Origin of the sequence: Halomonas campaniensis (assembly GCF_014193375.1) — a bacterium.
Lineage (GTDB): Bacteria > Pseudomonadota > Gammaproteobacteria > Pseudomonadales > Halomonadaceae > Halomonas > Halomonas campaniensis.
This window is the reverse complement of sequence record NZ_JACHZF010000004.1, coordinates 1-55596: the sequence shown is the minus strand read 5'-3', so window position 1 is coordinate 55596 and position 55596 is coordinate 1. Positions and strand designations below refer to the sequence as shown.

Sequence of the window (55596 nt, the reverse complement as noted above, 5' to 3'; positions counted from 1 at the left end):
TCGAGGGAATGGCATCGGTCGCGAAGCGTGGCAGGTATTGCTCCTCGAGCGCCTGGGCGACCTCCCGGGGTTCGCCGTCATGCTCGGCGTAGTAGCGGCCCATGATGCCCTGCAGCTCGGGGAACTCCAGCACCATCTCGGTGACCAGGTCACACTTGGCCAGTTCGGCCGCGCGGCGTGCCTGGGCCACATCGCCATCGATGCGCCCGGCGATGAAGGCGGCCACGGCGGCGTTGCGGTGGGCCTTGTCGGCCAGGGTGCCGAGCTGCTTCTGGAACACCACCCCGGCGAGTTCCTCTATCCGTGAGGCCAGCGTGCGCTTGCGGTCGGTGTCGTAGAAGAAGGCGGCATCGGCGAGGCGGGGACGGATGACCTTCTCGTTGCCCTCGATGACCTGGCGCGGGTCCTGGCTGTCGATGTTGGCAACGGTGATGAAGAGCGGCTTGAGGCGACCCTCGTCATCCAGCAGGTGGAAGTACTTCTGGTTGGCCTTCATGGAGGAGATCAGGCACTCGGCCGGCACCTCGAGGAAGCGTTCGTCGAAGCTGCCGGTCAGCGCCACGGGCCACTCCACCAGGCCGCTGACCTCGACGAGCAGATCCTCGTCGATCACCGCCGTGGCCTCCTGCACCTCGGCCTCGGACAGCACCTGCTCGCGGATGCGCTCGCGTCGCACATCGCGGTCGGCAAGCACCCAGGCGCCCTCCAGGGCCGCGAGATAGCCGTCCGCATCGGCCAGCTCGAGGGGCGCCGGGGCATGGAAACGGTGGCCTCGGGTGGTCCGTCCGGCCTTGAGGCCCAGCGCCTCGGCCTCGATCACCTCGCTGCCGTAGAGCATCACCAGCCAGTGAGCCGGACGCGAGAATTCCACCCGGGAAGCGCCCCAGCGCATGTTCTTCGGTACCGGCAGGCCAGCGATCGCCTTGTCGACGATGCCGGGCAGCAGGGTGGTGGTGGCCTCGCCCTGCTGCTGTTCGCGATAGCCGAGCCAGGTGCCCTTGTCGGTCTCGAGGTGGATCAGTTCGCTGACCGCGACGCCGCAGGAGCGAGCGAAGCCTTCGGCGGCCCGGGTCGGCTGGCCATCCTTGAAGGCGGCGGCCAGTGCCGGACCGCGGCGCTCCACCTCGCGATCGGGCTGCTTGTCCTCCAGCGCCTCGATCTGCACGGCGAGCCGCCGCGGGGTGGCATAGGCGCGCACCGGGCCATGGGCAACGCCGGCCTCGGCCAGGCCGCGCTGGATGCCCGTGGCCAGGGCGTCGGAGAGCGGGTCGATGGCGCTCGGGGGCAGCTCCTCGACGCCCAGTTCAACCAGTAGGGTGTTGGCAGCCATCACACGTCTCCCTGTTCGGCAATCGATTCTTTGTCCAGCAGTTCGCGGCGCAGGGCCTCGGGGGCCAGCGGGAAGCCGGCGGCCTTGCGCGAGTCGTAGTAGGCGTGGGCCACGTCGCGGGCCATGGTGCGTACCCGCAGGATGAAGCGCTGCCGCTCGGTGACGGAGATGGCGTGGCGAGCATCCAGCAGGTTGAAGGTATGGGAGGCCTTGAGCACCTGCTCATAGGCGGGCAGGGGCAGGCCGGCCTCCAGCAGCTTGGTGCACTCACGCTCCTGGTGGTCGAAGGCCGCAAACAGGGCGGGCACGTCGGCATGTTCGAAGTTGTAGGCGGACTGCTCCCGCTCGTTCTGCAGATAGACGTCGCCGTAGGTGACTCGGGTGCCATCCGGTGCCACGGTCCAGACCAGGTCGTAGACGCTGTCGACGTCCTGCAGGTACATGGCGATCCGCTCCAGGCCGTAGGTCAGCTCGCCGGTGACCGGGAAGCACTCCAGGCCGCCGGCCTGCTGGAAGTAGGTGAACTGGGTCACCTCCATGCCGTTGAGCCAGACTTCCCAGCCCAGCCCCCAGGCGCCCAGGGTGGGCGATTCCCAGTTGTCCTCGACGAAGCGGATGTCGTGGGTCAGCGGGTCGAGGCCCAGCCGCTTGAGCGAGCCCAGGTAGAGCTCCTGGAGCTCGGCAGGGGAGGGCTTCATCACCACCTGGAACTGGTAGTAGTGCTGCAGGCGGTTGGGGTTCTCGCCGTAGCGGCCGTCGGTGGGACGGCGGGAGGGCTGCACGTAGGCCGCGTTCCAGGTCTCGGGTCCGATGGAGCGCAGGAAGGTGGCCGGATGGAAGGTGCCGGCTCCGACCTCCATGTCCAGGGGCTGCAGGATCACGCAGCCCTGTTCGGCCCAGTACTGCTGCAGGGCGAGGATCAGCCCCTGGAAGGTTGCCACGTCTGGCGTCGACTGTGTCATTGCGGAAGCACCGTTGGCCATGAATTCACGAGGCGTCAAGTATACAATCACAGGCAGATCGGTTATAGGCGCTCGCCCCGAGACAGAGGAATCCTCCATGATCGTAGTGACAGGCGGAGCCGGCTTCATCGGCTCGAATCTGGTCAAGGCACTCAATGCCCGCGGCCACCATGACGTCCTGGTGGTCGATGACCTGAGTGACGGCACCAAGTTCGTCAACCTGGCCGACTGTACCCTCGGCGACTATCTGGACAAGGACGACTTCCTTGCCCGGATCAAGTCGGCACTGAACGGGGAGCCGTCGCACCTGCCGCCCATCGAGGCGATCTTCCACCAGGGGGCCTGTTCCGACACCACCGAGTGGGACGGGCGGTTCATGCTCGAGAACAACTTCGAGTACTCCAAGGTGCTGCTGCACTTCTGCCAGCGTGAGGGAATTCCCTTCCTCTACGCCTCGTCGGCGGCCACCTATGGGGGCAGCGAGGTGTTCTTCGAGGAGCCCGAGCACGAGAAGCCCCTCAACGTCTACGGCTACTCCAAGCTGCTCTTCGACCAGTACGTTCGCGCCCGGCATGACGACTTCACCAGCCAGGTGGTCGGCTTCCGCTACTTCAATGTCTATGGCCCCCGGGAGCAGCACAAGGGCAAGATGGCCAGTGTCGCCTACCACCACCATACCCAGATCAGCGCCGGCCAGAACGTGAAGCTGTTCGGCGCCTGGGAGGGCTACGACGCCGGCATGCAGAGCCGTGACTTCGTCTACGTGGGTGACGTGGTGGACGTGAACCTGTGGTTCCTCGACCACCCCGATGCCTCCGGCATCTTCAACCTGGGCACCGGCCGCGCCGAGCCCTTCAGGGCGATCGGCGAGGCGGTGATCGATTTCCACGGCAAGGGCGAGATCGAGTACATCGACTTCCCCGACGAGCTGAAGGGGCGCTACCAGAGCTACACGCGCGCGGACATCACGCGGCTGCGGGAGGCGGGCTACGATCGCGAGTTCCGCACCGTGGCCGAGGGGGTGCGCGAGTACCTGGAGTGGCTGAATGGCTGAGGCCCTGGCCGCCCGCGGCGAGCGCTTCCTGGTGGTCGGGCCCTCGTGGGTGGGCGACATGGTCATGGCCCAGAGCCTGTTCATCACCCTGAAGATGCATCATCCCGGCTGCCGGATCGGGGTGGTCGCGCCCGCCTGGTCACAGCCGATCCTGGCGCGGATGGCGGAGGTGGACGAGGTGATTCCCCTGGAGGTGGGCCACGGCGAGTTCGGCTGGGCGGCGCGGCGAGCCCTCGGAGCCTCGCTGCGAGGCCGCTTCGACCGCGCCATCGTGCTGCCACGCTCCTGGAAGTCGGCGCTGGTGCCCTTCCTGGCGGGCATTCCCCACCGCATCGGCTTCACCGGTGAGCAGCGCTACCTCCTGCTCAACGAGCGGCGTCGACTCGACAAGGGTGTCCTCGACCAGACCGTCAAGCGCTTCGTGGCCCTGGGCCTGCCGGAGGCGCAGGTGGCGTCCGGTGATTTCCCCCTGCCGTATCCCCGGCTCGCCGTGGATGCGGCCAACCAGGCGCGGCTGCGCGAGGCCCATGGGCTCTCGTCGCTGCCCGCCATCGGCCTGATGCCCGGTGCCGAGTATGGTCCCGCCAAGCAGTGGCCGCTGGCCCACTACCGCGAGCTCGCCCGCGGGCTCGTCGCCGAGGGGTTCGAGGTGAGGGTGCTGGGTGGCCCCGGGGACCAGGCCGCCGGCGATACCATCAGCGAGGGGCTCGACGGGGTGCACAACCTGTGCGGCAGGACGCGACTGGCCGATGCCGTCGACCTGCTGGCGGACTGCGCGCAGGTGGTCACCAACGACTCGGGGCTGATGCACGTGGCCGCGGCCGTGGGGACCCGGGTGCAGGCCATCTATGGCTCCTCGTCACCGGCCTACACGCCGCCGATGACCGACCAGGCCGAGATCCACTACCTCGGCATCGACTGCTCGCCCTGCTTCCAGCGCCACTGTCCCCTGGGCCATACCCGCTGCCTCACGGAGATCCCGCCCGAGCGGCTGCTGGCCGCCGTGCTGGCGAGCCGCGCGGCGACCCTCGCCCGGGGCTGAGGCCCCCGACGCCGTCACTGCACCTCGGCGGGCGCCTCGCCGGTCGCGTCCTCGGGGGCTTCCACGACCTGCTCCTGGGGGGCTGGCTCCTCCTCACGACGCTCCGGCACCAGCCCTTCCCACAGGCGCTGCTGCAGTGCCGTCTCCTCGTGCATGCGGGCTGCCAGGTCGGCCTGGCCGTGGGACTCGAGCAGGGTGGGAGCCGGGGACAGCAGCGAGACCCCCAGGCCGGCACGATGCCCGTCGATGACGAAGCCCATGGCCTCCAGGAGGGTCGGGAAGAGGTCGACCATGGAGGATTCACGGCGGGTGCGGGTGCCGGTCGCGATACCGGGGCCAAGCAGCATGAAGGTATTGTCACGCTCGCCCCGGGTCAGCTCGTCCCAGACGGAAACGCGCATGGTCAGGTGGTCGCTGGCGATCGCCACCAGGGTGTTGTCCAGCAGCCCGTCCGCGTCCAGTCGCTCGATCAGGTCGCGTGCCAGCCAGGCCGAACACTCCACCGAGTAGAGGATGTCCTGGCCGTCGAATTCCCCCTGGCGTTCTCGGCAGGCCTGGGACGGATAGCCGTTGGGCGCGTGGCCGGCGAGGCTCAGGTTGACCACGCCCCAGGGACCGTCGCCCTCGGCCTCCAGGCGCCTGATCTCCTCGACGGTAAAGTCGTAGAGGCTGTCGTCGTAGAGTCCCCAGTTGTTGACGTAGTCGGGGTCCTCGAGCCGGGGGGCGAGCTCCTCCCGGCCCAGCACCGTCTCGAAGCCATGGTCCTCGTAGAAGATTCCCTTGCCGGCGAAGGCCTTGCTGGCACCGCCCAGGTAGGCGAGGCGATAGCCCTGCCCGGCCAGCACGTCGCCGAGGCAGTCAACGCCGGGGACGACGCGGCCCAGTGGCTCGAACTGGCTGTCGTGGAGCAGGCCGGCGGGCATCAGTGGCGTGCCGCACTGGCTGGCGATCATCCCGGCCATGGTCCAGCCGGTGTTCTCGATCTGGCGGACCGCCTCGAAGACCCGGCCCCGTTCACCGATGGCGTCCAGGTGGGCGTAGGCATCGCCGAAGCGCTCGCGGTCCGCGTAGGTGCGTTCGATGCTCTCCAGGTAGAGCAGCAGCAGGTTGGGGGGAGCGTCTGGGGCCTCGCGGATCGCCGGCGGGACATAGCGGCGATCCAGCCAGGCGCCGTCATCGGTGACGATGGCCGCCCCGCGCTGGGTCATCCCGTAGAACAGCGGGTTGCTGGCCAGCAGCACCAGGGCCAGCAGCCGCTCGCCCAGTCGCCAGCGGTGGTCGCGGCGGACCAGCCAGGTGAAGGAGACCAGCAGGGCCGCCATCGACAGGGTATAGAGGACCGCGGCCAGCAGGCGGTCGGTGCCGCCGTGGTCGGACATGCCCGCCTGGAGGTGGAAGAAGATCGCCCCCAGATCGACGATACCGAAGCTGTCGGCCAGGTAGACGTAGAGCCCCCAGAGCGCGATGGGCAACAGCGACCAGGGCCAGACCCTGGCGGGCCGGCGGGAATGCCGTGGAGCGCCCCAGCGCAGCAGCCAGCCCAGTCCGAGCCAGGCGGCGGCGACCGGTACCAGGCCCCAGGGCGGCAGTCGGGTCACGGCCACGGCGGCATGGCCGATGCAGAGGCCGATGACGAGCAGGGCCCACCAGCGCGGCTGGCGAAGGGGGGTGGTCAGGAGACGGCTGGTCATGAGGGGATCATCGGATGGGTTTGCCCCAGCTTAACAAGTTGGAGCGGCAGGCCGCACTTCCGGAGTTTGGCGGGGCCGTGAGGCCGGCTTACACTGGGCGGCGACAAGCCATTACCCAAGGATAGACGATGTCGATTGCTGCCGTGCTGATCGTCAAGAACGAGCAGGCTCACCTGCCTGCCTGCCTGGAAACGCTGGCCTGGGTCGACGAGATCGTGGTGGTGGATGCCGGCAGCGTGGATGATACCTGCCGGATTGCACGACAGTTTACCGACAAGGTGGTGGTGGAAGACGACTGGCAGGGTTTCGGCATCCAGCGCCAGCGGGCCGAGTCGCGGGTAGAGAGCGACTGGATCCTGATGGTCGACGCCGACGAGCGGGTGACGCCCGAGCTGCGAGCCAGCATCCAGCAGGCGCTCGGGAGGGGCGAGGCGGCGATCTTCACTCTGCCGCGCCTCTCATGGTGCTTCGGGGACTATATCCGCCACTCCGGCTGGTACCCTGACCGGGTGGCTCGTCTCTATCCGCGGGGCCGTGCCGGCTACAATGCCGCCCTGGTCCACGAGAAGCTCGAGAACCCGGAAGGCCTTCCCGTGAAGCCTCTGGAGGGTGACCTGCTGCACTACACCTACCGTGACCTGCGCCATTATCTGGAAAAATCCGCTCACTACGCCCAGGCCTGGGCGGAGCAGCGGGCCGCACGCGGCAAGCGCGGCAGCCTGTCCTCGGGCATTTCCCATGGCATCGGCTGTTTCCTGCGTATGTACCTGCTCAAGGCGGGTTTCCTCGATGGTCGACAGGGGCTGCTGCTGGCGCTTCTCTCGGCCCACTCCACCTTCGCCAAGTATGCCGACCTCTGGGTCAGGACACGGACGTCGCCGCCATCGCCAGACGCTGGAGCAGGTCGCTGATCGCCTTGGCCGCCGCATCGAGATCGATACTCCCCATGTCCTGCTCCCCGGCCTGCTCCGGCGGGCTGAAGGCCAGCCGGTGCTCCTCGGCGTTGCAGGTCTGCCAGCGCAGCGGCGTCGCCGAACGACGGGCCGGATAGAAGCCCGCCGTGGGCAGGTCGAGGCAGCCGGCGATATGCAGGGGGCCGGTGGAGCCGGCGATGAAGAGGTCGGCGGCCGAGAGGCTGCGGGCGAAGGCGTCGAGGCCGCTCCGCGACGGCAGCCGCTCGGCCGTGTAGCCCGCCGAGACGATCCTCTCGCGGATCGCCTCGGCCACCCCTTCCTCGCCGGGCCCCGCGGTCAGCAGCCATACCGGCGCCGGCGCCCCGCCGAGATGCGACTCGATGCGGCAGGCCAGCTCGGCGTACTGCGCAGGGGAGAGGTTGACGGCAGAGCCGCCGCTGCCCCCGTGCAGGAAGCACCAGGGGCGGTGGCTGTCGATCCCGAGTTCCTCGGCAATCCGCCGGCGCTCGGCCTTTCGCTCGGCGTCGGGAAGCGGCCAGTAGGGGGGCGTCGGTGGCGATGGCAGGGCGAGGCCCAGCTCGTCAAGCAACGCTTCGGCCAGCGCCAGGTTGTAGCGGTACTCCGGTTTTTCCGAACGCGACCTGCGCTGGACGAGGCGTCGGTTGTAGAATAACTGCGCCCACTTGGTGGCCGGGGCAAACCGCAGGGGAATCCCGGCCCGCCAGCCCAGCCAGCCGATGCGCGGGGTGGAGAACAGCGTGAGGAGGGCATCGAAGCGCTCCCCCTTCACCTCGGCGAGCAGCCGCCGACGCTCGCGGCGTTCGGCACCCTCGCCCGGGTCGATCAGCACCCGGTCGACCCAGGGGCAGAGTCGCGCCATGGGCGCCGTGTAGGCGGGCACCAGCACGCTGACATGGGGCTGCGGTTCGGCCGCCTTGAGGCAGGCCAGCGCCGGCCAGGCCAGCATGAAGTCGCCGAGCTTGTCGTTGCGCACCACCAGCAGGCGCGGAGGCGTCCTGCGGGCGGCGGCGGAAGTTGAAGTCATCCGGGCTCCCGAGCCCCGCTACCGGAAAGGAGACCCCCTTGTCGCGCAAGGTCCTGCATATCTGCCTCTCGAACGGCTGGGGCGGACTGGAAATGTATCCGTCACGGATTATACCCGAGCTGGCTCGACAGGGGTGGCAGGCCCATGGGCTGGCGCTGGCCGGCTCCCGGGTCGCGGAGAGCTTCCGGGAGGCGGGCGTCACGCCGCTTACCGTGCCGTCGAAGGGGCGGGCGCTGCTGGCCGCCCGCCGCCTGCTGGGCTACCTGAAGGCCCACGATATCGGCGTGATCCACTGCCACAAGTCCAGCGACCTGCGCCTGGGGGCGCTGCTGGCAACGCTGCGGCCGTCGCTCAGGCTCTTCTTCACCGACCACATGGGCGTCACCCGGCCCAAGAAGGATCCCTATCACCGCTGGGCCTATGGGCGCGTGACCCGGCTCCTCTCCATCAGCGAGGCGACCCGACAGCGCAACCTGGCGGCCTTCCCGCTGCCGGCCGAGCGAATTCGCCGGCTCTACCTGGGCATCGACCCCGAACCCTACGCGCCGCGCCTCGATGACCGGGAGCGTGCCTCGCTGCGACGCGGGCTGGGGGTGCCCGAGGGTGCGGTAGCCATCGGACTTCCGGGGCGGCTGACGCCGGGCAAGGGGCAGGAGGTCTGGATCGAGGCCCTGGCTCGCCTGGGTGAGGCGGCGCCGGCCTGGCACGGGGTGCTGATCGGCGGGCTGAGGGCCGAGGAGGGCAGCGACGAGGCCTACGTGGCACGGCTGAGGACCCGCCTGGCCGAGCTGGGGCTCGCGTCCCGGGTCACCCTGGCCGGCTTTCGCCGTGACCTGCCGCGACTCTTCGAGGCGCTGGATATCGTCTGCGTGCCCTCGCGCAACGAGGCCTTCGGGCTGACGGTGATCGAGGCCATGGCCGCCGGCAAGGCGGTCATCGGCAGCGACAGCGGGGCGATTCCCGAGCTGCTCGATGCCGGAACCGGGCGCCTGGCGGCCCCCGAGGATGCCGATGCCTGGGCCGCGGCGATGGCCGAACTGGCGGGCGATGCGGCGCTGCGCGCGCGGCTCGGCAAGGCGGCGCGCCAGCGAGTGCTGGCAGACTTCACCCTGGCGGCCCATGTGGCGGGCTTGATCGAGGAGTATTCGGCTACCCGCTCGGGCTAGCTGTCCCCATAGCCCCGCCGGATCGGCGCCATGGCCTCCGGGGCGCCGAACTTTGCCAGCGACCGTGCCAGCCGATCGAGGTTGCGGGTCTTCCAGGCACCGTCCTGGCGCAGTCGGCATCGGTCCAGGTCGATCAGCCAGGTCTTTTTGTCCTTGTCGATCAGCAGGTTGCGGGCGTTGAGGTCGACATGGTCGAGGCCGGCATCGTGGAAGCGGCGGATGGTGGCGCCGACGTGCTTCAGCAGGTCGTCATTGGTTTCATCGCCTTCCAGCAGGCTGGCCAGGGCGCGGGCCCCGGCAATCCTGCACGTGACGAGGGCGGCCTCGTAGGTCGGGCCATGGCGGGTCACGCCGGCAGCGACGGGGCGAGGCACCGGCAGGCCGCGGTCATGCAGGTCGGCGGTCAGGCGAAGTTCCCGAAAGGCGCGGGTGCGCTCGAGGCCGGTCCACAGATAGCGGCTCGCATTGAGCCGGGCCACCAGGCCACCGCGGCGGTAGGGGCGCAGCACCCATTCGCGACCGGCGCCGGCGTCGAGGAACAGGCTGGCGCCCCGGCCGGGGGCCTCGCCGATGACGCGGCCGGCGTGTCGCCAGTGGTCGGGGTCGACCAGGTGCGGGCCGATTTGTGGCGCCTTCCCGGCGTCACATAAACTGTCCGCATCATATAGAATGGATATCTTTCCCGTCCGACATGTTGCCAAGCGCATGAAGCATCCTCTGCCCGCCCAACCCCGGCACATCGGCGTGCTGCGACTCTCCGCCCTGGGCGATGTGTGCAACCTGGTGCCGACGGTTCGTGCCCTGCAGCGCCAGTGGCCCGAGGCGCGCATCACCTGGATCATCGGCAAGGGCGAGCACAGTCTACTGTCCGGCCTCTCCGGGGTCGAGTTCGTGGTCTACGACAAGGGCTCGGGGCTTTCCGGCATGCGCGCGCTGTGGCGCGAGCTGGCCGATACGCGCTTCGACGTCCTGCTGCACATGCAGCAGGCGCTGCGGGCCAGCGTGCTGTCGCTGGGGCTCAAGGCCGATGTGCGGATCGGCTACGACAAGGCGCGGGCCAAGGATGCCCAGCACTGGTTCACCCACCGCCAGCTGACCCCCCATCCACGGGCCCACGTGCTGGAGTCCTTCCTGGACTTCGCCCGGCTGCTCGGCGTGGAGGACCTGACCCCCCGGTGGAACCTGTCGATCCCGCCCTCGGCCCATGACGAGGCCGCCTCCCTCACCGGCGAATCGCCCTACCTGCTGACGAGCCCCTGTGCCAACCCGCGCCTGCGCAACTTCCGCAACTGGTCCGCCGAGGGCTATGCGGCGGTGATCGAGCACGCCTGGACCCAGCACGGCTTCCGGACGGTGCTGACCGGTGGCGGCAGCACCCAGGAACGCGAGATGGGCGAGCGCATCCAGGCGCTCTGCCAGCCCGAGGCGGTGATCGACGCCATCGGCGGGACCTCGCTGAAGGGGCTGCTGGCGCTGATCGTCCGGGCTCGGGCGGTGATTGGCCCCGATTCGGGGCCGGTGCACATGGCCAATGCCCTGGGCGCCCCGGTGGTCGGCCTCTATGCCACCACCAATCCCGATCGCGCCGGCCCCTACTGCTGGCGAGACTTCGTGGTCGACCGCTACCCGGATGCCGTGCGGAGCTACCTGCACAAGGATCTCGAGGAGGTCCCGTGGGGACAGCGGGTTCGCCACCCCGATGCCATGTCGCTGATCCATGCCGAGGACGTGATCGAGCGGCTCGAGGCCGTGCTGCGGCACGTCCAGGACCACAAGGAGAGGGAGTTCCCCGCCGATGAAACTTGACCTGACCGCCTTGGAACACTCGCGCCTGCTGGTGGTGGGCGACGTGATGCTCGACCGCTACTGGCACGGTGGCACCTCGCGGATCTCCCCCGAGGCGCCGGTGCCGGTGGTGCGGGTCGAGGAGTCCGAGGATCGCCCCGGCGGTGCGGCCAACGTGGCGTTGAACATCGCCTCGCTGGGTGCCCATGCCGCCCTGGCCGGGCTGGTCGGCGCCGACGACAATGCCGACCGCCTGGTGGCCCGGCTGGAGAGCGCCGGAGTGAGCACTCACTTCGATCGCAGCCCCGGGATTCCCACCATCACCAAGCTCCGGGTGATGAGCCGCAACCAGCAGCTGATTCGCCTGGACTTCGAGGAGGGGCTCGGCGAGGTCGACACCTCGGGCCTGCTGGCCCGGGTCGAGGCCGCCCTGCCGGCCTGTGACCTGGTGATCCTCTCCGACTACGGCAAGGGCACCCTGAACCAGGTCGAGGCGCTGATCCGCCTGGTGCGGGCCAGCGGCAAGCGGGTGCTGGTGGACCCCAAGGGGAGCGACTTCACCCGCTACCGCGGGGCCAGCGTGATCACCCCCAACCTGACCGAGTTCGAGGCGGTGGTGGGCCACTGCCGTGACGACGCCGAGCTGGCCGCCCGCGGCCAGGCGCTGTGCGCCGAGCTCGAGCTCGAGGCGCTGCTGATTACCCGCAGCGAGAAGGGCATGACGCTGATCCGCGAGGGACATGAGCCGCTGCACCTGCCGACCCGGGCCCGTGAGGTCTATGACGTCACCGGCGCCGGCGATACCGTGATCGGCGTGCTGGGCCTGGCCCTGGCGGCCGGCCATGGCTTCCCCGAGGCGATGACCCTGGCCAACCTGGCCGCCGGCCTGGTGGTGGCCAAGCCGGGCACCGCCACCCTCTCCATTGCCGAGCTCTATACCGCCCTGCACGGCGACAAGCTGGCCGAGTTCGGGGTGATCGAGGAGCCGGCGCTGATCGAGGCGGTGCGTGCCGCCCAGGCCCGGGGCGAGCGGGTGGTGATGACCAATGGCTGCTTCGACATCCTCCATGCCGGCCATGTCGCCTACCTCGAGCAGGCCCGCAAGTTGGGCGACCGCCTGATCGTGGCCGTCAACGACGACGCCTCCATCGCGCGTCTCAAGGGCCCCAAGCGGCCCATCAACCCCCTGGCCCGGCGCATGCAGGTGCTGGCCGGCCTGGGGGCGGTGGACTGGGTGGTGCCCTTCGCCGAGGACACCCCCCAGCGGCTGATCGAGGCGGTGCTGCCCGACGTGCTGGTCAAGGGGGGCGACTATCGCCCCGAGCAGATCGCGGGCGGTGAGGCGGTGCGCGAGGCCGGCGGCGAGGTGCGGGTGCTGGGCTTCGAGGACGGCGTCTCCACCACGGCGATGATCTCCACCATCCTCGATCGCGAGACCTGATGGGCTGGGCCCGGGGCCTCTATTCGGCGGCACTGCATCTTGTCGCGCCGCTCGCCTGGCGGCGCCTGCGCCGTGAGCATGCACTCACCAACCCCCGTGAGCTGCGCCTGGGACAGGTTCCCGAGACGCCCACCGGCGAGCCCATGCTGTGGCTCCACTGCGCCTCGGTGGGCGAGGTGCAGGCGGCCCGCCCGCTGATCGAGGCGCTGCTCGACCGCTATCCCCGGCACCGCCTCACCCTCACCACCATGACCGCCACCGGCGCCGAGCGCGCCCTGGCCCTGGCAGGGGCCCGCCGCGACGGGCGGCTGGTCCACCGCTTCGTGCCCCTGGACTTCCCCGCCGCGGCGGCGCGCTTCGTCGGGCGCCTGCGTCCCGAACTGGCGCTGTTCTTCGAGACCGAGCTGTGGCCCAACCTGCTTCACGCCTGCCACCGCCGCGGCGTGCCGGTGGCGGTGGTCAACGGGCGCCTCTCACCGCGGGCCTTCCGCGGCTATCGCCGGCTGCGCCCGCTGATGCGCGAAGCCCTGGCCGGCGTCGACTGGCTGGCCGCCAAGTCTACCGCCGACGCCGAGCGATTCGCGGCGCTGGGCATGGCGCCCGGGCGTACCTCGGTGGTGGGCTCGCTCAAGTTCGATATCGCCCGCGATCACGGGGCGCGTGAAGTAAGTGAGCGCTTGCGCATGCGGCTGGGCGAGCGGCCGGTGTGGGTGGCCGGCTCCACCCACGAGGGCGAGGAGGCGCTGCTGCTGGCCGCTCATGCCCGGCTCCGGGAGACCCTCCCCGAGGCGCTGCTGGTGCTGGTGCCCCGTCACCCCCAGCGCTTCGAGGCCGTGGCGGCGCTGTGCCAGCAGGCGGGCATGCCAGCGGCGCGCCGTTCCCGCGGCGAATGGCCGGCGGCCACCGCGGCGGTCTACCTGGGCGATACCATGGGGGAGCTGCTGGCGCTCTACGGCGCCGCCGACCTCGCCTTCGTGGGGGGCAGCCTGGTCCCGATCGGGGGACACAACCTGCTGGAGCCGGCGGCGCTGGGGGTGCCGGTGCTCACCGGCCATGAGCTTGCCAACTTCGCGGAGGTGGCGGAGGTGCTGCGGGAGGCCGATGCCCTGGTGGAGGTGGCCGACGAGGCCGCGCTGGCCGCCGCCCTGGCTCGGCTGTTCGCCGACGAGGCGGAGCGGCGCCGGCTGGGGGAGGCGGGCCGCGCCGTGGTGGCGGCCAACCGCGGAGCGCTTGAACGCACCCTGGAGGGCCTGGCGCGGCTTCTGCCTGCGAAGTGAGCGCTCACTTTGGCGGCGCCCCCCTGGGGCGTCAGGCGGGGATGAGGCGTGTCACGCCACTCTCGGCGCCCAGCAGCAGCACGTCGGCGCCCCGGGCGGCGAACAGGCCGTTGGTGACCACGCCGACGATGGCGTTGATCCTGGCTTCCATGGCCACCGGGTCGTCGATCATGAAGTCGAAGCAGTCGAGGATCTGGTTGCCGTTGTCGGTGACCACCCCTTCGCGGTAGACCGGGTCGGCGCCGAGCCTGACCAGTTCACGGGCCACGTAGGAGCGCGCCATGGGGATCACCTCCACCGGGAGCGGGAACTCACCCAGCCGCTCGACCTTCTTGGAGGCGTCGGCGATGCAGATGAAACGCTCGGCGCAGGCGGCGACGATCTTCTCCCGGGTCAGGGCCGCGCCGCCGCCCTTGATCATGTGCAGGTGAGCGTTCACTTCGTCGGCGCCGTCGATGTAGAAGGGGACGGTGCCCACGCTGTTGAGCTCGAACACCTCGATGCCGTGACCGCGCAGCCGCTCGGCACTGGCCTCGGAGCTGGCCACGGCGCCCTTGAAGTCGTCACGCAGCCTGGCGAGCCGGTCGATGAACCGGTTGGCGGTGGAGCCGGTGCCGATGCCGAGTACGGTATCGCGCTCGAGCCAGGGCGTGATCTCGTCGATGGCGGCCGCGGCGACGGCGTCCTTCAGTTCGTCCTGGGTCATGGTTCGCTCTCCGGCTGGTGGGATGGGTGGGCAACAGGTCGGGCGCCATTATAGAGCAGCAAGTCCCGCCTGCCGATCAGGGCGCGGTGCCGCTCAAGGCTGTTCCGGCGACAGGCCCTCGATGGGGCGCTACGAGTACTTCCCTGTAGGCTACCTCGGCCATCCCTGGTCCTCGGACCCCCTCTCCGACCTGTCCCCGGCGCCTTTCGCTATCACCCTGTCGGTAATTGCGATAGCCCAGCCTGCCATGGCGCCGCTGGACGCCATGTGGGCCGGGATGCTACCAATAGGGGTTCTCTGCAGTGCAGCAACCGTCTGCCGCCCCGCGTCACGCCTCTGGGATATCAGGATGCTCGAAGCTACCGTCAAGAAGATTCTCCAGGCCCGGGTCTACGAAGCCGCCCGGGAAACGCCGATCTCCCCGGCCCCCTTCCTTTCCCGCCGCTTCCACAACACCATCCTGATCAAGCGCGAGGACCTGCAGCCGGTCTACTCCTTCAAGATTCGCGGGGCCTACAACAAGATGGCCCAGCTCAGCGAGGAGCAGAAGGCCAGGGGCGTGATCGCGGCATCCGCCGGCAACCATGCCCAGGGCCTGGCGATGGCGGCCAAGCTGATGGGCGTCAAGGCGGTGATCGTGATGCCGCGTATCACGCCGGAGATCAAGGTCCAGGCGGTGCGCGCCCGCGGGGCCAAGGTGGTGCTCAAGGGGGACGCCTTCGCTGCGGCCGCCGAGCATGCCCAGGAGCTGATCAAGGAGCATGGCTACACCTATATCCCGCCCTTCGACGACATCGACGTGATTGCCGGCCAGGGCACCGTGGCCGTGGAGATCCTGCGCCAGCACGCCGGCCCGCTGGATGCCATCTTCGTGCCGGTGGGCGGCGGCGGCCTGATCGCCGGCGTGGCCGCCTACGTCAAGTACCTGCGTCCGGACATCAAGGTGATCGGCGTCGAGTCCGAGGACAGTGCCTGCCTCAAGGCCGCCATGGCGGCTGGCAAGCGGGTCACCCTCGACCAGGTGGGGGTCTTCGCCGAGGGGGTCGCCGTGGCCCAGATCGGCAAGGTGCCCTTCTCCATCGTCCGCGACCTGATCGACGACGTCATCACCGTCAATACCGACGAGATGTGCGCCGCGGTGAAGGACATCTTCGAGGATACCCGCGCGGTCGCCGAGACCTCCGGTGCCCTGTCCCTGGCGGGCCTCAAGAAGTACATCCAGCAGACCGGCGCCGAGGGGCAGACCCTGCTGTGCATCAACTCCGGAGCCAACACCAACTTCGACCGCCTGCAGCACATCGCCGAGCGCACCGAACTGGGCGAGCAGCGCGAGGCGATCCTGGCGGTGACCATCCCGGAGCAGCCGGGCAGTTTCAAGAAGTTCTGCCGGACCATCGGCAAGCGCATGGTGACCGAGTTCAACTACCGCTATGCGGACCCCGAAAGCGCCCATATCTTCGTCGGCGTCCAGGTCAAGCCCGGCGGCGAGGACCGCCAGGCGGTGATCGACCGGCTGCGCGAGGCGGGCTACCCGGTGGAGGACCTCACCGACAACGAACTGGCCAAGCTGCACATCCGCCACCTGGGCGGCGGCCGCCCGAAGGAGCAGTTCGACGAGGAGGTCTACCGCTTCGAGTTTCCCGAACGCCCCGGGGCGCTGATGAACTTCCTCACCCACCTGCCCCACGACTGGAACATCTCGCTGTTCCACTACCGTAACCACGGGGCCGCCTATGGCCGCGTGCTGGTGGGCATGCAGATCCCCAACGGCGACCGCTCCCACGTCGAGGAGCACTTCGACGAGATCGGCTATCGCTACTGGAAGGAGAGCGACAACGCCGCCTATCGCCTGTTCATGGCCTGAGCGCGCTGCCGATGGCGGCGAGGTGAGCGCTGACTCGCGCCGCAGCCCCGACCAACCGTGTGTTTAGATATGTAACACCGTTGAAACGGCAGTTGTCATACCCGGGGGACTGGCCCTATAGTCGTTGCGACGCCGCTCCCCCCTCGGGCGTGGGTGGCATGTGGTAACCCTTCCCTCCTGGAGTCGACGATGAAGCGCAAGCCCGATCTGGTCATGGCACTGGTGCTGGTATTCGGCATTGGCGTCGTGGCGACCGGTTATGCCCAGGCGCTGGTGGGCAACTGAGCCCGAATCCGGCCGGCAGCGCCATGACCAGAGCACGCCCCGCGGGGGCCGATGCCACCGGCATCGGCCCCCGCGTCGTTGGGGTCACCGCCTGGCTCGGGGGCGAACCACCCGGGCATCGCTGGCGATGAGATCCAGCGGCACGTCCCAGGGAGCCACCGGCAGGCGCTCGACCCGCTGGCAGTCGTGGGCCAGGCCGATCAGGCGTGGCCGGGGGCCCGGCCGGCGGGTGAAGGCCAGGGTGCGGTCGTAGAAGCCGCCGCCCATGCCCATCCGCTGGCCGGCATCGTCGAATCCCACCAGCGGCAGCAGGATCAGGTCCAGGGCCCAGGCGGGCAGGCGCCTGGCGCGATGGGCGCCATGGCGGGCCTGGGGCTCGGGGATGCCGAAGCGGTTGGTCACCATGGGGGTGCCGGCGTGGTAGTGCACGAACCACAGATGGTTGCGCGAGAGCGGGCGGAGCACCGGGAGGTAGACACGGGCGCGGCGTCGCTCCAGCCAGTCGATCAGTGGCGTGGGGTCGATCTCGCCGTCGTTGGGCAGGTAGAGGGCGACGCGCCGGGCGCGCTGGACTTCCGGCAGGCGCCTCAGCCGGCGACACAGTCGCACGCTGGCCAGCCGGCGCTGCTCGCGCGTCAGGCGGCGGCGTCGATGGCGGAGTGCACGGCGCAGGGCCTGGCGTGACCCATCGAAGGCGTCGAGGGAGAGGGGTGCGGCAGGTGTCGTCATGAGGTGGGTCATGGCAGACGAGGTTCCCCAGAGTGCCGCTGTCGTTCTGGCCCTTGAACCCAGTGGTTCAAGGTGGGTGGCCGCAGCCGAACCGTCAGGCTTTCCGACGCGCGGACATGCACACGGGTCCGGCTAGCATGTGGCCCCCTGGGTACTGCGCATAGGCTCGAGGGACGATAACGACTGGCAAACACCCCAGGGAACGATTTCATCGTACCAGAGCCGGGATGGGCCGGCCAACGGAATCCGGCGGCGATCAGCGGCGTGGCGTATCGGCTAGGGCCTGCTCGAGGCGGGCGCTGAGCGCATCCAGGCTCTGTTCGCCGGCACGCTGGGTATCCAGGGTCTCGAGCAGCTCGTGGGCGATGTTGAGGGCCGCCATGATGGCGATCCGCTCGGTGCCCAGCAGGTTGTTCTGGGCGTGGATGCCGCTCATGGCGCGGTCCAGGTAGCGGGCGGCCCGCTCCAGTTTCTCCTGTTCGTCGGGCGGGCAGGCAATGACGTAGCTGCGTCCCAGCAGGGTGATGTCGGTGGTCGGCCGCGTGGCATCGGTCATTGGGGGGCTCCGGCTCGGCCCGGCGGGCGGGGCAATGGCCGCGCGTCCCGGGGGTCCGATGCGTTAACATCCATGGGGAGAATCGATTCGCACCCCACTATAAGAGAGCCCTTCTCGGGCGGTCAACGCGGGCTCGGCCCGGTACATCCCCCCGCGGCTCTCCCCATGCACGACGCCAGTACGGATTCCCCATGTCACTGATCAACGAACGCCAGGACTTCTCGACCATCGCCGACCTCTTCCTGCTGCATGGCAGCATGCAGTCGCCGGCCTTCCTCGACGGCCGGCTCTGCGCGGGGCTGGCGCTGAATGACCTGCCCCCCGACGCCTGGCTGGAGCAGGTCTGCCTGACCCTCGGGGTCGAGCAGCCGCGCGATGAGCCGAGCGCCGAGCGCTTCCTGGCCTGGCGGCGCCAGACCCTGGAGGCCCTCTCCGCGGCGGAGCTCGGCTACGAGCCGCTGCTGCCCGACGACCTCTTCTCCCTGGCCGAGCGCGCCCAGGCGCTCAAGGAGTGGACGCTGGGCTTCCTGGAGGTCGTGGAGGACGCCGGTGACGCCCCGCGCCAGGGCTGGTCGTCGGCGCTGCGCGAGGCGCTGGAGGACCTCGCGGGGCTCGCCGGGATGGAAACCGACCTGGAGGAGAGCCCCGAGAACGAGGGTGACCTCTTCGCCCTGACCGAGCATGTGCGCATGGCCGCCATGCTGCTCTACACCGAGCAGCACCCCGGCAAGCCCCAGGTCGAGAGCGCCGAGGCCCCGACCCGCCACTGAGGGCGCCCACTGCCCCTATACTGATCCCGATACCGACAGGAGCCGCGATGCTGCCCGAGATCCTGCCCCGCCCCGCCCCGATCACCCTCGACGAGTTCCGAGCCCGGCGCCGCTCGCTGATGGCGTCCCTGCCCGCCGACAGCGCGGTGCTGCTGCCGGGGGCCTCCCTGGTGACCCGCTCTCGCGACAGCGAGTACCCCTTCCGGCAGGACAGCGACTTCCACTACCTGACCGGCTTTCCCGAGCCGGACGCCCTGCTGCTGCTGCTGCCGGGCCGCGAGGAGGGCGAGAGCGTGCTCTTCTGCCAGGACCGCAACCCGCTGATGGAGGCCTGGACCGGCATCCGCCTGGGGGCCGACGGCGCGGTGCGCGAACATGGCGTGGACCAGGCCTTCGAGAATGCCGAGCGGGACGAGCGCCTCGCGGCGCTGCTCGACGGTCGCCGGACCCTCTTCCTGCCGCTGGCCGACGGCGAGGCCATGGCCCTGGCCGACGAGGTGCGCAGCGAGCTGGCGGCGCGGGTGCGCCACGGGGCGCGCCCTCCCGAGGCGCTGGCCGACGTGTCACCGCTGCTCCACGAGGCGCGGCTGATCAAGAGCGAGGCGGAGCTGGCGCTGCTGCGCCACGCCGCCGAGATCTCCGCCCGGGCCCACCGGCGGGCCATGCACACGGCGCGTCCGGGCCTCGCCGAGTACCAGCTGCAGGCGGAGCTGGAGCACGAGTTCCGCTGGCAGGGCGGCAGCGGCCCGGCCTACGCGAGCATCGTCGGCAGCGGCGCCAATGCCTGCGTGCTGCACTACATCGAGAATCGCGACGCGCTGGGCGACGGCGAGCTGGTGCTGATCGACGCCGGCGCCGAGTTCGACCTCTACGCCGGCGACATCACCCGCACCTTCCCCGTCTCCGGCCGCTTCAGCGATGCCCAGCGGGCGCTCTACGAGGTCGTGCTGGCGGTTCAGGAGCGTGCCGTGGCCGCCGTGCGGCCCGGCGTCACCCTGGCCGCGGTCCACGAGGGCGTGGTGCGTGGCCTCACCGAGGGGCTGATCGGGCTGGGCCTGCTCGAGGGGGAGGTGCAGGCGCGGATCGACGACGAGAGCTACCGGCGCTTCTACCTCCACTCCACCTCCCACTGGCTGGGGCTCGACGTGCACGACGTGGGCGGCTACCGCCGCGACGGCGAGCCGCGACCCCTGGTGCCGGGCATGGTGCTGACCGTGGAGCCGGGCCTCTACGTGCCCGCCGAGGACGATATTCCCGAGGCCTTTCGCGGCATCGGGATCCGCATCGAGGACGACGTGGCGGTCACGGCCGACGGCCACGAGGTGCTGACCGCCGGGGTGCCCAAGCGGGTGGATGAGATCGAGGCCCTGATGCGCAAGGCGTGATCACCCCGGGAGGTCTCGAGCATGACATTATGTAATGTACGTTACGATATCGGGAGGCGCGGTACGCCATGACCAGAGCCCAGGCGGCCCATGAGACAGAAGAGCGGCAGGTGGACATTGCCATCATCGGCGGCGGCCTGGTGGGGGCCAGCCTGGGCTGTGCCCTGGTGCCGTTGATCGAGCGATCGGGCCTCTCGGTGGCGGTGATCGAGGCCGCTCCGCTGCTCGACCAGGTGGCGGTGCCCTGGCAGCCCAGCTTCGATGCCCGGGCCAGCGCCATCGCCCGCGGCTCGGCCCTGCACTTCGCGGCGATGGGACTGTGGCCGGCCATGGCCGAGCAGGCCGCCGCGATCCGCCAGATCCATGTCAGCGAGCAGGGTCGCTTCGGCGCGACCCGGCTGCGCAGCGATGACCTGGGCGTCGAGGCACTGGGCCACGTGATTCCCAACGCCTGGATGGGTCGGGTGCTGCACCGTCGGCTGGCCGAGGTGCCGCTGGCGTGGCACTGCCCGGCCCGGGTCGAGTCGATCCGGCCGAGCGACGCGGGATACCGGCTGCGGCTCTCCGACGGCGGCCGCCTCCATGCCGGGCTGACGGTGCTAGCCGATGGCGGCCGCTCCGGCCTCAAGGAGCAGCTGGGCATCGAGAGCGATGCCCGGCCCTACGACCAGGTCGCGCTGATCGCCAGCGTCGAGATGAGCGAGCCGCACCGCGGCATGGCCTGGGAGCGCTTCACGCCCGAGGGCCCGATCGCGCTGCTGCCGCTGCGGGGCCAGGCCATGGAGCTGGTCTGGACCCATGCCGCCGGGCAGGAGCCCCGGCGGCTGGCGCTCTCCGAGGGGGACTTCCTGGCCGAGCTGCAGCGCGCCTTCGGCGACCGCGCCGGCCGCTTCCGTCGCGTGGGGACCCGCCATGCCTATCCCCTGTCGCTGGTCACCGCGCGGGAGACGGTGCGCCCGGGGCTCGCCGTGCTGGGCAATGCGGCCCATGCCCTGCATCCGGTGGCCGGCCAGGGCTTCAACCTGGCCCTGCGTGGCGTCATGGACCTGGTGGCGGCCATCGAGGCGGGGCAGGCCGAGGGCGATGCGCCCGGCAGCGTCGAGGTGCTGGAGGCCTTCGAGGCGCGGCGGTGGGGGGATCGCGACAGCGTGATCCGCTTCAGTGACGGCCTGATCCGGCTGTTCGGCATCGACAGCGCGCTGCTCTCCCATGCCCGGGCCGCGGGGCTGGTCGGCCTGAACCTGGCCGGCCCGCTGCGGCGCGGGCTGGCCCGCCGGGCCATGGGGCTGGAGCGCTGATGCCCGGGGTGACTCAGGACAACCGCGGCAGCCGGGCGTGGAGCGCCATGGCTGCCAGCAGCGAGGAGAGGCAATGAAGCACAGTGACAGCCAGGCATTCGAGGCGGTGATCGTCGGCGGGGGCATGGTCGGGGCGGCCCTGGCCTGCCTGCTCGGCGAGGCGGGCAGACGGGTCGCCCTCGTCGATGCCCGAACGGCGCCCCTGGAGGCCGAGGCGGTGGGGAGGGGGAATCCTGACCTGCGTGTCAGCGCCCTGACCCCGGTGTCGCAGCGGCTGCTGGAGCGGCTGGGCGCCTGGGAGTGGATGGCGGCGCGGCGGGTCAGCCCCTACCGTGGCATGCAGGTGTGGGACGGCCAGGGCAGCGGGTCGGTGAGCTTCTCGGCCGACCAGGCCGGAGTGCCGCTGCTGGGGCATATCGTCGAGAACGACGTGACCCTGGCGGCCCTCGAGGCCCGGCTGGCCGACCTGGCGACGGTGCGCGTCTTCCTGGGCGCGCGGGTGGCCGGGCTCGAGGCGCAACGCGGCGGTCAAGGCGAGGGCCGCGAGGTGATCCTCGAGGACGGGCGGCGCCTGGCGGCGCCGCTGGTGGTGGCCGCCGATGGCGCCCGTTCGCCGCTGCGCGAGATGGCGGGCATCGCGGTGAGCGCGCGGGAGACGGGCCATGTGGCGGTGGTCACCACGGTGAGGACCGCCCGGCCCCACGGCGAGGTGGCGCGACAGGCCTTCCTCCCCACCGGACCGCTGGCCTTCCTGCCGCTGCGGGTGGGCGGCGAGCGGCAGCACTGCTCCATCGTCTGGTCGACCTCGCCGACGGACGCCGAGCGCCTGGTGGCCCTGGCGCCCGAGGCGCTGGGCCGCGAGCTCGCCGCCGCCATCGACGGGCGCCTGGGCGAGGTGAGCGTGGTGGACCGGGCCCTGGCGGTGCCGCTGACCCAGCGCCACGCCGCACGCTATGTGCTGCCCGGTTTTGCCCTGGTGGGAGATGCCGCCCACAGCATCCACCCCCTGGCGGGCCAGGGGGTGAACCTGGGGCTGATGGATGCGGCGGTACTGGCCGAGGAGCTGCTGCTGGCCATGGGGCGCGGGGTGTCGCCCGGCGATGAACGCATCCTGGCACGCTATGCCCGCCGCCGCCGGGGCGACAACGCCGGCATGCTGGCGCTGATGGATGGCTTCCGGCTGCTGTTCGGGGCTCGCCATCCGGCGCTGACCCTGGCGCGCAACCTGGGCATGAACGGCGTCGACCGGCTGGGCCCCCTCAAGCACCTGCTGATGCAGCAGGCGGTCGGCCAGCGGGGGCGCCTGCCGGCCAGCTGCCGGCAGGGTGGCGCTAGCGTTCCCGCTGGCTCAGGACATTGAGCGCCTTGAGCAGGTTGAGGGCCTCGCCGAGCTGGTAGTCCTCGCGCAGGCGCTCGCTGAGCTCGGTGCGTTCCCGCGGCGCGTCGCGGGAACGCAGGTGCCCCTCCAGGTCCGCCTCGCGCACCTGGCGGCTGCTCTCGGTGACCTCGACACGCCCGCGCACCACCTGCACATCCGGGGCGATGCCCTGGGCCTGGATGGAGCGGCCGCCGGGCGTGAAGTAGAGCGCCGTGGTCAGCTTCAGCCCCTCACCGTTGCCCAGCGGCATGATCTGCTGCACGGAGCCCTTGCCGAAGCTCTCGGTGCCCATCACCACGCCACGGCGCTGGTCCTGCAGGGCGCCGGCGACGATCTCCGCCGCCGAGGCGCTGCCGCCATTGATCAGCACCACCAGGGGCACGTCGGGCGCGGCGGTCTGGGAAGCGGCGCTGAAGCGCATCTCGGTGTCCGGCAGGCGGCCCTCCGTGTAGACGATCAGGCCGCCGTCGAGGAAGGCGTCGGCCACCGCCACGGCGGCCTGCAGCACGCCTCCCGGGTTGTTGCGCAGGTCGAGCACCAGGCCGCTGAGCGGCGCCTCGCGCTCCAGGCGGCGAATGTGCTCGCCGACCTGGTCGCCGGTCCGGGTCTGGAACTGGCTGATCCGCAGGTAGCCGAAGCCCGGCTCCAGCAGTTCGCTGCGCACGCTCTCGGTGCGGATCACCTCGCGGGTCAGGGTGACCGTGCGGGGCGAACTCTCGCCACGGCGCAGGATCGTCAGCTCGATCGCCGTCCCCGGCTCGCCGCGCATCAGGTTGACCGCCTCCTGCAGCGAGAGCTGCTCGGTGGGGGCGTCGTCGATGCGCAGGATCTGGTCGCGGGCCTGGAGCCCGGCCCGGGAGGCGGGGGTGTCGTCGATGGGGGTGATCACCGTCAGCTGGCCATCCTCCAGGCCGACCTCGATGCCGATGCCGCCGAACTCCCCCTGGGTGGACTCGCGCAGGCTCTGGAACTCCTCCCGGTCGAGATAGGCGGAGTGGGGGTCGAGCTCGCTGAGCATGCCGCGCATGGCATTGCGCAGCAGGGTGCCGTCATCGACCTCCTCCACATAGCCCCGCTTGATGCGCTCGAACACCTCGGCAAAGGTCTGGATCTCCTCCACCGGCAGGTCGTCGGTCGCCGCGGTTGCCGGTGCCGCCAGGGGCAGGGCCAGCAGGCCAACGGACAGCAGGGGGGCCAACAGGCGCCTCGGCGAGAGGGCGCGGCGGGTCCTGCCAGGCAAGGGAAGCGCTGGGGTCATGCGATCTCCGCTGTTCCGGGACGGTGAGCGACCAGCATAGCCCGGCCGGCCCGGGCAGGGAAACACCCGCTCAGCGCGAGGCGATCCAGGACTGGGGGTCGATGGGGTCGCCGCCGCGGCGCACCTCGAAGTAGAGGGCCGGGCGGCCATGGCCGCCGGTCGCCCCCACGCCGCCCAGGGTATCGCCCCGGGCGACCGCCTGGCCCACCGCGACACCGAAGTGCTGCAGGTGGGCGTGAAGGGTCATCACCTGGTCGCCGTGGTCGACGATCAGCAGGTTGCCGAAGCCGCGCATCCAGTCGGCGAAGACCACCCGGCCGGCATGCACGGCCCGCACCGGGGTGCCCTCGGCAGCCTGGATCAGGATGCCGTTGCGGTGCACGCCGTCTCCGGCCCGGAAGCGCGAGGCCACGCTGCCCTGCACCGGCCAGGGCAGGTCGCCCCGGGTCTGCTCGATGGCGGTGGAGGGCGGCGGACGCTCGAGGCGGGCGAGCTCCTCCTGCACCTGGCGCAGCACCCGTTCGGCATGGGCCCGGTCCTGCTCGAGCTCGACCAGCCGGGCCTCCTCGGTGGCGTGGCGGGCGTCCAGGTCGGCCACCAGCGCGGCGCGCTCGCGCATCTGGGCGGCCAGGTCGCTGCTGCGGCTCGCCAGCTCCCCGGCCAGCGCCTCGAGACGCTGGCCGCGGGCCTCGAGCTCGCGGTGGTTGTCGGCCAGGGCATCGTCCAGCCGGGCGAGGGCGTCGAGGCGCTCGTTGCGGGCCCTGGCCAGGCGATTGAGGTAGTGCTGCAGGCGATCCAGGCGGGCGGGATCGTCCTGGTTGAGCAGCAGCTTGAGCTGGGGGGTGAGGCCCAGGCGGTAGAGGGCGTCGAGCTGGGCATTGAGCGCCGCCACCTGCTCGGCCCGCTCCGCCTCCAGGGCATCACGCTCCGCCTCCAGGCCCGTGACCTGTTCGTCGAGCTCGCGGCGCTCCGCCTGCAGGACGTCGAGCCGCCGGTGGGTCTCGGCCAGGGCCGTCTCCACCTCGCGCAGCTCCCGGGCGGCATCGTCCCGGGCGTCCCGGGTGGCGCCGAGCCGCTGCGACATGCCCTGGATCTCCTCGCCGAGGGCGTCGAGCCGCTCCCGGGCCTGGCGCTCGCTGGGCTGGGCGGCCAGCGGGGCCGTCAGGCAGAGGGCCAGCAGCAGCATGCCCAGCGTCGCGACGGCCCTTGTCATCCGCTGGCCTCCCAGCCCGGTTGCCATCCGCTCAGTCGAAGTCGATCAGCACGCGGCCGGTCATCTCCTCCGGGATCGGCTGGTCCATCAGGGTCAGCAGGGTCGGGGCGATGTCGCACAGGCTGCCGTCGTCGAGCAGCCGCGCCGGACGCCGGCCCACGTAGACCAGCGGCACCTCGAAGGTGGTGTGGGCGGTCTGGGGGTTGCCGGTCTCGGGGTTGACCATCTGCTCGGCGTTGCCGTGATCGGCGGTGACCAGGCAGGCGCCCCCCGCCTTCTCGATGGCCTCGACCACCCGGCCGACGCAGGCGTCCACCGCCTCGATGGCCTTGACCGCGGCGTCGAACTTGCCGGTGTGGCCCACCATGTCGCCGTTGGCGTAGTTGCAGACGATCAGGTCGTAGTCGCCGGACTCGATGGCGGCCACCAGCCGGTCGGTCACCTCGACGGCACTCATCTCCGGCTTCTCGTCGTAGGTCCTGACCTCCTGGGGGGAGGGCACCAGCACCCGGGTCTCGCCTTCGTACTCGGCCTCACGCCCCCCCGAGAAGAAGAAGGTGACGTGGGCGTACTTCTCGGTCTCGGCGATGCGCAGCTGGGTCAGGCCGCGCTGCTCCATCACCTCGCCCAGGGTGTTGTGCAGGTCGGCCGGGGGGAAGGCCGCCGGGGCGGGGATATCGGCGGCGTACTGGGTCAGCATCACCAGGCCATCGGCGGCGAGCCGGGGGCACACGCGGCGCTCGAAGCCGTCGAAGGCCTCCTCGACGAAGGCGCGGGTCAGCTCCCGGGCACGGTCGGCGCGGAAGTTCATGAAGATGGCCGCATCGCCCTCCTCGAGCACCACCGGGGCGCCGCCCGGGCGGACGCTGGTGGAGCTGACGAACTCGTCGGTCTCGTCGCGCTCGTAGGCGGCGCGCAGCCCCTCCTCGGCGCTGACGGCCTCGAACTCGCCGACCCCTTCGGTGAGCAGGCGATAGGCCTTCTCGACCCGATCCCAGCGGTTGTCGCGATCCATGGCGTAGTAGCGGCCGATGATCGAGGCGACGTAGCCATTGTCGGCGCCCACCAGCTCGGCCAGGCGAGCGTTGATGCGCTCCAGCGAGGCCAGGGCGCTCTTGGGCGGCATGTCGCGGCCGTCCAGGAAGCCGTGGACATAGAGGCGCCGGGCGCCGCGGCGGGCGGCCAGCTCGGCCATGGCGATGAAGTGGTCCTCATGGCTGTGCACGCCGCCCGGCGAGAGCAGCCCCAGCAGGTGCACCGAGCGGCCGGCGGCCACGGCGGCATCGATGGGGGCGGTCAGGGCGGCGATGGTGTCCAGGTCGCCGTCCTCCACCGCCTTGGTGATCCGGGTGAAGTCCTGGTACACCACGCGCCCGGCCCCCAGGTTCATGTGGCCGACCTCGGAGTTGCCCATCTGGCCGTCCGGCAGCCCCACGTGGCGGCCGTCGGTGTGGATCAGGGTGGCGGGGTGCTCCTGCTGGAGGCGATCCATCACCGGGGTGCGGGCCGCCAGCACGGCGTTGTCGGCGGCATCGGGGTTGTGGCCGTAGCCGTCCAGGATGATCAGCGCCACCGGGCGCGGGGGGGAAGTCGTGTCGGTCATGGGGAGGGCCTCGTTGTCGTGGGCGACCCGCTGTCGACACGGCGCGGTCATCGGGGTCGCGACTTGCATCTGCTTGCGGCATCATATCGCACGGCACTGCCGGGCGTCATGGGCGGGGCCTCAGGGCCCGCGGCCCGTCGACGCTTCGTGTATACTGGCTGCCGTTCGATGGCGGCCCCGGCGGCGCCGGCCATCATCCTTCGTGCACCGAGACAAGAGTTACCCGGACCCATGATCGATCAGCTGTTTGAATTCGTGCAGAATCACCCGCTGCTGGTGGGCGCCTTCCTCCTGGTGCTGACTGCCTGGATCGCCTACGAAGTCCGCAACAGCGCCGCCAGCGGCGTGACCTCCAGCGAGGCCACCCAGCTGATCAACCGCGAGGATGCGGTGGTGCTGGATACCCGCGAGGCCGGGGACTTCAAGGCCGGCCACATCGCCGGCGCCCGCAACATTCCCCAGAGCCGCATCGACGAGCGCCTGGGCGAGCTCGACAAGGTCAAGGAGAAGCCGATCATCGTGGTCTGCAAGTCCGGCCAGTCGTCGGGCGTCACCGTGGCCAAGCTGGCCAAGGCCGGCTTCCCCCGTGCGCTCAAGCTCAAGGGCGGCATGATGCAGTGGCAGGCCGACGGCCTGCCGGTCGTCAAGAAGTAACCTCCGTTCACCGATTCAAAGGACCTTTCCCATGGCGGAAGAGAACAACCAGAATGCCGGCAGCGGCAACCAGGCCGCCGGCCAGCAGGACAAGCCCCAGCTGCAGTTCGCCCTGCAGCGCATCTACGTGAAGGACATCTCCTTCGAGGCGCCCAACTCCCCGGCGGTGTTCCAGCAGCCGTTCAAGCCCAAGGTCGGCCTGGACCTCAACACCTCCAGCCAGCAGGTGGGCGAGGGCCTCTACGAGGTGGTGGTCAAGGTGACCGCCCAGGTGACCCACAGCGAGGAGGGCACCACCTCCTTCCTGGCCGAGATCGAGCAGGCCGGCCTGTTCCGCATCGGTGGCCTCGAGGGCGCCCAGCTCGACCACACCCTGGGGGCCTTCTGTCCCAACGTGCTGTTCCCCTATGCCCGCGAGTGCATCGACAACCTGGTCAACCGCGGTGGCTTCCCGCCCCTGATGCTGGCGCCGGTCAACTTCGAGGCGATCTACGCCCAGAAGAAGAAGCGCGAGGCCGAGCAGGCCCAGCAGCAGGGTGCCCAGACCACCCAGTGACGGATAGCCGATGGCCATGAAGGCTCCGCGCATCCACGTCGCCGCCGACTTCCTCGTCGGCGGCGACGTCGTTCTGCCCGAGGGGCCGGCCCGCCACGTGGCCCGGGTGCTGCGCCTGGGTGAGGGCGCCCCGCTGCGCCTCTTCGACGGCAGGGGGCTCGAGGCCGATGCCGTGCTGGTGGAGGCGAGCCGCAAGCGGGTGGTGGCACGCATCGCGTCCGTCGAGGCGGGCGGCGGCGAGTCGCCGCTGGCCGTGCACCTCGGCCAGGCGATCTCCAAGGGGGACCGCATGGACTACGCCATCCAGAAGGCCGTGGAGCTGGGGGTGGCGGCGATCACCCCGCTCTATACCGAGCACGGCGACGTGCGCCTCAAGGGCGAGCGCGAGGCGAAGAAGCTCGCCCACTGGCAGGCGGTGGCCGCCAGCGCCTGCGAGCAGTGCGGCCGCGCCCGGGTACCGCCGGTGCATCCCCCCCTGATGCTGGCCGAGTGGCTGGCCGGGCGCGACGAGGCCCTGCGCCTGGTGCTGCACCCGGCCACCGGTGCCGAGCCGCGGGGGGCGCTGGACCGCGAGGCCGCCCCGGCCGACGCGGCGCTGCTGATCGGCCCCGAAGGGGGTCTCGCCGAGGGCGAGGTCGAGGCCGCCCGCGCCGCCGGCTTCGCGCCGCTCTCGCTGGGCCCGCGCATCCTGCGCACCGAGACCGCCCCGGTGGTGGCGCTGAGTCTTCTCCAGTATCGCTTCGGCGATCTGTAGGCGCCCACTCTCGTTCTTATTCCCACTGTTCAGGGAGCCCCCCATGTCCGATTCCCGCGACCCGCGCACCCCACGTCCCGCCGCCGGCCGGCGCTACCGCGCCCCGAAGTGTGCGGTGGGCGAGGTGGCCTACCTGGAGGTGGTCACCGTCAACGAGACTGGCGCCTTCCTCGACTGGGGGCATCCCAAGGACCTGCTGCTGCCCTTCGGCGAGCAGCGCTTCCGGCCCAGCGTGGGCAAGCGGGTGCTGGTGAGGATCTACGAGGACCAGCAGGGGCGGCCGGTGGCCTCCCAGAAGCTCGATCGCTTCGTCTCCGACGAGGCCGAAGGGCTCGCGGCGGGGGACGAGGTGACCCTGGTGATCGCCGAGCAGACCGACCTGGGGTTCAAGGCGGTGGTCGACCATCGCTGCTGGGGGCTGCTCTATCGCGACGACGTCACCCGGCCGCTGCGCCGCGGCCAGCGCCTGACCGGCTACGTGAAGCGCCGACGCGAGGATGGCCGCCTGGACCTCTCGCTGCTGCCCCCGGGCGCGGCGCGCCTGGACGTGGTGGGCGAGGCGGTGCTCAAGGCGCTGCGCGAGAGTGGCGGCTACCTGCCGCTGGGGGACAAGAGCGACGCCGCCGAGATCAAGGTGCGGCTGGGGGTGAGCAAGAACGCCTTCAAGCAGGCCATCGGCCGGCTCTACAAGCAGCGCCTGATCACCCTTTCGCCCACCGGCATCTGGCTGGCGCCCGGCGGCGAGTAGCCGGCATACTGGCGCCATCCATTCTCTCTACCGGAACCCCGAGCCCATGAGCGAACGCGCCCTAAAGATCGGTGTGGTGATGGACCCCATCGCCGACCTCACCTACAAGAAGGACACCACCCTGGCCATGTTGTGGGCCGCCCGGGACCGTGGCTGGTCGCTTCACTACCTGGAGCAGGAGGACCTCTTCCTGCGCGACGGTCGCGCCTTCGGCCGCCTGCGCGACCTCGAGGTGTACCGTGACCCGGCCCACTGGTACGACCTGGGCGAGCCCGAGGCGCGCCCCCTGGCCGAGCTGGACGTGATCCTGATGCGCAAGGATCCGCCGGTGGACGCCCACTTCCTCAACGCCGTGCACCTGCTGGGCTTCGCCGAGCGCGAGGGGGTGCTGGTGGTCAACCCGACCCGGGCGCTGCTCGAGTGCAACGAGAAGCTCTTCGCCCAGCAGTTCCCCGAGTGCTGCACCCCCACCCTGGTCTCCTGCAGCGAGCCGGTGCTGCGCGCCTTCCACGCCGAGCACCAGGACGTCATCTTCAAGCCCCTGGACGGCATGGGCGGCAGCGGGATCTTCCACGTGCAGCCCGAGGGCCGCAACCTGGGGGCGATCATCGAGACCCTCACCGAGCGCGGCCAGCGCCAGATCATGGCACAGCGCTACATTCCCGAGATCACCGAGGGTGATACCCGCATTCTGCTGGTGGACGGCGAGCCGGTGCCCTATGGCCTGGCCCGGGTGCCCATGGCCGGCGAGACCCGTGGCAACCTGGCCGCCGGCGGCACCGGGGTCAGCCGCGAGCTCACCGAGCGCGACCACTGGCTGATCCGTCAGGTGCAGCCGATGATCCGCGAGAAGGGGCTGATGTTCGTCGGCCTCGACGTGATCGGCGACTACATCACCGAGATCAACGTGACGAGCCCCACCTGCGTGCGCGAGATCGACGACCAGCGCGGCACCGACATCGCCGGGCTGCTGCTGGACGCCATCGAGCGCCGCCTCGCCGGGCAGCAGGCCTAGCACACGGAGCCGGGAGGCCGCCCATGAGCGCCACCGTCAGCGATCCCATCCAGTATGCGCCGGTCACCCGGCCGTATCGCCGCTGGCTGGCCTGGTCGGCGGCGCTGCTGCTGCATCTGGCGGTGATCGGCGTGGTGGCGAGCTGGCAGTTCGCCGCCCCGCCCGCCGAGCGCACGAGCCTCGACGTGGTGCTGGTGACTCGCCCGGCGCAGGCGCCCATGGAGGCCGATGCCATCGCCGAGGCGGACCAGCAGGCGGCCGGCGAACAGCGCGAGGAGGCGCCGGCGGAGTCGCTGGCCACTCCCATGGAGGCGCTGCCGGCGGTGCAGGATAGCGCCAGCGACGTCGACCCGGCCACCCCGGCGGAGCCGGAGCAGGCCGCCCGGGTCGAGCCCGAGGCGCTTCCCGACGAGGCAGCCCCGCCGGCCGCGGAGGCCCCGCGCGACACCGAGATGCCCCCCGAGCCCCGCGAGAGTGCCCCCCAGGCGGCGGATGCCGCGGCGCCGCCCAGCGCCGCGGCGCCTTCCGCCTCGGGGCGTGACCTGCTGGCCCAGGCCACCCAGAGCATCCGCGAGCAGGGGCTGGCGCCCCAGGCCCCAGGCCCCGCCGCCGACAGCCCGCAGCTGGCCGCCCAGCGCGCCGCCGAGGCCCGCTATATCGACGACTGGACGCGACGGGTCGAGGACTACGGCAACCGGGTCCACCCCGCGCCGCGCCACCTGCAGGGCCAGCTGCGCATCCGCGTGGTGATTGGCCGGGACGGCGAGCTTCGCCAGGCGGAGGTGGTACAATCCTCGGGACACGCCGAACTCGACCAGGCCGCGCTGGATACCGTTCATGGCGCCGCGCCCTATCGCCCCTTCGACCGGGGGATGGGCGACCTGGACAGCCTCTCCATCACCCGCGTCTGGCGGTTCGGCCAAGGCAATCACTACGGCGTGCGTTAGGACCGCCGGGGAGTCACATGCAATCAGTGGAAAACTTCGGCCTGAGAGACCACTTCCTGCTGGCCATGCCGCACCTGGAAGATCCCAACTTCGCCGGCAGCCTGAGCTACCTCTGCGACCATGACGAGAAGGGCACCATGGGCGTCATCGTCAACCGGCCGCTGGAGCTGACCCTGGAGGCGCTCTTCGAGCAGCTGGAGCTCGGCGGCGAGGAGAGCCCGCACCGCAACGCGCCGGTCTACTACGGCGGCCCGGTGCACAAGGATCGCGGCTTCATCCTGCATCGCGGCACCAGCGCCGCCTGGGACTCCAGCATCCAGGTGGCCGAGGACATCGCCCTGACCACCTCCATGGACATCCTTCAGGCGCTGGCGGCGGGCGAGGGCCCCGAGCAGTTCCTGATCTGCCTGGGCTGTGCCGGCTGGGAGTCCGGCCAGCTCGAGCAGGAGCTGCTGGACAACGCCTGGCTCACCGTGGAGGGGCGTCCCGACATCCTCTTCGACGTGCCGCCGGAGCAGCGCCTCAGCGCCGCCGCCGGCATCCTCGGCGTCGACCTCAACCTGATGACCCGCGAGGCGGGGCACTCCTGATGCCGGGGCGTGGGTGATGGCAGGGCGACGCTGATGGCGCGGAAAGGCGAGCGGCTGGTGCTGGGGTTCGACTTCGGCACCCGGCGCATCGGCGTGGCGGTGGGCAACGAGCTGCTGGCCAGCGCCCGGGAGCTCGACCCGCTGCCTGCCCGTGACGGCATTCCGGACTGGGACCAGGTGGCGCGGCTGGTCGAGGCGTGGCAGCCCGACCTCTTCGTGGTGGGGCTGCCGCTGACCGCGGCGGGCGAGGAGCAGTTGATGAGCACCCGCGCCCGCAAGTTCGGCAAGCGGCTGTTCGGCCGCTTCGGCGTGCCCTGCGAGATGGTCGACGAACGCGGCTCCACCGGCGAGGCCAAGGTGATCGCCCGCCAGCGTGGCCACCGCGGCAGCTGGCGCGAGGAGGGCGTCGACGGCATCAGCGCCGTGCTGATTGTCGAGCGCTGGTTCGCCGCCCGGGAGGGGCTGCCCGGACGCTGAAGGACGGGGTCAGGCCGGGTCGGCCCGGTCGAAGTCGTTCACCGAAATGCCGGTGAACTTCTCCAGGAAGAACACCAGGGTCGCGGGGTGATGGAAGCGCTCCTCGAAGCTCTCCTGCGCTCCTTCGCCGCGCCTGGTGACGCTGGCCCGGTATTCGTCGCCGGCCTTCACCACCCGCACGCTGGCCTCCCGGCCGCCTTCGCGCTTCTGCGCCTCGAGCCGCGGCTGACCCTCCAGCAGCGTCTCCAGCTGCCGCGCGGCCTCGAGCTCCTCCGGCGTTGCCCAGATCGCCTGGTCGCGGTCGCCGTAGCGGTAGAGGATCACCACCAGCAGCGCGGCGAACACCGTGCTGGTGAGCATCCAGGTGGTCAGCGTGCCGGAGAGCGGCATGCTCAGCAGCACGAACAGCTGGAGCACCACCCCCACCGCCAGCGCAGCCGCCAGGGGGCGCCACATGCGCTGCCCCATGAACCCGCGCTTGAGGATGTAGCCCCACAGCCCCACCACCGCCAGTGCACCCACCACCAGGTGCGCCAGCGCCATGGGCGTGCCGCCGCCGGCCAGCAGCGCGATCAGCCCCACCAGCAGCAGGCAGGTGTAGAAGAGGGCAAGCAGGTGATAGGCGCGTCGCAGGCTCATGGGAATCTCTCCTCCTGAAAGGGACAGCGGGGCCGGCTGGCGGCCGAGCCCCTGATCGTCATCAGCCATCAGCATAGGCGAAGCGCGCCGAAGTGCCTCCCGTCAGAGCTCCCGGTCGTCAACGCCCACGCGGGCCGGCACGAACCAGCGCACCGGGCGCAGGTCCTGCTCGATCAGCTCGTCCACCTCCAGCAGGGTGGCGAAGATCGCCATGCGCACCGGGATGCCGTTGTCGGTCTGGCGGAAGATCGCCAGGCGCGGGTCACCGTTGAGGTCCACGTCCAGGTCGTTGGCATCCGGGCGGCTGTCCCGGGGCAGCGGGTGCATGACCAGGGTGTCGCGGCCGCAGCGGCGGTCCAGGAAGGCACGGTCCACGGTGAAGTCCCGCGACAGGCTGAAGCCCTCGCTCATCTCGGCGGTGAAGCGCTCCTTCTGGATGCGGGTGGTGTAGACCACGTCCACGTCCGCATAGTCCTGGGCCAGGCTGTCGCGCTGCTCCACGCGGTGGCCGCGGGAGGTGACCAGGTCGACCAGGTGGCTCGGCATCTCGAGCCCTGGCGGGGCCACCAGGGTGATGCGCAGCGGCGCGTAGAGGGAGAGCAGCTTGATCAGCGAGTGCACGGTGCGGCCGAACTTCAGGTCGCCGGTCATCAGCACGTGGGCGCCGGCCAGCTTCTTGCCCAGCCGGGTGAACTCCTTGTCGATGGTGTAGAAGTCGAGCAGCGCCTGGCTGGGGTGCTCGCCGGGGCCGTCGCCGCCATTGATCACCGGCACATTGGTGGCGGCGGCGAACTCCGCCACCGAGCCGAGCTCGGGATGGCGCATCACGATGGCGTCGCAGTAGCCGCTCATCACCCGGCTGGTGTCGTAGAGCGACTCGCCCTTGGCCATGGAGGAGAAGGTGAAGCCGGTGGTGTCGCAGACGCTGCCGCCCAGCCGGCAGAAGGCGGCGTTGAAGCTGACCCGGGTGCGGGTGCTGGCCTCGAAGAAGAGGTTGCCGAGCACGGCGCCCTCCAGCACGCGGGTGACCTGGCGCCGCTGGGCGATGGGCTCCATGCGGGCGGCGACCCGCATCAGGTGGTCGACATGGTCACGGGTCAGGGAATCGACGGAGAGCAGGTGGGAAATCATCGGCGCGGCCTCGGCTGGCGGGGGAGTGGACGGCCGCTAGTGTACTCCGCCGCGGCGCCGGCTTCACGGGGCCGCGGCGTCGCCGGGGGCCACCAGCGCGGCCAGCGCCCGGGCGGCGGCCATCACCTCGGCGATGGCGGTGTCGCTCTCCAGGTCGTCCATGGCCACCACCCCCACGCAGGCCTCCACGCCGCTGCGCCGCGGATCGGCGGGGATCGGGCTGGCCACCCCCACGGCGCCGCGCTGCAGCTGGCCCCGGGTCAGGCTGTAGCCCTCCCGGCGGGCCCGGGTGACGGCCTCGGCCTCGCCCGTCTCGGCGGGGCGTCCGGCGAGGATGGCGATGCCCGCCGCGCCCAGGCTGAGCGGATGGCGGCTGCCGACCCGATAGCCGACCCGCAGCAGCCCGTCGTCGGGCTCCGCCACCAGGATCACCACGGCCTCCTCGCCCTGGGCGACCGAGAGGAAGGCGGTGGCCCGGGTGGCGGCCGCCAGCGCCTTGAGGCGCGGCTGGGCCAGGGCGCGCAGCTGGGGCTCGAAGCGCGACGCCAGCAGGCTGATCCCGGCGCCCAGCCGCAGCAGGCCGTCACGGCCGCGGTTCACCAGGCCGTGCTGCTCCAGGGTGGTGACGATGCGGTAGGCGATGGCGCGGTGGACCGCCAGGCGCTCGGCCAGCTCGGCCACGCTCAGGCCACCGGCCTGCTCGGCGATGATCGCCAGGGCGTTCAGGCCGCGGTCGAGGGTCTGCAGGGTGGTGGACATGGGCAACCTCCTGGGCGTCGTGAGCGGCCCCGTGCGGCTTCCGGGGCGCGGTTGACGTCGCCGGGAAAGGGGCCTATTTTTCGCATTGTGCGTTGAATAGAACAAAGTGTGCGATAAAAGTAAAAACAAGGCCAGTCACGACGAGGCCACGACAAGCAACGTCGCCGCACCGACCCAGACGGAGCCCAGCATGACCTCTGCCCCTTCCCAGCCCGCTGCCGAGGCGAGCGGCTGCCCCTTCCACCGCGCCGGCGAGCCGGCCCCCAACGGCTGCCCGGTGTCGTCGCAGGCGGCCGCCTTCGATCCCTTCGACCGCCCCTACCAGCTCGATCCCGCCGAGGCGCTGCGCTGGTCCCGGGACCAGGAGCCGGTGTTCTGGAGCCCGAGGCTCGGCTACTGGGTGGTGAGCCGCTACGACGACATCAAGGCGATCTTCCGCGACAACCATACCTTCTCGCCCTCCATCGCCCTGGAGAAGATCACGCCGCCCAGCGACGAGGCCCTCGCGGTGCTCAAGCGCTACGACTACGGCATGCACCGCACCCTGGTGAACGAGGACGAGCCGGCCCATATGGCGCGGCGCCGCGAGCTGCTGGACGCCTTCACCCCTGAGGCCCTGGAGGCCCATGCGCCCATGGTGCGCCGCCTGGTCCGCGAGCGGCTGGACGCCATCATCGACCGTGGGCGCGCCGACCTGGTGGCGGAGCTGTTCTGGGAGGTGCCGCTCACCGTGGCGCTGCACTTCCTCGGCGTGCCCGAGGAGGACATGGAGCAGCTCAGGCGCTTCTCGGTGGCCCACACCCTCAACACCTGGGGGCGGCCCTCGCCGGCGCAGCAGGTCGAGGTGGCCGAGGGGGTCGGCCGGTTCTGGCAGTACTCCGGCGAGGTGCTGCGCCGGATGCAGGCGCGCCCGAATGGCCACGGCTGGATGCATGACATGATCGCCAAGAACCGCGAGAAGCCGGACGTGGTCACCGACAGCTACCTGCACTCGATGATGATGGCGATCATCGTGGCGGCCCACGAGACCACGGCGCTGGCCACCGCCAACGCCTTCCGCCAGCTGCTCTCCCGGCCCGCGGTGTGGGCCGAGCTGTGCGCCAACCCCGCGCTGATTCCCGCCGCGGCCGAGGAGTGCCTGCGCCACTCCGGCTCGGTGGTGGCCTGGCGGCGCATTGCCACCCGCGAGGTGGCGGTGGGGGGCGTGACCATTCCCGAGGGCGGCAGGATCCTGATGGTCACCGCCTCGGCCAACCATGACCCGCGCCACTTCGAGAATCCCGACGAGCTCGACATCTACCGCGACAACGCCGTGGACCACCTGACCTTCGGCTACGGCAGCCACCAGTGCATGGGCAAGAACCTGGGGCGCCTGGAGATGCGGATCTTCCTCGAGGAGTTCACCCGCCGCCTGCCGCATCTCGAGCTCGAGGAGCAGACCTTCACCTTCCTGCCCAACACCTCCTTCCGCGGCCCGGAGGCGCTCCGGGTGCGCTGGGACCCGGCCCGCAACCCCGAGCGCCGCGACCCGGCGGTGCGTAACGCCCAGCGCGACTTTCCCATCGGCGCCCCCGAGAGCCGCGCCATCGTGCGGCGGGTGAGGGTCACCCGCGCCGCGCCCGAGGCCGAGGGCATCCTCGGCGTGACCCTGGCCGACCCGGCTGGCGGCCGGCTGCCCGCCGGGTCCCCCGGCGCCCACCTGGACCTGGTGCTGCCGAACGGGGAGACGCGAAAGTACTCCCTGTGCGGCCCGGCCGACAGCGGCGACTGGCGACTCGCCGTGCTGCGCGAGCCCGAGGGGCGCGGCGGTTCCCGCTGGGTGCACGAGACGGTGACGGAGGGGCTTGCGCTGGAGGTGCGCGGCCCGCGGAACCACTTCCGCCTGGACGAGGGCGCCGAGCGCTACCTGCTGATCGCCGGCGGTATCGGCATCACGCCGATCATCGCCATGGCCGACCGGCTCAAGGCGCTGGGCAAGCCCTACGAGCTCCACTATGCCGGGCGCGGCCGTGACACCATGGCCTTCCTCGGCCGCCTCGAGCGCGACCACGGGGCGGCCCTGCGCCTCTACCCCAGGGCCGAGGGCGCGCGGCTCGACCTCGCGACGCTGCTGGCCGAGCCGCGGGAGGGGAGCCTGATCTACGCCTGCGGCCCCGAGCGACTGCTGGACGCCCTCGCCCGGCAGACCCGCCACTGGCCCGAGGGCAGCCTGCACGTGGAGCACTTCTCCGCCGAGGGCACGGCCCTGGACCCCGAGCGGGAGCACGCCTTCCAGGTCGCCCTGGCCGACTCCGACCTGACCCTGGAGGTGCCGCGGGACCGCACCCTGCTGCAGACCCTGCGCGCGGCGGGCATCGACGTGCCCAGCGACTGCGAGGAGGGGCTCTGCGGCAGCTGTCAGGTGGCGGTCCTCGACGGCGAGGTCGACCACCGCGACAAGGTGCTGACCGCCTCGGAGCGCGAGGGACAGGATCGCCTCATGACCTGCTGCTCCCGCGCCCGGGGCAAGCGACTGGTGCTGGCGCTCTAGCGCCGGCACCCCGATGACCGGTACGCCAACCACACCCACCACAAGGAAATCCAACAATGAAAAAGCTGGTGACCCTGACCGCCGCCTCCGCCCTGCTGGGCCTGGGCGCGCTCTCGCTCTCCTCCCAGGCCCTGGCCACCGAGCTCCAGGTCAGCACCTGGGCCGGCCCCAACCACGGCGTCAACACCATCGTCTGGCCCACCTGGGCGAACTGGGTGGAAGAGGCCACCGAGGGGCGCGTCACCGTCAACGTGGTGCATGACATGGGGCCGCCCGGCGCCCAGATGGACCTGATCGCCGACGGGGTGGCCGATGCCACCTGGCTCTTCCACGGCCTGATGCCGGGGCGCTTCGAACTGACCAAGCTGCCGGAGCTGCCCACCTTCGAGGAGTTCTCCTCCGAGGCGGCCTCGGTGGCCTACTGGCGCACCCATCACGAGTATTTCGCCGAGGCGGGGGAGCATCGCGGCGTGGAATTGATCGGCCTGGGGGTGCATGGCCCGGGGACGCTCTTCCTGCGTGAGGGCATTGATGACCTCGATGACCTGGCCAACAAGCGCGTGCGCATCGGCGGCGGCATCATGGCCGACGTTTCCAGTGCGCTGTCGCTGAGCGGCGTGGCCCTGCCGCCCGGCGGCACCTACGAGGCCGCCACCCAGGGCGTCATCGATGGCGCCATGCTGACCCTGGAGGGGCTGCGCAGCTTCCGCCTCGCCGAGGTGCTGCCCTACACGGTGGAGATGCCCGGCGGCTTCTATCGGGGCAGCTTCTCCCTGGTGATGAACCCCGACACCTGGGCGTCGCTCTCCGATGAGGGCCGGGAGGCCATCGCATCGGTTTCCGGCGAGCGGCTCTCAAGGCTGTTCGGCTACATGATGGACGTGGTGGACGTGCGCGGCGTGGCGTTCGCCCGGGAGCAGGGCAACACCTTCATCGAGCTGCCCGACGCCGAGGTGGAGCGCTTCAAGGCCATGGCCGCCGAGCTGCCCGACCAGTGGGTGGCCGAGGCGGCACGCCGCGACGTGGACGGCAGCGGGGCGCTGGCGTACTTCCGCGAGCAGCTGGAGCGGGCGGCCGAGGAGCCCGGCATGGGGCCGGAAGATGTGGTCGACAATAGCGCCATGTAGTTTCGTTTGAAACTATTTTGACCTCGGTCAAGGCGACGAGGCTCCCGCGGGTCGATACTGGGACCAGATACACGATCACCCGACGGGAGCATCACCATGGCCACTGCACAGATCAAGCGTACTACCTGGTGGGAGCGTCTGACCGAGCGCTGCTACGCGGCATCCACACCCCAGCTGGTGCGCGACGTCCAGCACGAGGCGGGCACGACTTACCAGAAGCTGCTGACCGACCTCGAGACTCCCCTGGAGCCAGGCTTCGAGCGCGAGATGGCCCGGCAGCTGGGGGTGGGCCAGCCGGTAACCTTCGTGCCGTCGAGGACCCTGATGCCGGTGATGATGCAGCGCTTCGGCCTGCAGGATGCCGACCTGGCCGTCCAGCCGGGCTACGGTGCCCTGCGCGACACCTGCAACGCCTGCCCGGTGGTGGGCCACTGCTGGCAGGCCATGCGCGCCGGTGCCGACGTCGAAGAGTGCCGCGGCTTCTGCCCCAACGCCGAGGCCTTCGAGCGCCGCGCCGCCGAGTGAAGAGAAACCGTCCTGCTGCCGAGAGCCCTGGCCCCGCGCCGGGGCTTTTCGTTTTCGGCGCTACCCTGACGCGCGCCTACCCCCGCCGACACAGCCCCACCAGCGCCGCCCTGGAGCACACGCCGAGCTTGGCGTAGGCGCGCTTGCGGTAGGTCTCGGCGGTGGAGAGGGCGACATCGAGTTCGGCAGCGGCGGTCTTGAGGGTGTGGCCGCGCAGCAGGTGGAGGCAGAGCTGGCGCTCCCGCGCGGAGAGCGGCGCCAGGGCCGCGGCCTCCTCGGGGCTTGCGGGCAGGGCGGCGGGGCGCGCCTGGCGGTAGTGGCGGCGGATCAGGCTGGCCAGCAGGGGTAGCAGGGCGCCGAGGGTCGCCAGCTCCTCGGGACGAAAGCGCCCCCGGCCGAGGTCCCGATAGAGGTTGAGGTAGTAGACGACGGGGCCGGCGGGAATCAGCAGCGAGACCTTGTCGGCGAGATCGGGGAAGGCGAAGAGGTGGCGGCGGTAGGCCGGCGACATGGTCTCGGTCTGCATCGGCGCGAGCTCCCCCTCGGCCTCGTCGTCACCCGCCGCCAGTAGGCGGCGCAGCCGGGCATAGTGGGGGTCCTGGCGGAAGAGCCCGCCGGCATAGAGGGCGGCGAGGCGCCCGGCGACCTTGGGGTAGCGCGAGTTCTCCACCAGCCGGGTCTCCATCCTGTCGCCCTCGGCGTAGGCGAAGAGGATGCACTGCTCGATGCCCACCCCCCGGTGCAGCAGGGCGATCAGGTCCTCCTCGAAGCGTGCGCTGCCCAGGTGGGCCACGCACTGGGCCACGGCCGCCAGCAGCGCCGGCCAGTCCGGGGAGAGACCTGTGGAGGATGCGGTTGTCAGGATTGCCACCTTCGTCGCAGGGCGTGGGGGTTCTGTCCCCTCTTTGACGGGACAGGGGGCGGCTCGACCCGGGGATACGCTGCCTCGACGTCAGACAGCTATCTCATCACACAACAACGCCGACCCCTGGCAGGAGAGAGGCCATGCGACCCGCCGGACGCGCCGAGACCGATTCGCTCTACTTCGATTATCCGCATTTCCCCTTCGTTCGTCCTCCCGAGCTTGCAGGCCAGGCGGTGCGCCACCGGGTGGCCATCGTCGGTGGCGGGCCGGTGGGCGTGACCGCCGCCCTGGAGCTGGCCCGCCACGGCATCGCCTCGGTGGTGCTGGACGACAAGGCCACCGTCAACGACGGCTCCCGGGCCATCTGCATCTCCCGCCACAGCCTGGAGCTCCTCCAGCAGCTCGGCGTCGATGGGCCCTTCACGGCGAAGGGGCTGGGCTGGACCCAGGGGCGCACCTACTTCCGCGACCGCGAGATCTACCGCTTCCGCATGCCGCACTCCGACCAGGAGCGCTACGCCCCGATGGTCAACCTGCAGCAGCAGTACATCGAGCAGTTCCTGATCGACAAGGCCCAGGCGAGCGGCCTCATCGAGATGCGCTGGCAGAGCGCGGTCACCGGGGTCGACCAGGACGCCGGCGGCGTGACCCTGCAGGTGACCACCCCCGAGGGGGACTATGCGCTCGCCTGCGACTACCTGCTGGCCGCCGACGGCGGGCGCAGCCGCATCCGCGAGTCACTGGGGCTCTCCCTGCACGGCCAGGCCTACGAGGGGCGCTACGTGATCGCCGATGTGCGTCTCAAGTCCGACTTCCCCACCGAGCGTCGCGCCTTCTTCCACTCGAAGGCGCTGCCCGACGCCACCATCCTGGTTCATCGGCAGCCCGACGACATCTGGCGCATCGACTACCAGCTCGGCCCCGACGAGGATCCGGAGCAGGCGGTGGAGGAGGCCAGCATCCGCGAGAAGGTCAGCCTGATCATCCGCGAGGTGATGCATGAGAGCGAGGACTGGGAGCTGGAGTGGTGGAGCCTCTACAAGGCCTACACCCTGGCGCTGGATGACTACCGGCATGGCAGGGTGCTATTTATCGGCGACAGCGCCCACCTGGTGCCGATCTTCGGCGTGCGCGGCCTCAACAACGGCCTGGCCGATGCCGCCAACGCCGGCTGGAAGCTCGCCTGGGTGCTCAAGGGGCAGGCGCCTGACAGGCTGCTCGACAGCTACAGCCCGGAGCGGCGCGGCGCCACCCTGGATGTCTTCGCCAATGCCGGCAAGAGCACCCGCTTCATGACCCCGCCGACCCGCGGCTACCGGCTGATGCGCAACGCCGCCCTGGCCCTGGCCTTCCACAACGACTATGCCAGCGGCTTCGCCAACCCCCGCCAGGTGACCCCCTACACCTACGCGGAGAGCCCGCTGACCCTGGCCGACGACCCGGCCTTCGCCGCCGGCCCGGTGCCGGGGGCGCCTCTGATCAACCGCCGCCTGGGCGACGACGACTTCCTGCTCGATCACCTGGGCACCGGCTTCACCCTGCTGCACTTCAGCGAGGACGGGCGTGTCGGGCCCGCCCTGCAGCGAGGCGTGGAGGCGCTGCAGGGCCAGGGTATCGATATCACCCTGCTGCGAGTGTCGCGTTCGCCGGGCGATGAAGAGACCCTGGTCGACGTGGATGGCAGCCTGTTCGCCGGCTATGGCGCCGAGCCCGGCAGCGCCTACCTGGCGCGCCCCGACCGCCACGTGGCGGCCCGCTGGAAGCGCCTCGACCCCGCCGACCTCGAGGCCACCCTCGACGCTGCACTGAAGACTGCCCTGGGAGGAGACTGATCATGACCGCACCGACGCTGCCCTTTGACGATCTCGAGAAGGTCTACGAGCACCTGGCCACGACCCTGGATGCGCTGCCGGAGGCCGACGAGAGCCACTTCCTGGCCCAGCTGGCGCTGGCGCTGGCCCATCGCGTGCCCGATATCGATCAGGTGATGGCCGCCATCGACGAGGCCCGGCAGGGGGCGACCCTCGACCAGGCTTAGCGCTGCTCCGACGCGCCTGCCTGTCCCGGCGCCTCGGCGCCGGGTTCCGCTTTCCAGCCCCGGAGACGCCGGGCAAACAGCAGCCCCAGCACCAGCAGCCAGGCGCCGGCCAGCGCCAGCAGCACGCCGCTGCCGGCCAGGCGCAGCACCAGGGCGCCGAGGCTGACCCCCACCGACTGGCCGAGGAACAGGCAGCCGGCGAACACCGCCATGGCGGTGCCGCGGGCGGCGGGTGCCATCTGGGTGGCGTTGGTCTGCAGGGTGCTGTGCATCATGTAGAAGCCGAGCCCCGCGGCGAAGGCGCCCCCGGCCGCGAGGCCAGGCCCCGGCGCCAGCGCCAGCAGGCAGAAGCCCGCGCCCATCAGGGTGCCGCCGAGGGCGGCCAGCCCGGTCTCCCCTAGCCTGGCCACCAGGGGCCTGGCCAGGGCGGCAAACAGCAGCCCGCCGACCCCGAACAGCGCCACCAGCAGCCCCGCCACGGTCAACGAGACCCCGAGCCGCTCGTGGAGATGGCTCGCCGCGAAGGCCAGGGCGCCGAAGGCGGCAATGCCCTCCAGGAACACCAGTAGCAGGATCTGCCGGGCGCGGGGGATGGCCAGCACCCCGGCGAGCCGCGCCAGGAAGGCGATGCCGCCGCTGGCCTCTCCCGGCGGCGACAGCGCCGGCTTGCGCAGTACCGCCCCGGTCAAGAGGCCCCCGGCGAGCAGGAAGAGCAGCGCCAGTACCAGGAAGGCGGCCTGCCAGCCCAGGGTGTCGGCGAGCAGCCCGCCCATCACCTGGCCGGTGATCAGCCCCATCACCGCCCCCGAGAGCATGTGGGCCAGGGTCACCTGGCGCGCCGCGTAGTCGACGTTGTTGCCGACCCAGGCCATGGAGAGCGGGATGATCGCCGCGGCGGTGGCCCCGGTCAGGGTGCGGAACAGCAGCAGGGAGGAGAGCGAGCCGGCCAGCGCCGAGCCCAGGGCTCCCAGGGCGCAGGACAGGGTGGCCAGTCCGATCACCCGCAGGGTGCCGTAGCGATCCCCCAGCGGGCCATAGCAGAGCTGCATCAGGCCGTAGGCGATGGCGAAGACGGTGATGTTCTGGGCCACGTCCGCCACCGGCCGCTCGAAGGCCTGGGAAAGCGCCGGCAGCATGGCGTCGGTGATGCGCATGGCGGCCATGCTGGCGAAGCCGGCCAGGGCCAGCAGCAGGATCACGCGGGTGTTCGTGGGGGGCATGTTGCGTCCGGGGTCAGGGCATGGGGATGGCGGTCTCGTCCTTGATCGCGCGCAGCACGAAGTTGGAGTGGACCTGGGAGATGCCCGGCAGGGTGAAGAGCTTCTCGTTGAGGAAGCGGTCGTAGGCGGCCATGTCCTCGATCACCACCCGCAGCACGAAGTCGGCGTTGCCGGTGGTGGCGTAGCACTGCAGCACCTCCGGGTACCGGGTGACCCGCTCCTCGAAGTCGGTGGTGCTGTCGAGGCTGTGGCGGCGCAGGGTGATCATCACCAGGGCACAGAGCGGCTGGCCGACCCGGGCCGGATCCACCAGGGCGGCGAAGCGCTTGATCACGCCGCTGGCCTCCAGCGCCTTGACCCGTCGCCAGCAGGCCGCGGGGGAGAGGCCGATCTGTTCGGCGAGTTCCTGGTTGGTGATGCGGCCCTGGCGCTGGAGCACCTTCAGGATGCGGCGGTCGTGGCCATCGAGCTGGTCGTCTTGCATGGGGGTATTTCACGTCTTGTCGTTATAGGAAAGATCATTGCGCCACTGGTGATAAAAAGAAAGCCTGTTTCGTATAGTGGCGCTTAACCGGTTGATTTCGAAAGCACCTTTATCGCCATCGGGTCTAGACTTCGCAGCATACAACGATAACGAACCCTTGACCGAGGTGGCGACCATGAACGCTCACACCCCCGCCGTCGTCCCGGGCGATGCCCTCGACGGCACGCTCGACGACTATACCCTGGCCGACCGCTACACCCGCGACACCGGACGCATCTTCCTCACCGGCACCCAGGCGCTGGTGCGCATCGCCCTGCGCCAGGCCGCGCTGGACCGCCGCGACGGCCGCCACACCGCGGGCCTGATCAGCGGCTACCGCGGTTCGCCCCTGGGCGGCGTCGACCAGGCCCTGTGGCAGGCCAGGGAGCCCCTGGCCGAGGCCAACATCGAGTTCGTGCCGGCCATCAACGAGGACCTGGCGGCCACCATGATGCTCGGCTGCCAGCAGGTGGAGACCGACCCGGACCGGCAGGTCGAGGGAGTCTTCGGCCTCTGGTACGGCAAGGGGCCCGGCGTGGATCGTGCCGGCGACGCCCTGAAGCACGGCAACGCCTACGGCAGCTCCCCCAACGGCGGCGTGCTGGTGGTGGCCGGCGACGACCATGGCTGTGTCTCCTCCTCCATGCCCCACCAGTCCGACGTCGCCTTCATGGCCTGGTTCATGCCGGTCGTGAACCCGGCGTCCCTGGCCGAATACGAGGCGTTCGGCCTGTGGGGCTTTGCGCTCTCGCGCTTCTCGGGCTGCTGGGTCGGCTTCAAGGCGGTCTCCGAGACGGTGGAGAGCGGGGCCTCCGTCGAGGCCACGCCGCTGCCCGAGTTCGAGCCGCCGGAGTTCACGCCGCCGGTGGATGGCCTCCACTATCGCTGGCCGGACCTGCCCGGGCCCCAGCTGGAGGCCCGCATCGAGCACAAGCTGGCGGCGGTGCAGGCCTTCGCCACTGCCAACCCCATCGACCGGCGCCTCCATGCCAACGAGGAGGCGCGTTTCGGCATCGTCACCACCGGCAAGGGGCACCTGGACCTGATGGAGGCGTTGCGGCTGCTGGGGCTCGGCGAGCGGGAGCTGCGCGAGCTGGGGGTGGAGCTCTACAAGGTGGGCATGGTGTGGCCGCTGCACCGCCGCGGCATCCTCGAGTTCGTGCACCCCAAGCAGGAGGTGCTGGTCATCGAGGAGAAGCGCGGCATCATCGAGAGCCAGATCAAGGAGTACATGTCCGAGCCGGACCGCCCCGGCGAGGTGCTGATCACCGGCAAGCAGGACGAGGCGGGCCGCCCGCTGATCCCCTACGTGGGCGAGCTGAGCCCGCGGCTGCTGGCCGGCTACGTGGCCGAACGGCTGGAGCGCTTCTTCGGCATCGACCTGCAGGAGCGCCTTTCCAAGCTGGACCGCTGCCGCGCCGAGGCGCGCGAGCTTGGCGGCGTGCGCCGCCTGCCCTACTTCTGCTCCGGCTGCCCCCACAACAGCTCCACCAGGGTGCCGGAGGGCAGCAAGGCGCTGGCCGGCATCGGCTGCCACTTCATGGCCTCCTGGATGGGGCGCAACACCGAATCGCTGATCCAGATGGGCGGCGAGGGGGTGAACTGGGTGGGCAAGAGCCGCTTCACCGGCAACGGCCATATCTTCCAGAACCTGGGCGAGGGCACCTGGTTCCACTCCGGTTCCATGGCGGTCCGCCAGGCGGTGGCCGCCGGGGTCAACATCACCTACAAGGTGCTCTTCAACGACGCCGTGGCGATGACCGGCGGCCAGCCGGTGGACGGCCAGATCACCGTGCCGATGATCGCCCAGAGCTCCGCCGCCGAGGGGGTGAAGCGCATCGCGGTGGTCAGCGACGAGCCCGAGAAGTATCGCGGCCACCGGGGCCAGTTCCCCAAGGGCGTGACCTTCCACCACCGCGACGAGATGGACTCCCTGCAGCGGGAGCTGCGCGAGATCCCCGGGTGCAGCGTGCTGATCTACGATCAGGTGTGCGCCGCCGAGAAGCGTCGCCGCCGCAAGCGCGGCCTGATGGAGGACCCGGCCCGGCGCGTCTTCATCAACCACCACGTCTGCGAGGGGTGCGGCGACTGCTCGGTGCAGTCCAACTGCCTCTCGGTGGTGCCCCGGGAAACCGAGCTCGGCCGCAAGCGCCGGATCGACCAGTCCTCCTGCAACAAGGACATGTCCTGCGTGGGCGGCTTCTGCCCCAGCTTCGTCACCGTGGAGGGGGGCGAGCTGCGCAAGGGCCAGGGGGTGGCCGTGGACGAGGCCTTCTGGCGCCGGGTGCAGGCGCTGCCGGTGCCCCAGGCGCCGCTGCTCACCCGGCCCTATGACCTGCTGGTGGGCGGCGTCGGCGGCACCGGCGTGGTCACCGTGGGCCAGCTGATCACCATGGCCGCCCACCTTGAGGGGCGCGGCACCAGCGTGCTGGACTTCATGGGCTTCGCCCAGAAGGGCGGCACCGTGCTGAGCTACGTGCGCCTGGCGCCCAGGCCTGCCGACCTCCACCAGGTGCGCATCGAGGCGGGCCAGGCCGACGCCGTGATCGCCTGCGACATGGTGGTGGCGAGCTCGCGGAAGGCCCTGGAAGTGCTCAAGGCCGACACCACCCGGGTGGTGGCCAACCTGGCGGAGCTGGCCACCGCCGACCACGTGCTCTACCGCGATGCCGACATGCAGGCGGACCAGCGCCTGGCCCTGCTGCGCGACGCCGTGGGTGAGGCCAATTTCGCCACCCTGGACGCCAACCGCCTGGCCGAGCAGCTGCTGGGGGACACCGTCTTCTCCAACGTCATGATGCTGGGCTTCGCCTGGCAGCAGGGCCTGCTGCCGGTGAGCGAGGCGGCGCTCAAGCGCGCCATCGAGCTCAACGGCGTGGCCATCGAGAAGAACCAGCGCGCCTTCGCCTGGGGCCGGCTGGCGGCGGTGGAGCCCGGCTACCTGCAGCGTCGCCTGGACGAGTCGCCGCTTTCCGCCGATGCCACCCTGGACGAGGTGATCGCCCGCAATGCGCGGAGGCTCACGCGCTACCAGGACCGCGCCTACGCGGAGCGCTACGTGGCGAAGGTGGCCCGGGTGCGCGAGGCCGAGGCCCGCCTCGGCGCCGACGAGGCCCTGACCGAGGCGGTGGCCACCCAGCTCTACCGGCTCATGGCCTGCAAGGATGAGTACGAGGTGGCGCGCCTCTACACCGAGAGCGACTTCCTCGCCGAGCTCGAGGCCACCTTCGGCGGCGACTACCGGCTCACCTTCCACCTGGCGCCGCCGCTGCTGGCCGGGCGCAGGGACGCCCGCGGCCGCCCGGTGAAGCGCCGCTTCGGGCCCTGGATGCTCAAGGCCATGAAGGGGCTGGCCCGGCTGCGCGGCCTGCGCAACGGCCCTCTGGACCCCTTCCGCTTCAGCGCCGACCGCAAGCTGGATCGCCGGCTGCTGGCGGAGTACGAGGTGCTGCTCGACGAGCTGGTGACGCGCCTCGATGCCGGCACCCACGCCACCGCCCTGGCGCTGGCCAGGCTGCCCGAGGAGATCCGCGGCTTCGGCCCGGTGCGCGAGGCGGCGGCCGAGAAGGCCGCCGAGCGCCGCGCTCAGCTTCTGGAGGAGCTGCGCCAGGGGCGGCCAGTGACCATCGCCGCCGAGGCGGCCTGACCGCATCGAGCCAAGTACGCAGAAGGCCACGCAGTGCGTGGCCTTCTGCATGGTGGCCTTGTGCATTGAGGCCTGTCGGCGCCGCCCCGCCGGGCGAGGCTCGCTCCCTGTGGCTGCCCTTATCCCTTCGCCCTCAGCCCTCGCCGGCCGGGCAGCGCTTGGCCGACTCGGCGCGGCGGCGCACCAGCAGCAGGTGGCTGGCCAGCGACAGCAGCCCCATCAGGCCGATGGTCAGGGCCAGGGTGCGCGTGCTGCCGTCGTGGAACTGGCCCACCAGGCCGCCCACCACGGCGGCGATGGTCATCTGCAGGAAGCCGAACAGCGACGAGGCCGCGCCGGCGCACTGGGGGTTGGGGGCCAGGGCGCCGGCCATGGTCTGGGGCATCAGGATGCCCACCCCCAGCATGAACACCATGTGCGGGCCTACCACCGCCCAGGGGGCGTGCACGCCGAGGGTGGCCAGGCTGGCCATCGTCGTGCCCCCGACGGCACAGAGCAGGGTGCCGCGGGTGATCAGCCGGTCGCGGCCCAGGCGGTGGCTGTAGCGGCCGCTGACCAGGGTGCCGGCGAAGAAGCCCGCCACGATCAGGGTGAAGAGGGCGCCGTAGAGGGTCGGTGCCACGCCCAGGTACTCGATCAGCACGAACGACGAGCCCGAGAGGTAGGCGAAGAGCCCCGAGAAGGCCGCGGCGTTGACCAGCGTATAGCCGACGAAGGCGCGCTGGCCCAGCAGCAGCCGGAAGTTGGCCAGTATCGCCCGGGGGGCGATCGACTGGCGGCGCGCCCGCGGCAGCGGTTCCGGCAGCACCAGCACCAGCACGGCGAGCATCACCGCGGCATAGAGCGCCAGCACCACGAACACCGACTCCCAGCCGAAGAACAGCAGCAGTCCCGCCCCCACCACCGGGGCCAGGGCCGGGGCCAGCGCCATGGTGCTGGCCATGTAGGAGAGGATGCGTCCGGCCTCCAGGGGGCCGTGGATGTCGCGCACCGCGGCGCGCCCTAGCACCGGGCCGGCGGCGCCGCCGAAGGCCTGCAGGAAGCGGCCGACCAGCAGCCACTCGATGCTCGGCGCCAGGGCGCAGAGCAGGCTGGCGGCGAGGAACAGGGCAATCCCGGCGATCATCACCGGGCGGCGGCCGAAGCGGTCCGAGACCGGGCCGCAGAGCAGCTGGGCCAGGGCGAAGCCGGCCATGTAGAGGCTGAGGGTCAGCTGCACCCTATCGGGGCCGGTGCCCAGCGCCTCGGCCATGGCCGGCATGGCGGGCAGGTACATGTCGGTGGCCAGGGGGCCCAGCGCGGTCAGTGCGGCCAGGGTCACCACCGTGGCGGGGGAGGTCAGCTTCAGCACCCGAAGTTCCTTCTGCTGTGGGGGCCTCTCGGGTCGTTGAAAGGCTCGGGAACGCGCGGCGGGCGCCTCCCCGGGTGGAGAGGCGCCCGCTTCATTAGCCTGCTTATTCTAGATCAGCCGGCGTCGGGTTGCGCCCCCGGCGCGGCCCGGGCGAAGGCGTCCAGGGCCCGGCAGTTGGTGGTGATGCGCCGGATCCGCGGATAGGCCGAGAGGTCGCACTCGAAGCGTTCGGCGTTGAACACCTGGGGCACCAGGCAGAGATCCGCCAGGGTGGGGGTGTCGCCGTGGCAGAAGTCACCGCTGCCGGCCTCCCGGGACAGCATCGCCTCCAGGGCCTGGAAGCCCTCGGCGACCCAGTGGCGGTACCAGGCCAGCTTGGTCACCTCGTCCGCCCCCAGCTCGCCCACCAGGTACTTGAGCACCCGCAGGTTGTTGAGCGGGTGGATCTCGCAGGCCACCAGCTGGGCCAGGGCGCGCACCCGGGCGCGGCCGGCGGGGTCTGCCGGCAGCAGGGCCGGCTCGGGATGCACCTCGTCCAGGTACTCGCAGATCGCCAGCGACTGGGTGAGCACCAGGCCGTCGTCGGTCACCAGGCTGGGCACCAGCCCCTGGGGGTGGCGGGCGAGGTTGGCCTCGCCGCGCTGCTCCCCCTTGACCAGGTTGACCGGGGCCTGGTCATGGGCCAGGCCCTTGAGGTTCAGGGCGATGCGCACCCGGTAGGCGGCCGAGGAGCGGAAATAGCCGTAAAGCGTGGTCATGCGGCCTCCTTGCTTGGCTTGATGCCTCAGGGCTGGTACTTCACCACCTGCTGGTCGATGGCGCCGAAGATGCTCCGGCCCTCGCGGTCGAACATCTCGATGCGCACCCGGTCGCCGAAGCGCATGAAGGGGGTCTTCACCTGGCCGTGCAGGATCTGCTCCACCATGCGCACCTCGGCCAGGCAGCTGTAGCCCACGCCGCCCTCGCTGATCGGCTTGCCGGGGCCGCCATCGGCGTCCGGGTTGGAGACGGTGCCCGAGCCGACGATGGCGCCGGCGCCGAGATACCGCGTCTTCGCCGCGTGGGCGATGAGCTCGGGGAAGCCGAAGATCATGTCGGGGCCGGCCTCGGGCTCGCCGAACTTCTCGCCGTTTAAGTGCACGGTCAGCGGCAGGTGGACGCGGCCGCCCTGCCAGGCGTCGCCCAGCTCGTCCGGGGTGACGGCGATGGGCGAGAAGGCGGAGGCGGGCTTGGCCTGGAAGAAGCCGAAGCCCTTGGCCAGCTCGCCGGGGATCAGGCCGCGCAGGCTGACGTCATTGACCAGCATCACCAGCTTGATGTGGCCGGCCGCCTGCTCGGGCGTCACCGCCATGGGCACGTCGTCGGTGATCACGGCGATCTCGCCCTCGAAGTCGATGCCGTGCTCCTCGCTGACCGCCTCGATCTCCTCGGTGGGAGCGAGGAACCGGTCGCCGCCGCCCTGGTACATCAGCGGGTCGGTCCAGAAGGTCTCGGGCATCTCGGCGTTGCGCGCCTGGCGCACCAGCTTGACGTGGTTCAGGTAGGCGGAGCCGTCGGCCCAGTGGTAGCTGCGCGGCAGCGGCGAGTGCAGCTGGCCCTGGTCCAGGTCGAAGGCGCCCTCGGCGCGGCCGTCGTTGAGCTCGGCGTAGCGGGCTTCCAGCTTCGGGGCCAGGGCATCCCAGGCCTCGATGGCCTGCTGCAGGGTGGGGGCGATATCGGTGGCGGAGACGCCGCGGGAGAGGTCCCGGGAGACCAGGATCAGCTCTCCGTCGCGTCCGTGCTCTTTCGTCTCGAGCTTCAGGGTGGCGAGTTTCATCGTGGTTCAATCCTTGTCATCAGGGGCGAGGCCCTTTTCTTCGAGGCCTCGTCGGGCAGGGTAAGGGTCAGGGCCCTTGTCTCAGGGCCCTTGTGTCAGAGCTCAAGGCTGGTTCGGATCGAAATGCGAACGCAGGGTCGACCAGACGTCCACGTAGTCACGCTGGCGGAAGTCGGCGTCCAGCGCCGCCTCGGTGGGATGGTAGACGTAGCGGCTCTCGAACATGAAGGCCATGGTGGCGCCCTGGTACTGCGGGGTCAGCTCGGCATTCGAGGCCTTCTCGAAGGTATCGGCATCCGGGCCGTGGGGCGACATGCAGTTGTGCAGGCTGGCGCCGCCGGGCAGGAAGCCCTCCGCCTTGGCGTCGTACTCGCCGTGGATCAGGCCCATGAACTCGCTCATCAGGTTGCGATGGAAGTAGGGCGGGCGGAAGGTGTTCTCGGCCACCATCCAGCGCGGCGGGAAGATCACGAAGTCGAGGTTGGCCATCCCCGGGGTGTCGGAGGCCGAGGTCAGCACGGTGAAGATCGACGGGTCGGGGTGGTCGAAGCTCACGGTGTTGATGGTGTTGAAGTGGGCCAGGTCGTACTTGTAGGGCGCGACGTTGCCGTGCCAGGCCACCACGTCCAGCGGCGAGTGACCGAGCCGGGTCTCCCAGAAGCGGCCGGAGAACTTGGCCACCAGGGTGAAGTCGCCCTGCAGGTCCTCGTAGGCCGCCACCGGGCTCTGGAAGTCGCGGGGGTTGGCCAGGCCGTTGGCGCCGATGGGGCCCAGGCCCGGCAGCTCCAGGGGGCTGCCGTAGTTCTCGCAGACATAGCCGCGGGCGGCGTCGGCGCCCTCGCCCAGGCGCACCTGGAACTTGATGCCGCGGGGGATCACGGCGATCTCGCCGTTGGCGACCGCGAGTTCGCCGAACTCGGTGCGCAGCCGCAGGGTGCCCAGCTGGGGCACGATCAAGAGCTCGCCGTCGGCGCTGTAGAAGAAGCGCTCGGTCATGTCCCGGTTGAACGCGTAGACGTGCACCCCCACCCCGGCCTGGGCCCCGGCATCGCCGTTGACCGCGATGGTCAGCAGGCCGTCGACGAAATCGGTGGGCTCGGTGGGCACCGGCACCGGGTCCCAGCGCATCTGGTTGGGGTCGGCGGCCGGCCGGGCCAGCGGGGCGGTGGCCACCGGCTTGTCCGGCAGCGGGCGGTAGGCGCTCTGCAGGACCGAGGGGCGGATGCGGTAGAACCAGCTGCGCAGGTTCTGGTGGCGCGGTGCGGTGAAGGCCGAGCCGGTGTACTGCTCGGCATAGAGGCCGTAGGCGCAGCGCTGCGGCGAGTTCTGACCCTCCGGCAGGGCGCCGGGCAGCGCCTCGGTGGCGAAGTGGTTACGGAAGCCGCTCTGGTACTGGAGTGTATCGGTGGTCATGGGAATCTCCTCTGTTCAGCGCGGTTGTTGTTGGGCAGGCCCGGCGGCCTGGGCGGCGATGGTCAGGGCCTCCTCGAGCACCCCCTGGTCGCCGACATGGTTGGCCAGCAGCAGGATCAGCCGGGCGTTGATGCGTTCGCTTTCGGCCTCGCTGCGCTCGCGGTGCGCCTCGGTCAGCGCGGCGTAGAAGGCATCCGGGTCGGTGAAGTTCGGATTCAGCTCAAGCCGTGGCATGGCGGCCTCCCTGGGTAGCGGCGTCGGTGGTCGTGTCGAGGTGGGCGCCCAGGGCGCGCGCCAGGGCGTCGTCGACGGCGCTGGCGGACAGCTCACGCCAGCGGGCGGCGACGTGCTGGTCGGGGCGCAGCAGGTAGCCGCCGCCGGCGGTGAGGCCATAGCGCTCGCCGACCAGCCCCTGGGTGTCCTCCACCAGGGTGGTGCGCGGCAGGGCGCCGAGGGCGTCCGGCGCCGGGCCGACGATCACCAGGTCGAGGTCGTCCTGGCGGGCCAGCAGCTCGCCCAGCTCCGCGGCGAGGGCCTCGGCGCGGGCGGTGTCGACGCGGCCGTCGAGCAGCAGCACGAAGCGGTTGCCGAACCGGTTGAGCAGCCAGGCCTCCTTGCCGCCCAGGCGCACGGGGGCGTCCTTGGCCGGGCTGCCGGGGCGCAGCTCGGCGGGGAAGCCCTCGGCGTCGGGACCGTTGAGGGGCGAGCCGTCATAGCGACAGGGCAGGGAGAGGCGGCCGCTGTTGACCAGGCGCCGGGCGAAGGGGTAGTGCTCGGCCAGCTCCAGGGTCACGTCGCGGAACAGCCGGCTGACGCGGCTCTTGGGCGTGATGAAGTCGGTGGCGCGGGTGGAGTTGAGGATGTTCTCCGCCGCGCCGAGCTGGCGCTCGGTGTTGTAGGTGGCCAGCAGCGCCTCGGGGGCCTGGCCCTTGAGGATCCGCGCCAGCTTCCAGGCCAGGTTCTCGGTGCTCTGCAGGGCGCCGTTGGCCCCCCGGGCGCCGAAGGGCGAGACCTGATGGGCGGCGTCGCCCATGAACACCACCCGGTGGTGGATGAAGTCGTCCATCTTGCGGCAGCGGAAGGTGTAGACGCTGGCCCACTCGAGGTCGAACTCCACCTCCTCGCCGAGCATCGCCTGCACCCGGGGACGGATGTTCTCCTCCTTCTTCTCCTCCTCCGGGTCGGCGTCCCAGCCCAGCTGGAAGTCGATGCGCCAGACGTTGTCCGGCTGGCGGTGCAGCAGCACCGACTGGTTGGGGTGGAAGGGCGGGTCGAACCAGAACCAGCGCTCGGTGGGGAAGTCGGCCTTCATGATCACGTCGGCGATCAGGAAGCGGTCCTGGAACACCTGGCCACGGCTCTCCAGCCCCAGCATGTCGCGGATCCTGCTGTTGGCGCCATCGGCCACCAGCAGGTAGTCGCAGGTCAGGCGGTAGTCGCCGTCCTGGGTGGTAACGGTGATCGCGGTCTGCTCGGGCCGGGCCTCGACCTCGACCACCTTGTGCAGCCAGCGCAGGTCGATCCGTTCGGCCAGCGCCTCGGCGCGGTCGACCAGGTACTCCTCGAAGTAGTACTGCTGCAGGTTGATGAAGGCCGGGGCGCGGTGGCCCGCCTCCGGCAGCAGGTTGAAGTCGTAGACCTCGCGCTCCTGGAAGAAGACCCGGCCGTGCTGCCAGGTCACGCCCTTGTCGAGCATGGGCTGGGCGCAGCCGAGACGGTCGAGGATCTCCAGGGTGCGCTTGGCGAAGCAGATGGCACGAGACCCCACGCTGACGGTGTTGTTGTCGTCCAGTACCACGCTCTCGATGCCCTGCTGGGCCAGGTCGATGGCCGCGGCGAGACCCGAGGGGCCGGCGCCGACGATCACCACCGGGCAGTGGCGAACCTCGTCGCTGTCGAGCTCGGGGGGGCGTCGGTAGGGATAGACGGGATTGTTGTAGGTTGTTGGCATGGTTCCTCCGACCGCGGCTGTTTCCGGCGACAGGCCTGTGCGAGGGCGCTGTGAACCCCTCCCTGGGCGCTACCGATTCCTTTCCTGGAATCGGACCCTCTTCAGGCCTGTCCCCGGCGCCGCGCGTCTCGAACGTTGGGAATGCAGAGCGTTACTGGTTCTCGACCACTTCCTGCAGCGAGTGCCACATGGCGGTGTCGCGCTCGGCGGTCCAGATGCGCGGATCCGGGTACTCGCCGCCCGCCTCGTCGTAGCAGCGGGTGATGTCGAAGGGCACGCAGTGGTCGAAGATCACCCAGTGGCCGTACTTTGGCTTGAGCAGGGCGTAGGTCTCGGCGTAGCACTCGGAGAGGGACTTGCCGGCGGCCTTGCCCGCCTTGACGCTCTCGTACATGTCGGCGAGGAAGTCGCGGGTGCCCTGGATGGCCTCTTGGCACTGCTCGGGGGTCTGCAGGGCGTCGCCGCGGCCCGGCACCAGCTTCTCTGGGGCCATGGCCTGCAGGCGATCCAGGGTGGCGGGCCAGTACTCGTGGTAGGCGTCGCCGGTGTAGGGGGTGGCGCCGTACTCCACCAGGTCGCCGGAGAACATCACCTTCTCCTCGGGCAGCCAGACGATGGTGTCGCCCTTGGTGTGGCCGCGTCCCAGGTGGATGATGCGCACCTCGCGCTTGCCCATGAACACCGTCAGCTCCTTCTGGAAGACGATGTTCGGCCAGGTCAGGCCGGGCACGGAGTCGACGCCCTGGAACAGGCGCGGGAAGCGGCCGACCTCGGACTCATAGTCCTGCTGGCCGCGCTCGACGATCAGGTCGTAGGTGTGCTGGCTGGCGATGATGTTCTCGGCGTCGTAGGCGGAGGCCCCCAGCACGCGTACGGCGTGGTAGTGGGTCAGCACCACGTGCTTGATCGGCAGGTCGGTGACCTCGCGGATCCGGCGGATCACGTCCTGGGCCATGATCGGGGTGGCCTGGGTGTCGATCACCATCACGCTGTCATCGCCGATCACGATGCCGGTGTTGGGGTCGCCCTCGGCGGTGTAGGCATAGAGGCCCTCGGCCAGCTTGGTGAAGCTGACCTGCTTCTCTTCGGTATCGGCGTGGGACGCGAACTTCTTGCTCATGGTTCCTCCGGAGTCGTCGGGGTCGTCGCGCGCTGGCGACGCGCTTCTGTTGTCAGGATGAGATGCTTGTCTGGACGAGCCTGTCTGGTCGAGCCTGGTGGGGCGAGCATAGTTGCTTTTGAAACTAGATGTCCAGCCTGTCGGGTGATTCTTCGTCGAGCCCATTGCCGAGGGACGGCAAGATTCTGCCTCATATCAACGTTTTTCCTGGATTTTGCGACCTAAGTCTAGGTGCCCCATGTCGCAAACTAGTTGCACAGGAGACTGTCAGCCGGCAAGGTGGCGACCATAACAATCACCCGTGACGACCAGGAGCCAACCAGAGCCATGCCGACCTCAGCACTCCTCTGGCCACGTGTCGGCCGGGTCCTGCAGCTGACGCTGGAGGGGGTGGCCGGTGCCACCCTCTTCGGCATGATGCTGCTGACCACGGCAGACGTGACCGGCCG

Annotated in this window: 50 protein-coding genes and 1 other RNA gene (1 of these 51 only partly in view); 26 read left to right on the top strand and 25 right to left on the bottom strand. The window is 70.6% G+C overall.

What is annotated here, in order from left to right; all coding sequences use genetic code 11:
* Positions 1-1330, bottom strand: the 5' portion of a protein-coding gene (gene glyS / locus BDK63_RS03185) for a glycine--tRNA ligase subunit beta (protein ID WP_183329885.1). The gene continues 737 nt to the left of window position 1, outside the view; the window shows 1330 of its 2067 coding nt (coding positions 1-1330); the start codon lies at positions 1328-1330; its stop codon lies beyond the left edge, outside the window.
* On the bottom strand, positions 1330-2292 hold the full coding sequence (gene glyQ, locus BDK63_RS03180) for a glycine--tRNA ligase subunit alpha (protein ID WP_183329884.1): 963 nt from the start codon (positions 2290-2292) through the stop codon (positions 1330-1332). Before glyQ ends, glyS begins: the two co-directional genes overlap by 1 nt.
* A 97-nt stretch (positions 2293-2389) precedes the next feature.
* Between glyQ and rfaD the strand changes: the two genes are divergently transcribed.
* A complete protein-coding gene (gene rfaD / locus BDK63_RS03175) occupies positions 2390-3346 on the top strand; it encodes an ADP-glyceromanno-heptose 6-epimerase (RefSeq protein ID WP_183329883.1) in 957 nt (318 codons plus the stop codon).
* Positions 3339-4388: a lipopolysaccharide heptosyltransferase II gene (gene waaF / locus BDK63_RS03170; protein WP_183329882.1), complete on the top strand. Its 1050-nt coding sequence runs from the start codon at positions 3339-3341 to the stop codon at positions 4386-4388. The genes rfaD and waaF overlap by 8 nt, the downstream gene beginning before the upstream one ends.
* A gap of 14 nt (positions 4389-4402) precedes the next feature.
* Here waaF and BDK63_RS03165 read toward each other — a convergent pair whose 3' ends face one another.
* Positions 4403-6079 carry a sulfatase-like hydrolase/transferase gene (locus BDK63_RS03165; protein ID WP_183329881.1) on the bottom strand — a complete coding sequence of 559 codons (1677 nt, stop codon included), beginning with the start codon at positions 6077-6079 and terminating at the stop codon, positions 4403-4405.
* A gap of 128 nt (positions 6080-6207) precedes the next feature.
* On the opposite strand from BDK63_RS03165, the gene BDK63_RS03160 reads away from it, so the two are divergent.
* Positions 6208-6990 (top strand): glycosyltransferase family 2 protein, encoded by a 783-nt coding sequence (locus BDK63_RS03160; RefSeq protein WP_183329880.1) that lies wholly within the window; start codon positions 6208-6210, stop codon positions 6988-6990.
* Here BDK63_RS03160 and BDK63_RS03155 read toward each other — a convergent pair.
* A complete protein-coding gene (locus BDK63_RS03155; protein WP_183329879.1) occupies positions 6941-8038 on the bottom strand; it encodes a glycosyltransferase family 9 protein in 1098 nt (365 codons plus the stop codon). The genes BDK63_RS03160 and BDK63_RS03155 overlap by 50 nt on opposite strands.
* Positions 8039-8076: 38 nt before the next feature.
* Here BDK63_RS03155 and BDK63_RS03150 point away from each other — a divergent pair, with 38 nt between their 5' ends.
* Positions 8077-9204: a glycosyltransferase family 4 protein gene (locus BDK63_RS03150; RefSeq protein WP_246385743.1), complete on the top strand. Its 1128-nt coding sequence runs from the start codon at positions 8077-8079 to the stop codon at positions 9202-9204.
* Here the strand turns inward: BDK63_RS03150 and BDK63_RS03145 are convergent.
* Positions 9201-9911, bottom strand: coding sequence for a 3-deoxy-D-manno-octulosonic acid kinase (locus BDK63_RS03145; RefSeq protein ID WP_183329878.1), 711 nt, complete (start codon positions 9909-9911; stop codon positions 9201-9203). The two genes, BDK63_RS03150 and BDK63_RS03145, sit on opposite strands and share 4 nt — an antisense overlap.
* Here BDK63_RS03145 and BDK63_RS03140 point away from each other — a divergent pair.
* Genes BDK63_RS03140 through waaA form a run of 3 tightly spaced genes read left to right on the top strand, consistent with a single transcriptional unit; the run spans position 9910 to position 13707 of the window.
* Positions 9910-11010 carry a glycosyltransferase family 9 protein gene (locus tag BDK63_RS03140; RefSeq protein ID WP_183329877.1) on the top strand — a complete coding sequence of 367 codons (1101 nt, stop codon included), beginning with the start codon at positions 9910-9912 and terminating at the stop codon, positions 11008-11010. The two genes, BDK63_RS03145 and BDK63_RS03140, sit on opposite strands and share 2 nt — an antisense overlap.
* Positions 11000-12430 (top strand): bifunctional D-glycero-beta-D-manno-heptose-7-phosphate kinase/D-glycero-beta-D-manno-heptose 1-phosphate adenylyltransferase HldE, encoded by a 1431-nt coding sequence (hldE, locus tag BDK63_RS03135; protein WP_183329876.1) that lies wholly within the window; start codon positions 11000-11002, stop codon positions 12428-12430. Before BDK63_RS03140 ends, hldE begins: the two co-directional genes overlap by 11 nt.
* Complete coding sequence (gene waaA, locus BDK63_RS03130; protein WP_183329875.1) at positions 12430-13707, top strand: lipid IV(A) 3-deoxy-D-manno-octulosonic acid transferase; 1278 nt, start codon at positions 12430-12432, stop codon at positions 13705-13707. Before hldE ends, waaA begins: the two co-directional genes overlap by 1 nt.
* Before the next feature lie 31 nt (positions 13708-13738).
* Here the strand turns inward: waaA and rpiA are convergent, their stop codons facing one another.
* Entirely contained in the window at positions 13739-14413 is a 675-nt protein-coding gene (gene rpiA, locus BDK63_RS03125; RefSeq protein WP_183329874.1) for a ribose-5-phosphate isomerase RpiA, read from the bottom strand.
* Positions 14414-14762: 349 nt separating this feature from the next.
* Between rpiA and ilvA the strand changes: the two genes are divergently transcribed.
* Positions 14763-16277, top strand: coding sequence for a threonine ammonia-lyase, biosynthetic (gene ilvA, locus BDK63_RS03120; RefSeq protein ID WP_183329873.1), 1515 nt, complete (start codon positions 14763-14765; stop codon positions 16275-16277).
* 369 nt (positions 16278-16646) lie between these two features.
* On the opposite strand, the gene BDK63_RS03115 is transcribed toward ilvA, so the two are convergent.
* From BDK63_RS03115 to BDK63_RS03105, 3 genes are all read right to left on the bottom strand, one after another.
* The gene (locus tag BDK63_RS03115) at positions 16647-17303 is read right to left on the bottom strand and encodes a 5-formyltetrahydrofolate cyclo-ligase (protein ID WP_246385740.1); all 657 of its coding nucleotides are present in this window, start codon (positions 17301-17303) and stop codon (positions 16647-16649) included.
* A gap of 8 nt (positions 17304-17311) precedes the next feature.
* Positions 17312-17496, bottom strand: a non-coding RNA gene (ssrS, locus tag BDK63_RS03110) — 6S RNA.
* A gap of 51 nt (positions 17497-17547) precedes the next feature.
* A complete protein-coding gene (locus BDK63_RS03105; protein WP_183329872.1) occupies positions 17548-17847 on the bottom strand; it encodes a cell division protein ZapA in 300 nt (99 codons plus the stop codon).
* 191 nt (positions 17848-18038) lie between these two features.
* Here BDK63_RS03105 and BDK63_RS03100 point away from each other — a divergent pair, with 191 nt between their 5' ends.
* The 4 genes from BDK63_RS03100 to BDK63_RS03085 all read left to right on the top strand — a co-directional run bounded on the left by BDK63_RS03100 (position 18039) and on the right by BDK63_RS03085 (position 22660).
* Complete coding sequence (locus BDK63_RS03100) at positions 18039-18617, top strand: UPF0149 family protein (protein WP_183329871.1); 579 nt, start codon at positions 18039-18041, stop codon at positions 18615-18617.
* Between the two features lie 47 nt (positions 18618-18664).
* Positions 18665-20002 (top strand): Xaa-Pro aminopeptidase, encoded by a 1338-nt coding sequence (gene pepP, locus BDK63_RS03095; RefSeq protein WP_183329870.1) that lies wholly within the window; start codon positions 18665-18667, stop codon positions 20000-20002.
* Positions 20003-20070: 68 nt separating this feature from the next.
* Positions 20071-21300 carry a 2-octaprenyl-6-methoxyphenyl hydroxylase gene (gene ubiH / locus BDK63_RS03090; protein WP_183329869.1) on the top strand — a complete coding sequence of 410 codons (1230 nt, stop codon included), beginning with the start codon at positions 20071-20073 and terminating at the stop codon, positions 21298-21300.
* A gap of 73 nt (positions 21301-21373) precedes the next feature.
* Positions 21374-22660, top strand: coding sequence for a UbiH/UbiF/VisC/COQ6 family ubiquinone biosynthesis hydroxylase (locus tag BDK63_RS03085; RefSeq protein WP_183329868.1), 1287 nt, complete (start codon positions 21374-21376; stop codon positions 22658-22660).
* Here the strand turns inward: BDK63_RS03085 and BDK63_RS03080 are convergent.
* The 3 genes from BDK63_RS03080 to gpmI all read right to left on the bottom strand — a co-directional run bounded on the left by BDK63_RS03080 (position 22632) and on the right by gpmI (position 26752).
* Complete coding sequence (locus BDK63_RS03080) at positions 22632-23936, bottom strand: S41 family peptidase (RefSeq protein ID WP_183329867.1); 1305 nt, start codon at positions 23934-23936, stop codon at positions 22632-22634. The two genes, BDK63_RS03085 and BDK63_RS03080, sit on opposite strands and share 29 nt — an antisense overlap.
* Positions 23937-24006: 70 nt before the next feature.
* A complete protein-coding gene (locus BDK63_RS03075) occupies positions 24007-25149 on the bottom strand; it encodes a murein hydrolase activator EnvC family protein (protein WP_183329866.1) in 1143 nt (380 codons plus the stop codon).
* A gap of 31 nt (positions 25150-25180) precedes the next feature.
* On the bottom strand, positions 25181-26752 hold the full coding sequence (gene gpmI, locus BDK63_RS03070) for a 2,3-bisphosphoglycerate-independent phosphoglycerate mutase (RefSeq protein ID WP_183329865.1): 1572 nt from the start codon (positions 26750-26752) through the stop codon (positions 25181-25183).
* A 231-nt stretch (positions 26753-26983) separates the two neighbouring features.
* Here gpmI and BDK63_RS03065 point away from each other — a divergent pair, with 231 nt between their 5' ends.
* Genes BDK63_RS03065 through ruvX form a run of 8 tightly spaced genes read left to right on the top strand, consistent with a single transcriptional unit; the run spans position 26984 to position 32493 of the window.
* A complete protein-coding gene (locus tag BDK63_RS03065) occupies positions 26984-27406 on the top strand; it encodes a rhodanese-like domain-containing protein (protein ID WP_183329864.1) in 423 nt (140 codons plus the stop codon).
* Between the two features lie 31 nt (positions 27407-27437).
* Entirely contained in the window at positions 27438-27962 is a 525-nt protein-coding gene (gene secB, locus BDK63_RS03060; RefSeq protein WP_183329863.1) for a protein-export chaperone SecB, read from the top strand.
* A gap of 10 nt (positions 27963-27972) precedes the next feature.
* Positions 27973-28716, top strand: coding sequence for a 16S rRNA (uracil(1498)-N(3))-methyltransferase (locus BDK63_RS03055; protein WP_183329862.1), 744 nt, complete (start codon positions 27973-27975; stop codon positions 28714-28716).
* A 43-nt stretch (positions 28717-28759) separates the two neighbouring features.
* Positions 28760-29464, top strand: a complete 705-nt coding sequence (locus BDK63_RS03050; RefSeq protein WP_183329861.1) for a CvfB family protein — start codon at positions 28760-28762, stop codon at positions 29462-29464.
* Between the two features lie 46 nt (positions 29465-29510).
* Positions 29511-30479 carry a glutathione synthase gene (gene gshB / locus BDK63_RS03045; RefSeq protein ID WP_183329860.1) on the top strand — a complete coding sequence of 323 codons (969 nt, stop codon included), beginning with the start codon at positions 29511-29513 and terminating at the stop codon, positions 30477-30479.
* Between the two features lie 23 nt (positions 30480-30502).
* Positions 30503-31426 (top strand): energy transducer TonB, encoded by a 924-nt coding sequence (locus tag BDK63_RS03040; RefSeq protein WP_183329859.1) that lies wholly within the window; start codon positions 30503-30505, stop codon positions 31424-31426.
* A 17-nt stretch (positions 31427-31443) separates the two neighbouring features.
* A complete protein-coding gene (locus BDK63_RS03035) occupies positions 31444-32016 on the top strand; it encodes a YqgE/AlgH family protein (protein WP_183329858.1) in 573 nt (190 codons plus the stop codon).
* A gap of 33 nt (positions 32017-32049) precedes the next feature.
* Positions 32050-32493, top strand: a complete 444-nt coding sequence (ruvX, locus tag BDK63_RS03030) for a Holliday junction resolvase RuvX (protein WP_183329857.1) — start codon at positions 32050-32052, stop codon at positions 32491-32493.
* A gap of 9 nt (positions 32494-32502) precedes the next feature.
* On the opposite strand, the gene BDK63_RS03025 is transcribed toward ruvX, so the two are convergent.
* The 3 genes from BDK63_RS03025 to BDK63_RS03015 all read right to left on the bottom strand — a co-directional run bounded on the left by BDK63_RS03025 (position 32503) and on the right by BDK63_RS03015 (position 35022).
* Entirely contained in the window at positions 32503-33132 is a 630-nt protein-coding gene (locus BDK63_RS03025) for a magnesium transporter (protein ID WP_183329856.1), read from the bottom strand.
* A gap of 102 nt (positions 33133-33234) precedes the next feature.
* Positions 33235-34263 carry an aspartate carbamoyltransferase gene (locus BDK63_RS03020; RefSeq protein ID WP_183329855.1) on the bottom strand — a complete coding sequence of 343 codons (1029 nt, stop codon included), beginning with the start codon at positions 34261-34263 and terminating at the stop codon, positions 33235-33237.
* A 63-nt stretch (positions 34264-34326) separates the two neighbouring features.
* The gene (locus BDK63_RS03015; RefSeq protein WP_183329854.1) at positions 34327-35022 is read right to left on the bottom strand and encodes an IclR family transcriptional regulator; all 696 of its coding nucleotides are present in this window, start codon (positions 35020-35022) and stop codon (positions 34327-34329) included.
* Between the two features lie 190 nt (positions 35023-35212).
* On the opposite strand from BDK63_RS03015, the gene BDK63_RS03010 reads away from it, so the two are divergent.
* From BDK63_RS03010 to BDK63_RS03000, 3 genes are all read left to right on the top strand, one after another.
* The gene (locus tag BDK63_RS03010) at positions 35213-37552 is read left to right on the top strand and encodes a cytochrome P450/oxidoreductase (protein ID WP_183329853.1); all 2340 of its coding nucleotides are present in this window, start codon (positions 35213-35215) and stop codon (positions 37550-37552) included.
* 56 nt (positions 37553-37608) lie between these two features.
* Positions 37609-38679, top strand: a complete 1071-nt coding sequence (locus BDK63_RS03005) for a TRAP transporter substrate-binding protein (RefSeq protein ID WP_183329852.1) — start codon at positions 37609-37611, stop codon at positions 38677-38679.
* 96 nt (positions 38680-38775) lie between these two features.
* Positions 38776-39204 carry a hypothetical protein gene (locus BDK63_RS03000; RefSeq protein ID WP_183329851.1) on the top strand — a complete coding sequence of 143 codons (429 nt, stop codon included), beginning with the start codon at positions 38776-38778 and terminating at the stop codon, positions 39202-39204.
* Positions 39205-39280: 76 nt separating this feature from the next.
* On the opposite strand, the gene BDK63_RS02995 is transcribed toward BDK63_RS03000, so the two are convergent.
* The gene (locus tag BDK63_RS02995) at positions 39281-40075 is read right to left on the bottom strand and encodes a helix-turn-helix transcriptional regulator (protein WP_343065263.1); all 795 of its coding nucleotides are present in this window, start codon (positions 40073-40075) and stop codon (positions 39281-39283) included.
* A 134-nt stretch (positions 40076-40209) separates the two neighbouring features.
* On the opposite strand from BDK63_RS02995, the gene BDK63_RS02990 reads away from it, so the two are divergent.
* Positions 40210-41901, top strand: a complete 1692-nt coding sequence (locus BDK63_RS02990) for an FAD-dependent monooxygenase (protein ID WP_183329850.1) — start codon at positions 40210-40212, stop codon at positions 41899-41901.
* A 2-nt stretch (positions 41902-41903) separates the two neighbouring features.
* Complete coding sequence (locus BDK63_RS02985) at positions 41904-42107, top strand: hypothetical protein (protein ID WP_183329849.1); 204 nt, start codon at positions 41904-41906, stop codon at positions 42105-42107.
* Here the strand turns inward: BDK63_RS02985 and BDK63_RS02980 are convergent.
* Positions 42104-43327, bottom strand: coding sequence for an MFS transporter (locus BDK63_RS02980; protein ID WP_183329848.1), 1224 nt, complete (start codon positions 43325-43327; stop codon positions 42104-42106). The two genes, BDK63_RS02985 and BDK63_RS02980, sit on opposite strands and share 4 nt — an antisense overlap.
* Positions 43328-43340: 13 nt before the next feature.
* Entirely contained in the window at positions 43341-43811 is a 471-nt protein-coding gene (locus BDK63_RS02975; RefSeq protein WP_183329847.1) for an Lrp/AsnC family transcriptional regulator, read from the bottom strand.
* Between the two features lie 175 nt (positions 43812-43986).
* Here BDK63_RS02975 and BDK63_RS02970 point away from each other — a divergent pair, with 175 nt between their 5' ends.
* Positions 43987-47496: an indolepyruvate ferredoxin oxidoreductase family protein gene (locus BDK63_RS02970; protein ID WP_183329846.1), complete on the top strand. Its 3510-nt coding sequence runs from the start codon at positions 43987-43989 to the stop codon at positions 47494-47496.
* A 133-nt stretch (positions 47497-47629) separates the two neighbouring features.
* Here the strand turns inward: BDK63_RS02970 and BDK63_RS02965 are convergent, their stop codons facing one another.
* The 7 genes from BDK63_RS02965 to BDK63_RS02935 form a co-directional block, all read right to left on the bottom strand.
* Positions 47630-48847 (bottom strand): Bcr/CflA family efflux MFS transporter, encoded by a 1218-nt coding sequence (locus BDK63_RS02965; RefSeq protein WP_183329845.1) that lies wholly within the window; start codon positions 48845-48847, stop codon positions 47630-47632.
* 113 nt (positions 48848-48960) lie between these two features.
* On the bottom strand, positions 48961-49605 hold the full coding sequence (maiA, locus tag BDK63_RS02960) for a maleylacetoacetate isomerase (RefSeq protein ID WP_183329844.1): 645 nt from the start codon (positions 49603-49605) through the stop codon (positions 48961-48963).
* A 26-nt stretch (positions 49606-49631) separates the two neighbouring features.
* Positions 49632-50663, bottom strand: a complete 1032-nt coding sequence (locus tag BDK63_RS02955) for a fumarylacetoacetate hydrolase family protein (RefSeq protein ID WP_183329843.1) — start codon at positions 50661-50663, stop codon at positions 49632-49634.
* A 102-nt stretch (positions 50664-50765) separates the two neighbouring features.
* Positions 50766-52076, bottom strand: a complete 1311-nt coding sequence (hmgA, locus tag BDK63_RS02950) for a homogentisate 1,2-dioxygenase (protein ID WP_183329842.1) — start codon at positions 52074-52076, stop codon at positions 50766-50768.
* A 15-nt stretch (positions 52077-52091) separates the two neighbouring features.
* Positions 52092-52310, bottom strand: a complete 219-nt coding sequence (locus BDK63_RS02945) for a DUF2783 domain-containing protein (protein ID WP_183329841.1) — start codon at positions 52308-52310, stop codon at positions 52092-52094.
* The gene (locus tag BDK63_RS02940) at positions 52297-54027 is read right to left on the bottom strand and encodes an FAD-dependent oxidoreductase (protein ID WP_183329840.1); all 1731 of its coding nucleotides are present in this window, start codon (positions 54025-54027) and stop codon (positions 52297-52299) included. Before BDK63_RS02940 ends, BDK63_RS02945 begins: the two co-directional genes overlap by 14 nt.
* Before the next feature lie 151 nt (positions 54028-54178).
* Positions 54179-55147 (bottom strand): MBL fold metallo-hydrolase, encoded by a 969-nt coding sequence (locus BDK63_RS02935; protein ID WP_183329839.1) that lies wholly within the window; start codon positions 55145-55147, stop codon positions 54179-54181.
* Between the last annotated feature and the right edge of the window lie 449 nt (positions 55148-55596).

Bases quoted from the DNA above. Each gene is read 5' to 3' on its own strand.
- glyQ (WP_183329884.1), bottom strand. From the start codon at position 2,292: ATGACACAGTCGACGCCAGACGTGGCAACCTTCCAGGGGCTGATCCTC.
- rfaD (WP_183329883.1), top strand. From the start codon at position 2,390: ATGATCGTAGTGACAGGCGGAGCCGGCTTCATCGGCTCGAATCTGGTC.
- waaF (WP_183329882.1), top strand. From the start codon at position 3,339: ATGGCTGAGGCCCTGGCCGCCCGCGGCGAGCGCTTCCTGGTGGTCGGG.
- BDK63_RS03165 (WP_183329881.1), bottom strand. From the start codon at position 6,079: ATGACCAGCCGTCTCCTGACCACCCCCCTTCGCCAGCCGCGCTGGTGG.
- BDK63_RS03160 (WP_183329880.1), top strand. From the start codon at position 6,208: ATGTCGATTGCTGCCGTGCTGATCGTCAAGAACGAGCAGGCTCACCTG.
- BDK63_RS03155 (WP_183329879.1), bottom strand. From the start codon at position 8,038: ATGACTTCAACTTCCGCCGCCGCCCGCAGGACGCCTCCGCGCCTGCTG.
- BDK63_RS03140 (WP_183329877.1), top strand. From the start codon at position 9,910: ATGAAGCATCCTCTGCCCGCCCAACCCCGGCACATCGGCGTGCTGCGA.
- BDK63_RS03145 (WP_183329878.1), bottom strand. From the start codon at position 9,911: ATGCGCTTGGCAACATGTCGGACGGGAAAGATATCCATTCTATATGAT.
- hldE (WP_183329876.1), top strand. From the start codon at position 11,000: ATGAAACTTGACCTGACCGCCTTGGAACACTCGCGCCTGCTGGTGGTG.
- waaA (WP_183329875.1), top strand. From the start codon at position 12,430: ATGGGCTGGGCCCGGGGCCTCTATTCGGCGGCACTGCATCTTGTCGCG.
- rpiA (WP_183329874.1), bottom strand. From the start codon at position 14,413: ATGACCCAGGACGAACTGAAGGACGCCGTCGCCGCGGCCGCCATCGAC.
- ilvA (WP_183329873.1), top strand. From the start codon at position 14,763: ATGCTCGAAGCTACCGTCAAGAAGATTCTCCAGGCCCGGGTCTACGAA.
- BDK63_RS03115 (WP_246385740.1), bottom strand. From the start codon at position 17,303: ATGACCCACCTCATGACGACACCTGCCGCACCCCTCTCCCTCGACGCC.
- BDK63_RS03105 (WP_183329872.1), bottom strand. From the start codon at position 17,847: ATGACCGATGCCACGCGGCCGACCACCGACATCACCCTGCTGGGACGC.
- BDK63_RS03100 (WP_183329871.1), top strand. From the start codon at position 18,039: ATGTCACTGATCAACGAACGCCAGGACTTCTCGACCATCGCCGACCTC.
- pepP (WP_183329870.1), top strand. From the start codon at position 18,665: ATGCTGCCCGAGATCCTGCCCCGCCCCGCCCCGATCACCCTCGACGAG.
- ubiH (WP_183329869.1), top strand. From the start codon at position 20,071: ATGACCAGAGCCCAGGCGGCCCATGAGACAGAAGAGCGGCAGGTGGAC.
- BDK63_RS03085 (WP_183329868.1), top strand. From the start codon at position 21,374: ATGAAGCACAGTGACAGCCAGGCATTCGAGGCGGTGATCGTCGGCGGG.
- BDK63_RS03080 (WP_183329867.1), bottom strand. From the start codon at position 23,936: ATGACCCCAGCGCTTCCCTTGCCTGGCAGGACCCGCCGCGCCCTCTCG.
- BDK63_RS03075 (WP_183329866.1), bottom strand. From the start codon at position 25,149: ATGACAAGGGCCGTCGCGACGCTGGGCATGCTGCTGCTGGCCCTCTGC.
- gpmI (WP_183329865.1), bottom strand. From the start codon at position 26,752: ATGACCGACACGACTTCCCCCCCGCGCCCGGTGGCGCTGATCATCCTG.
- BDK63_RS03065 (WP_183329864.1), top strand. From the start codon at position 26,984: ATGATCGATCAGCTGTTTGAATTCGTGCAGAATCACCCGCTGCTGGTG.
- secB (WP_183329863.1), top strand. From the start codon at position 27,438: ATGGCGGAAGAGAACAACCAGAATGCCGGCAGCGGCAACCAGGCCGCC.
- BDK63_RS03055 (WP_183329862.1), top strand. From the start codon at position 27,973: ATGGCCATGAAGGCTCCGCGCATCCACGTCGCCGCCGACTTCCTCGTC.
- BDK63_RS03050 (WP_183329861.1), top strand. From the start codon at position 28,760: ATGTCCGATTCCCGCGACCCGCGCACCCCACGTCCCGCCGCCGGCCGG.
- gshB (WP_183329860.1), top strand. From the start codon at position 29,511: ATGAGCGAACGCGCCCTAAAGATCGGTGTGGTGATGGACCCCATCGCC.
- BDK63_RS03040 (WP_183329859.1), top strand. From the start codon at position 30,503: ATGAGCGCCACCGTCAGCGATCCCATCCAGTATGCGCCGGTCACCCGG.
- BDK63_RS03035 (WP_183329858.1), top strand. From the start codon at position 31,444: ATGCAATCAGTGGAAAACTTCGGCCTGAGAGACCACTTCCTGCTGGCC.
- ruvX (WP_183329857.1), top strand. From the start codon at position 32,050: ATGGCGCGGAAAGGCGAGCGGCTGGTGCTGGGGTTCGACTTCGGCACC.
- BDK63_RS03025 (WP_183329856.1), bottom strand. From the start codon at position 33,132: ATGAGCCTGCGACGCGCCTATCACCTGCTTGCCCTCTTCTACACCTGC.
- BDK63_RS03020 (WP_183329855.1), bottom strand. From the start codon at position 34,263: ATGATTTCCCACCTGCTCTCCGTCGATTCCCTGACCCGTGACCATGTC.
- BDK63_RS03015 (WP_183329854.1), bottom strand. From the start codon at position 35,022: ATGTCCACCACCCTGCAGACCCTCGACCGCGGCCTGAACGCCCTGGCG.
- BDK63_RS03010 (WP_183329853.1), top strand. From the start codon at position 35,213: ATGACCTCTGCCCCTTCCCAGCCCGCTGCCGAGGCGAGCGGCTGCCCC.
- BDK63_RS03005 (WP_183329852.1), top strand. From the start codon at position 37,609: ATGAAAAAGCTGGTGACCCTGACCGCCGCCTCCGCCCTGCTGGGCCTG.
- BDK63_RS03000 (WP_183329851.1), top strand. From the start codon at position 38,776: ATGGCCACTGCACAGATCAAGCGTACTACCTGGTGGGAGCGTCTGACC.
- BDK63_RS02990 (WP_183329850.1), top strand. From the start codon at position 40,210: ATGCGACCCGCCGGACGCGCCGAGACCGATTCGCTCTACTTCGATTAT.
- BDK63_RS02985 (WP_183329849.1), top strand. From the start codon at position 41,904: ATGACCGCACCGACGCTGCCCTTTGACGATCTCGAGAAGGTCTACGAG.
- BDK63_RS02980 (WP_183329848.1), bottom strand. From the start codon at position 43,327: ATGCCCCCCACGAACACCCGCGTGATCCTGCTGCTGGCCCTGGCCGGC.
- BDK63_RS02975 (WP_183329847.1), bottom strand. From the start codon at position 43,811: ATGCAAGACGACCAGCTCGATGGCCACGACCGCCGCATCCTGAAGGTG.
- BDK63_RS02970 (WP_183329846.1), top strand. From the start codon at position 43,987: ATGAACGCTCACACCCCCGCCGTCGTCCCGGGCGATGCCCTCGACGGC.
- maiA (WP_183329844.1), bottom strand. From the start codon at position 49,605: ATGACCACGCTTTACGGCTATTTCCGCTCCTCGGCCGCCTACCGGGTG.
- BDK63_RS02955 (WP_183329843.1), bottom strand. From the start codon at position 50,663: ATGAAACTCGCCACCCTGAAGCTCGAGACGAAAGAGCACGGACGCGAC.
- hmgA (WP_183329842.1), bottom strand. From the start codon at position 52,076: ATGACCACCGATACACTCCAGTACCAGAGCGGCTTCCGTAACCACTTC.
- BDK63_RS02945 (WP_183329841.1), bottom strand. From the start codon at position 52,310: ATGCCACGGCTTGAGCTGAATCCGAACTTCACCGACCCGGATGCCTTC.
- BDK63_RS02940 (WP_183329840.1), bottom strand. From the start codon at position 54,027: ATGCCAACAACCTACAACAATCCCGTCTATCCCTACCGACGCCCCCCC.
- BDK63_RS02935 (WP_183329839.1), bottom strand. From the start codon at position 55,147: ATGAGCAAGAAGTTCGCGTCCCACGCCGATACCGAAGAGAAGCAGGTC.